Source organism: Mesorhizobium sp. P2_E10 (assembly GCF_056404235.1).
This window is the reverse complement of the sequence record NZ_JBFUEK010000014.1, coordinates 1-57,113: the sequence shown is the minus strand read 5'-3', so window position 1 is coordinate 57,113 and position 57,113 is coordinate 1. Positions and strand designations below refer to the sequence as shown.

The window sequence follows — 57,113 nt, the reverse complement described above, 5'->3', positions numbered from 1 at the left end:
GCGATCTACCACGCCGCACGCGCCGTAGTGCCGATCATGGAGCGGCAAGGCGGCGGCGTCATCCTGACCACGGCCTCCACCGCAGGCCTGCGGCCCCGGCCTGGCCTCACCTGGTACAATGCCTCGAAGGGCTGGGCGATCACCGCGACCAAGTCTATGGCAGTGGAACTGGCGCCGAAGAACATCCGCGTCAACTGCCTCTGCCCGGTCGCCGGCGAAACCGGCATGCTGGAGAAATTCATGGGCGCCGATACGCCCGAAATCCGCGACAAGTTCCGCGCCTCGATCCCGCTCGGCCGGCTGTCGACGCCGCTCGACATCGCCAATGCAGCGCTCTGGCTTGCTTCCGACGAGGCCGCCTTCATCACAGGCGTGGCGCTAGAGGTGGACGGCGGGCGCTGCATCTGAGCCGTCGGCCTTGTCGACGATCTTGCTCAAACCGAGATGGAGCTCATCCCAGATCTACAGGGATGGAACAAGCTCTAGGCGCCGGTCTTGATGTAACTCTTGTAGATCCAGCCGCGTTTGCCGTTGTAGACGATCTGGCACCATTGCTTGCAACTCATCACTTGCACCGATGTCTTGGCGGGCACGGTGGCAATAGCGGCTGCATCCTTCTTCGGGCCACTTCGCATGGTCACGGCCCTCAACGTGCGTCCGTTGCCGGCGGCAGCAACCTTCTGGGGCTTGGCGCTGGCCTGGGCGAGCTGCGGCAGTTCCGGTTTCGGGGTGGGAATGGCCGCGGTTTGCGCGCCGTCTGGATTGGCGTTCGCCGCCGGATCGCCGGGAGCGGCGACCTTGGCAAGCTCTGTCGTGGCGTCGGTTTGCGCCGCCGCTTCGGCGAATGCCGAAGATGGCTTCTGGTCTTGCGCCGGCTGGCTCGCCGTCTGATCGGGCGACGTCGCTTCAGGGCCGGACGCGGTCTTCGGGTCGGGCGCTGTCCACCGCGGATCGTTGGGCGCCAGCGCTGATACAGCCGCCGCGTTGGCAGCCGCCGTCCGTGAAACCGCGTCGCCCTTGCGCGCCGCTGGTGGCGGCACGACTGCGGCGACCTTCGCGGCGGGGGGAGCAACTTTCGTCGTTTTCACCGGAATGGCCGGAACGGTCTGTTGCGGGTTCGCGCTCGCTTGCCTGTCATTCGCTGGCAAAGCCAGCCACAACGCCACGGCCGCCACGCCGAGCAGCGCTGCGGTACCGACCGCGGCAATCACCAGATGCGAGTTCGACCGGACTCCCTGCCAGAAAGTGGGCCGCATGTCGTACCCGAACTGCATGGCAAAGCGCCGTCGTTCCGGCGCGCCGAAACTGAAGGGCTCGTTCACGTTTGCCACCTCCAATATGCGGGCCGATGTTCTTTCGATCAGTGCCGGAAGGCCGGCATTCGATCGGCATCGGTCCCAAAACAAAGCGGGCAAGCCCGCAAAAGTCACCGTTCAATCGCCCAGAACCGGCACCTTTTACCCGCGATTGTGGCATCAGTGCGCCCTAACCCAGGATTCTGCACCCTCGTTAAGGATTCTGCAATGTGTGGCTTAAGCACCGAATATTTCAGTCGGAATCGCTTTGTGCTCTAGATTCTGTCGCGAAGCGCAAACCAGTTGAGCGCCAGGAACAGCAGCGGGGTGCGAAAACGTCGGCCGCCAGGGAAGGCAGGGATGTTCAAATCCTCGATCAGCTTGAGCCGATCGCGGTTGCCGGCGACGGTCTCGGCATAGAGCTTGCCGAAGAAGTTCGACAGCATGACGCCGTGACCGGAATAGCCGCCGGCCGAGATCACATTGGGCATCACCTCGCGCACGAATGGTTTTCGCGGCACGGTGATGCCGACGTAGCCGCCCCAGCCATGGGTGATCTCGACATCCTTCAAGTCGGGATAAAGCTCGGAGATCTGCCGGCGGATATGGATGTGGATGTCCTTGGGATCGTTGACACCATAGATCTCACGCCCGCCGAACAGTAGGCGGCCGTCTTTCGATTTGCGGAAATAGCGCACTACAAAGCGGGAATCGTCGACCGCCTCGCCACCCGGCAGCACTTTTGTGTCGGCGCCCAGCGGCACTGTCGCGCCGATGAAGGAGCCGATCGGCATGATGTGCGCGGCACTTACCGGCTCAAGCGTGCCGCCATAGGCGTTGACGCCGATCAGGCATTTTTCGGCTGTAATGACGCCTTTCGGCGTGGTCACTCTGACCTTGCCGCCGCTGGAGGTGATACCGGTCGACGGCGTTTGCTCGAACAGTTGCGCGCCCGCAAGCGCTGCCACTTTTGCCGTGCCGATCACCAGCTTCAGCGGCTGGATGTGGCCGGTGCCGGTGTCGCGGGTGCCGCCGAAATAATGCGTCGAGCCCAACCGCTCCGCCGTCTCCCTGGCGTCCATGAAAGAGATGTGCGGATAGCCGAAGCGGCTCGCCATGATCTCGGCATGCGCCTTGTAGTCGTCGACATAGCGCTGCTTGTGCGCCACCGACATCTGCCCGGGCATATAGTCGATCTCGATGTTGTTGACGGCGGCGAATTCAAGCAAATGCGCCTTGGCCTCTTCGGCCAGGTCAAACAGCGCCTTGGCGCGGGTGAAGCCGTATTCCGCTTCCAGCTCTTCGGCCCACGCGCGCTGGCCGGTGCCAAGCTGGCCGCCATTGCGGCCCGATGCGCCATCGCCAAAGCGATGCGCTTCGATCAGGACGACGTTTGCGCCGGCCTTGGCCAGATGCGCCGCCGCCGACAGGCCGGTGAAGCCACCGCCAACGATGACGACGTCGCATTTTCGGTCGCCGTCGAGCGCCGGATATTCAGGCCGTACACCGGCGGTGTCCTCATACCAGGAACGGCCGGGAGAAATCGGAGATTGGTAGGGCATGATGCGGCAAAGACTCAGGGTTTTGGAAGGGGTGAAACAGCGAATGGGGGGTAGGGAGTAGCGAATAGGGAAGGCGACTGATGTTTGCTTCTATTCGCTATTCGCTATTCGCTATTCGCTCTTTTTCAGACATTCAGCAGCAGATACTCCCGCTCCCACGGGCTTATCACTTCCATGAAGGTCTCGAATTCGGCCCGCTTGATTGCTGCATAGGTCGCGGCGAAGGATTTGCCGAGCAGCGCGCACAGCTCCTCGTCGCCCTCGAACAGATCGACGGCTTCGAGCAGGCCGCGCGGCAGGTCGATCTCGTCGGCGTTGGCTGTGGTCAGCACAGGAGGCTCGGCCTTGATCTTGTTGGTCATGCCGATCAGCCCGCAAGCGAGCGACGCGGCCAGTGCCAGATAGGGATTGGCATCGGAGGACGGGATGCGGTTTTCGACGCGCCTGGCCGCCGGATCCGAGCGCGGCACGCGGAACGCCGTGGTGCGGTTGTCATAGCCCCATTTGTTGTTGACCGGCGCCGAGGCCGCCTGTGTCAGCCGGCGGTAGGAATTGACATAGGGCGCAAACATCACCAGCGCGTTCGGCACATGCTTCTGCATGCCGCCGATGAAATGGAAGAAGGCGTCGGTTTCCGAACCGTCCTCGGCCGAAAAGATATTCCGCCCGGTCTTCTTGTCGATGATCGACTGGTGGATGTGCATCGCCGAACCCGGTTGCCCCTGGATCGGCTTGGCCATGAAAGTGGCGTAGATCTCGTGCTTCAGCGCCGCCTCGCGGATGGTGCGCTTGAACATGAACACCTGGTCGGCGAGTTCGATCGGGTCGCCATGGCGCAGGTTGATCTCGAGCTGGCCGGCACCTTCCTCGTGGATCAGCGTGTCGATCTCCAGGCCCTGGCTTTCCGAGAAATGGTAGATGTCGTCGATCAGTTCGTCGAACTCGTTGACGCCGGCGATCGAATAACCGGCGCCGCCGCCGATGGCGCGCCCCGAACGCCCGACCGGCGGGGTCAGCGGATAGTCCGGATCGGGGTTTTTGCGCACGAGGTAGAATTCGATCTCGGGCGCCACCACCGGCTTCAGCCCGCGCTTGTCGTACGCTGCAACCACGCGCTTGAGCACATTGCGCGGCGTAAACTCGACCGAGCGGCCGTCCTGGTGGACGAGATCGCATATGACGGCGGCCGTCGGATCCTCTTCCCACGGCACCACGGTCAGGGTCGAAAGGTCGGGCATCAGCTTGAGGTCGCCATCGTCTTCCGGGTAGTGGAAGCCGTTGCCGTCTTCCGGATAGCCGCCGGAGATCGTCGTCATGAACACCGCCGAAGGCAGCGCCAGCGAGGTGTTGGAGGTGAATTTCTTCGACGGCATCATCTTGCCGCGCGCAACGCCCGCCTGATCCGGCGTGATGCATTCGATATCCTCGATGCCGCGCCATTCCAGCCAGGCGCTGACTTCCTTCCAGTTTTTCACGCCGCGTTGATTTTTCACGAAAGCAGGCGTGCGGACACGTCCTCCGCGGGTCGACGGACGGACTTCCTTTTTTGCAGGCGGCATCATTCACCAGATTGGGTTGCGGATTTTGGAGTATAGCCGTGCGCGGTGATGGAAGGGAAGGGCAAGCCGGCTGGCTTCACCGCCACGGTTGAAATTTGCTGCAGCCAGCTTAGGTTCAAATTTCCGCAAACGCAGTCACCGGAATGAAGACGTCGCATGCAAGACAGTCGCAAATTGACGACGATCGGCTTCGACGCCGATGACACGCTCTGGCAGAACGAGCAGTTCTTCCGCATGACTGAGAAGCGCTTTACCGCGCTGCTCACCGATCATGCCGACGAGGAACATATTTCGGCACGACTGCTCGAGGCCGAGAAGCGCAACCTGGCAATCTATGGTTTCGGCATCAAGGGGTTCACCCTGTCAATGATCGAGACAGCGATCGAGGTCACCGAGGGCCGGGTGCCGGCCTCGGCCATCGCTGAAATCCTTGCCGCCGGTCGCGACATGCTTGCCCATCCGATCGAGGCGCTGCCGCATGCACGGCAAACCGTCGAAAAGCTCGCCGGGGACTATCGCCTGCTGCTGATCACCAAGGGCGACCTCTTCGACCAGGAGCGCAAGCTGGCCGGGTCCGGTCTGGGCGACCTGTTCGATGCCGTCGAGATCGTCAGCGACAAGAGTGCCGCCACCTATGACAGGATCTTCAGCCGCCACGGCGACGGGCCGGAGAAAAGCATGATGGTCGGCAATTCGCTCAAGTCCGACGTGGTGCCGGCCATCGAGGCCGGCAGCTGGGGCGTCCACGTGCCGCATGAGCTTACCTGGGTGCTGGAACATGTCGAGCCGCCGGTGGCAGCGCCGCGTTTCCGCCAGATTGCCGACCTTGGCGAACTGCCCGGGCTGATCGAAAGCATAGGCAAAATCGGCTGATCGCGTCCCGGTGTTAGGCGCGTCCTGGCGTTGCACCGGCTGGAGCCGGACTTAGGAACAGTCGCGCCCGAGTCCGATCAGCCGATCGATGACCGGTTGCAGCCTTTCAGTGGTGATCGGCTTGGTCACCACCACATCGACGACGCTCGACAGGCCCAAGCTCTCCGGTGTGCCAATCTTGGTTGAAAGCAGGATCACCGAGGGCAGCGATCTGCCCGACGCCCGCCGCATCGCATCGATGCCGGACATCAGCGCATCGCAGTCCTTGTTGTCGGCTCCGCCATCAAGAACAACCGCGCCGGGAACAAGGGTTCTCAGCGTCTTCGCCGCCATTTCAGGCGTCTCCGATATCGGCTTCAGTCCGGATCTTTCGACGATCTTCGACACCACAACCCGATTGATCGGCGACTTCCCGACAACGAGCACTTGGGAGAGGTCCATGATCATCTCGGCGTTCGCCTTCCGGCCCATCAAATTCGGGACGGTTGCGGTCTCTGTCTCGCGATCTACTGGACACATGGGCAGGGGCTGGCCGCTCGTCTCTGTTTCAATGCAGGGTTGAAATCCGAGAGCCAATTGGCGTGAGATCGTCACTCATGTCAAGCTGAAATGGCAGTCATCCGAAATATAGCCGGAAGCATTACAATTTAAGGCAAGTTTTGTTCTTGGCAGTAGTGAATTGGTGGCGCAAAACAAAGTCACCCGCGCGAAACCCGCGCGGGTGAACCCAGATTTTGCCATGCGCAAAACATGCAGCAAAAGCGTGGCGCTGCAGGCGCGGTCAGCCGTGGCTCTGTTGGGTGACGATCACCGGGATCAAAAGGTCGCCCCAATTGCCGTCGCCGCCATGGTGCCGTGCCGAGCGCACGAGCTCCACCGAGACGCCCGCCTCGACCGCCTTCATCACCGACTGGTTGAGCCTGTGCAGATCGTTGGCCAGCATGCGGATGGTCGCCTGCTGGTCGACGCTCATCGTGGTGGATTGCTCTTCGGCTCGTTCCTTGACGCGGCTTATCGAAGCCATTGGTCTTCTCCCTTTTGTGCCCTTTGGGCGTTTCCTCTGTTTGGTTGCGTATTCTCGTTCCGGCTATTCGGCCGCCGGCTTGAACTGGGCGTGCTCGGTCGATTCATGCATGGCGGTGGTCGAAGACCGGCCGCCGGTGATCGCCATCGACACGGCGTCGAAATAGCCGGTGCCGACCTCGCGCTGGTGTTTGGTCGCGGTGTAGCCGTGGGCTTCCGCCGCGAATTCGGCTTCCTGCAATTCGGAATAGGCCGTCATCTGGCGCGCCTTGTAGCCGCGCGCGAGTTCGAACATGCCGAAATTGAGCTGGTGGAAACCGGCCAGCGTGATGAACTGGAACTTGTAGCCCATGGCGCCAAGTTCCCTCTGGAATTTCGCGATCGTCGCGTCGTCGAGGTTCTTCTTCCAGTTGAACGACGGCGAGCAATTGTAGGCGAGCAGCTTGCCCGGGTGATGCTTGCGCACGCCCTCGGCGAATTTCTTGGCCTGCGCCAGATCGGGCTTCGAGGTCTCGCACCAGATCAGGTCGGCGTATGGCGCGTAGGCGATGGCGCGCGCGATGCAGGGCTCGATGCCGTTGCGGACCTGGTAGAAGCCTTCCACCGTGCGGCCGGCGTCATAGTCGACGAAGGGCTGGTCGCGCTCGTCGATGTCGGAGGTCAACAGCTTTGCCGCTTCCGCGTCGGTGCGCGCCACGACCAAGGTCGGCGTGCCCATCACGTCAGCCGCCAGGCGCGCGGCGTTGAGGTTGCGGATATGCGCCGCGGTCGGGATCAGCACCTTGCCGCCGAGATGGCCGCACTTCTTCTCCGATGCCAGCTGGTCTTCATAATGGACGCCGGCGGCCCCCGCCTCGATGAACGCCTTCATGATCTCGAAGGCGTTGAGCGGGCCGCCGAAGCCGGCTTCCGCGTCGGCGACGATCGGCGCGAACCAGGTGTCGACCGAAAGGCCGCTGCCCTCGGAGGTCTCGATCTGGTCGGCGCGCTGCAAGGTGCGGTTGATACGCTTGACCAGTTCGGGCGCCGCATTGGCGGGATAAAGCGACTGGTCCGGATACATTGATGACGCTGTGTTGGCGTCCGCCGCGACCTGCCATCCCGACAGATAGATCGCCTTCAGCCCGGCGCGGACCTGCTGCATGGCCTGGTTGCCCGACATGGCGCCGAGCGCGTTGACGAAATCCTCCTCGTGGATGAGCTTCCACAGCCGGTTCGCGCCCATTTCGGCGAGGCTCTGCCGGATCTGGACCGACCCGCGCAGCCGCTTCACGTCCGCCGGCGAATAGGGCCGTTCGATGCCGTCGAAGCGGCCTTCCGGCGCTGAGGGAACGAGGTTGTAAAAATCGGTCATGGGTCACTCCAGAAAATTCGATGCCGGGTTCAAAGCGCTGCTGCTAGGAGGGTTTAGCGCCACTTGTGTGTGACATCATTTACATTGCAGCGCGAAGAGAGCGAGAAAAACCGTGAGATTCAGCTGAAAATAAGAGAAAACCTGTGTTGTGTTTGACTGATAAGCGCTGTAAATTTGTCACGATTGTAAAAGACCGATGGCGCGCAACCGCACCGAGGTCGTGTAAATTTCTGTCAAGGATAGTCGATTGGCTGATCAGAAGATCTTCGCCGGACCGCGCATCCGCCGCATCCGCAACGCCAAGGGCCTGACCCAGACGGCGATGGCCGAGGGGCTCGGCATCTCGCCGTCCTATCTCAACCTGATCGAGCGCAACCAGCGGCCGCTGACGGTGCAGCTGATCCTGAAACTGGCATCCGTCTACAAGGTCGATCCGCACGAGCTGCAGGGCGAGGCGAGGGGGTCGATATCAGCCTTGAAGGAAGTGTTTGCCGATCCGCTGCTTGTCGGCGAATTGCCGGGCGACCAGGAGCTGATCGAGCTCGCCGAGGCTGCCCCCAATGCGTCGGCCGCGATGATAAAACTGTTTCGTGCCTATCGCGAGCAGGCCGAACGGCTTTCCGATCTCAACGAACTTCTGGCGCGCGAAGGCAAGGGCACGGCACTTGCCGGCGCGCGGCTGCCGATCGATGAGGTGCACGAGATTTTCGAGCGCCGGCCGAACCATTTTACCGCGCTTGAGGAAGAGGCCGAGGCGTTCACCTCGGTGCTCGATCCTGGCGATGATCTGTTCGCCGCGCTGAAGGCCTGGCTGAAGCGCGAATACGGCATTGTGGTCAAGGTGTTGCCGGTCGCCACCATGCCGAACTGGCGCCGCCGCTATGACCGCCACTCGCAGCGTCTGTTCTTATCCGAACGCCTGTCGCCCTTCGACCAGTTGCGCGAAGTGGCGATGGAAGCCTGCCTGATCCGCATGACGGTTGCGGTGGCCGGCGAGATTCAAGCGCTGAAGCTGACCACCGACGAAGCCCGCCGTCTCGCCCGCTTCGAACTCGGCCGCTATGCGGCACACGCGCTGATGATGCCCTATCAAGCCTTTCACGCGGCCGCCATTCGCGCCCGTTATGACATCGACGTGCTGCGTTCGCGCTTCAACGTCTCCTTCGAGCAAGTGGCGAACCGGCTGACCACGTTGCAGCGGCCTGGCATGTTGGGCGTGCCGTTCTTCATGCTCGAGGTCGACAATGCCGGCAACCGTTTCCGCAGGGCGGGCAGCCTGGGCTTTCCGCACAGCCGCTTCGGCGGCGGCTGTCCGAAGCTGCCGGTTCATGCCGCCTTCACGCAGCCCGGCCAGATTTTTGTCGAGGCGGTGGAGATGCCCGATGGCGCCGAGTTCCTCTGCGTCGCCCGCACGCTCGAAGGGCCGCAAGGTTCGTTTTCGGAGCGTCCGCGCCGCACGGCGCTGCTTTTGGGCTGCGATATCGGCTTTCGCGACGAGATCGTCTATGGCGCGGCACTGCCGGCGGCGGCAAAGACTGGGCACGGCGCCGCTCCGGCCACGCCGGTCGGTCCTGCCTGCCGGCTGTGCGAACGCGTTGGCTGCCTGGCGCGCGCCGAACCGCCGGTGACGCGCCCGCTCGGCCTCGACGAGATGGTCACCGGCTTGAGTGCGTTCGACTTTCAGTGAGGTTGCCGGCGAAGTCGGTTTCCCCAAAAAGGCCACCCACGTCTTGCGGGTGATAACAAGTAGTCTCCTGGATCATTGCCGATGGAAATATTGATTAAGCATCGGCGGTGCGATATCGAAAGACGAGTAGCGCAACGGTCGGGGGATCAGCGATGGGCAGAACGGCTTTCTGGCTTGGTTTGACGCTTGCCCTTTCGGCCAGCCCCGCATTGGCAGAAAAATCCTCGGAATTCTTCAAGGGCTATCAACAGTATAGCGACGACGGCAAGGCATTCCTGGATAAGATCGATCCGAAGACCGGCGCGGTCGACCTTCCTGAAGGCATCCATCTCAACCTGAAGGACAAGTTCTATTTTCTCGACAGGAAGGACGCCACGTCCGTCCTGACTGAGGCCTGGGGAAACCCGCCTGATACCGCCTCCGAAGCGATCGGCATGATCTTTCCGATCAAGTATGAACCGATCGCCGGCAACGGTTGGGGCATCGAGTTACGCTATGAAAAGATCGGCCATGTCGATGACGGCGACGCCGCGTCCATCGACTACACCGAACTGCTGAGCAGCATGCAGGCGGACACTTTGTCGGGCAATGATCAGCGAGTGAAGGACGGTTATCAGCCGATCAAGCTGATCGGCTGGGCCTCGCCGCCGGTCTATGATTTCGTCCACAAGCGGTTGCACTGGGCAAAGGAGCTGCAATTCGGAGACGATACCATCCACACGCTCAATTACGATGTCCGTTTCCTCGGCAGGGAAGGCGTCTTCGTGATGAGCTACATCGCCACGGTGGAACAATTGCCGGAGATCAAGCAGAGCCTGGACGAAGTGCTCGGCGTGGCGGACTTCAACACCGGCAGCAAATACACCGACTTCCTGCCTGGCACCGACACAGTTGCCGCGGTTGGCATTGGCGGCCTCATTGCCGGAAAATTGGCGGCAAAGGCGGGTTTCCTGGTCGTGGCGCTCATCGCGTTGAAAAAATTCGGCCTGATCCTGCTGGTCCCTCTGGCGGGCCTCTGGCGCTTCATTCGCGGCAACAAGGCCAGTTCATAGAGTAGCCGACATCCTCCGATGCTATCAGGCGTACCGCTGCTGGCGGCGCGCCTGACGGCTATTGGCCGAACTGCAGAACTCTGTATATCGGCCTGATAGTCCCGCCAGAGAGGGGTGGGTCGATTTTTGAAAATAATCGAAATACCGACATGTCTATGAAGCATATCACATAGAATTATCGATATATAGAACGTAGATAATAAAATATTTACAGTAGTAACGTAATTTACTTTAATTGTCGATAAGTTAAATTTCGAGTTGTATTTGGAAATATGTGATGCTTCTTACATAACGCCTCGGTGGTTGCTGGTATCGGTGCTGGCCTGCGGATGAATTTTGCAATCCCGCAGCCAAGCCCAGAGGAGGCCACAGCCATGAAGTCGCCTGAAAAGCCGGCCGCACATGCGGCCGAACACGCCCCTGACAAGCGCATCATCACCACGATCCAGGCCGAACGCCTTGCGTCGCTGGCCAAGATCGACGCCAAGGAACTGATCGGCCACAGCATTGCCGACCTTGCCGAAAGGCTGAAGTGGCGTATCGATCCCGAACTGTTCTTCTTCCGGCGCATTTGCGGACGCGTCGTCAAGAAGGATCCGGTCACCGGCGTCGAATATCCCGTTCCGTTCGCCACCGTCGAGGTCCAGGACACCGATTGCAGTCTGGTCAGCTATTTCCCTGCCAACTGGCGCTGGGGATGGTTCTATCCCTTCCATTGCCGGCGCGAAGTCATTGCCACCGTCAAGACCGACGAATGCGGCCGCTTCTGCGTCTACGTCCCGCGCTTCGATATCGACTGGATCCTGCGCTGGCGTCATCGCCGGATCTGTTTTCCCTACATTTTCATCAGGCCTTCGATCAAGGATCTGGTGGCTATACCGGAACTGGATCTGCCGGTGCCGCCGCGTCCAGGCCCGGTCGAGAAACTGCCCGGGTTGAAGCGCCATCTCGAGGCCGCGCTCGGCGCCGTGTCTCAGGCGGCAAGCCTGAGCCTCGAAGCGAACTCGCAAAGCGGGCGGGAAACATTGTCCGCCGAGCTTGAGGGAGCACGCGCTTTCCCGATGGAGATGCAGGCGCCTATTCCCCCGGAATTCCAGAAGCTGCTGAGCGGCGATGACGACATCGTCGGCAAGAAGCCGGCCGACCCAAGCGAGGCCATCCGCGCCGCGGTCGCTAGGCAACTGGGCGTGCATCACTCGGAAATCGATGGCTTCGACCTCAACCGCTACATCGGCCCGTTCCACCGCTGCTTCGATATTTACCTGCCGCAGTGGCAGCGCATTGTGGATGTGCCCGACATCACCTTCCGGGTCACCCAGGACACCAATGGCGACGGCATCGAGGAAGTCATCTATTCCGAAGGCTATTTCGACGTGCGCTGGAACGCCGGCGTCATTCCTCCGGTCACGCTCGTCGCTTCCAGCCAGGCGCGTGAATCGCGTGTCTGCGAAACGCCCGTCGTGCCCTGCAAGGACGTGCCGGAAATCCTGTTCGCCGGCCTGATGCCGCTCAACAATGCGTCCTACTTCAATGCCGTCACCGGCTATGCAGTGCGCCCGAACCGTCCGATACCGCCCATAGGGCCTCGCCCGCTGGCGCGGACACCGTTCCACGGCACGCTGCAGCTCTACGGCTGCGTCAACGTGCCGAAGGCGCAATTCTACCGGGTGCTCGCCAGCACCGACAATGGCGTGACCTTCAACGCCATCACCGGGCTGTCCTGGAACATCTATCCGATACCGTCGGGATCGCCGCACCTTGTCACGCCCGACGCCGATGGCTGGTATCCGGTGCTGCCCAATCCGACGGCGTTCCACCCGGACAATCTCGTGCTCGAATGGCCAACGCCGACGCTGCAGAGAACGCTGCTCAAGATCGAGGTCGGAGGGGCGGCGAAGAACCACCTGCAATATTCCGGCGTCGTCGCCATCCAGACGGACAACACCGCGCCAACGGTGCATTTCGACACGCTGGCCTGGAAGTTCGCGTCGGAATCCGACAGCGCGTTCGCTCTGCCCGGTCGCAACCTGCTGGTGCCATGCCCGACCATCCGGCGTGGCGTCGTGCCGCAAGACATCGACGTGCGCATCGTCGTCTCCGTCACCGCGCATCATCTGCGCAATGCCGTGCTGACGTCGCATGGCTGCGGCAGCGGATCCTTCTCGCTGCAGACATCACTGGCCGATACGTCTCACTGGCATGAAACAACCAGCGACAACTCATGCCTTCTGTCAGGCACCTATCGTCTGGTGGCAGCGACTTCGCTCGAGGGCTCCTATGGCCTCGGCTGCAGCGCGTTCAGCCGTGCAATGAACCCTGCCGGCGCCGACAATGGGCATCTGTTCGACTGGAACTATGACCCGGTCGACATCCGGGTGGATCCCGACGTGGATATCGCCGTCATCAACGGATGAACCCTGTCTTCCGCGCGGCGGCATCTTTTCCGCCGCGCGGGAATTTCTGATGGATGTCAGATGTCGAGCGAACTTGTTTTCATCCTCATCAGCCTCGCCACCTGGCGGATCGCACATTTCGTCGCCGCCGAGGACGGACCCTTCAACATCGTCGTCAAGGTCAGGGCCAGGGCCGGCGATCATATGCTGGGGCATCTGATGGACTGTTTCTATTGCCTGAGCCTGTGGCCATCGGCCGTGTTCGCGCCGCTCGTCAGCCACGGCTGGATTGAGTTCGTGCTGGTCTGGCTCGGCGCCTCCGGTGCTGCCTGCCTGTTCGAGCAGGCGACCGGGTCGAAGACGACATAACAACAGGAGACGATGATGGGATGCTGTGGTCAAAATCGCCAGGTATGGCAGTCGCCGCCACGTCGAACCCAGATGTCCGGGACACCGCAGCCGCCGGCGCTGACCGGCGCTGTCGCGATCGAGTATCGCGGCGACACCTCGATCGTCGTCGCCGCGCCGGCATCGGGCTTTACCTACGTCTTCCCGAAAGCCGGGGAACATCTCGAGGTCGATGGCCGCGACGTCGCCTGGCTGCTTTCCCTGGGCGGCTTTGTCATTGCCGGCGGCTAAAGCATGATCCCGAAAAGTGGAATCCGGTTTTCGGAAAAGATCATGTTCAAATAACGAGATAGAGCCCGATCCCGATCCCATCGGGATGGAACAGGCTCAAGGTGCCCTAAGCGGAACACCGTGCTGGACCACGCCCAGCCATCAACTTTGCGTTACGCGAATGAAGCACGTTTCTGTCGTCCACTGCGCATCGTGCCGCCCGGAAATCGCCGATAGTCGCACTCATGACCGATATCGCATCACCAAGTGTCGTCTCGCCGCGCGAGGAGCGCGTCGGCTATCTCCTGATATTCCTGTCGGCGCTGGTTTGGAGCTTTGGCGGTACCATCGCCCGTTTCATCGATACCGGTGACAACTGGGCGGTGATCTTCTGGCGCTCGCTCTGGGCCGTCGCCTTCCTGCTTGGCTTCATGGCCTGGCGCGACGGCTGGCGCGGCACGCTGAAATTGTTTCGCGACATGGGCCTGCCCGGCCTTGCCGTGGCCATTTGCTTTGCCACCGCCTCGACCTCGTTCGTCGTCGCGCTCTCCTACACCACCGTCGCCAACATCCTGTTGATGCAGGCCGGCGTGCCATTGCTGGCGGCGCTGCTTGCCTGGGCGTTGTTTCGCGAACGGGTGACTGTCGCGACTTGGATGGCTATCGCTGCGGTCATCGTCGGCGTTGCCATCATGGTCTCGGAATCGCTCGACGGCGCCGTCTCTCCGATCGGCGACGGCCTGGCGCTGCTGATTGCCGTCATGTTCTCGATCGCAACTGTCGTCACCCGGCGTTTCGCTCATGTACGCATGACGCCGGCCACTTGCCTTGGCGCGATGCTCGCTGCCACATTCGCGGCGTCCCAGGCATCGGAGCTTGCCGTTTCCGGCCACGATATGGGTTTTCTCTTCGTCTTCGGCGTCGTCAATCTAGGCCTCGGCCTGGCCTTCTTCACCACCGGCGCCCGACTTGTTCCGGCGGCGGTCGCGGCGTTGATTGGCACTTTTGAACCGATCCTAGGGCCCATCTGGGTCTGGCTTGTTCATTCCGAAGTGCCCTCGCTGCGCACCATCATCGGCGGCGCGGTCGTGGTCACGGCGCTGCTTGTCCATATCGGGCTCGAATTCAAACGCCAGGCCCGGCCGGCGCGACCGGGGGTCGCCGGCGTGCCATCCCCTAATTGATGCAGTGCACGGGTTTGCCATTGACAACGTCGCTACCGGGCGGGCAGGCTGGGGCTACGGCAACAACAAGACAGGCGTATCTTGCCAAGTCTCCCCGCCGGTCCAATCGAGACCGGACCAAATCGTCGTATCCCTGCCCGCGCCATGGCGAGAGCCGCTGACGGCGCAGCAGTGCCATCCAGGCCACGACAAGCGCACAACGCTCGCGACATCAGCACATCGAACCACTCCCATGGTGTCGCCAGTTCGTGCTTGTCGCGTCCTGGAAAGCTCAATAGTCTGAAGCAAATGCCCGGCCGCGCTACGCCGCGACGAGCCGGCGACGGAACACTCACCAAAGGAGAATAGCATGATCCGCAAAGCGCTCTGGCTTTCGGCGACCTCGGCATTTCTGACGCTTTTCGCCGTCGGCGGTCACGCCGAGGATCGCGTCGTCAACGTCTTCAACTGGTCGGATTATATCGACGCCTCGATCATCGACGACTTCACCAAGGAAACCGGCATCAAGGTCGTCTACGACACCTTTGATTCCAACGAAATCCTGGAAACCAAACTGCTTGCCGGCGGCAGCGGCTACGACGTCGTCGTGCCCAGCGGCAACTTCCTTGCACGTCAGATCCAGGCCGGCGTGTTCCAGAAGCTCGACAAGTCCAAGCTGCCCAACATTTCTAACATGTGGGACACCGTTTCGGAGCGAACCGCCAAATACGACCCCGGCAACGAATATTCGATCAACTACATGTGGGGCACGGTCGGTATCGGCTACAACCTCAAGAAGGTGCAGGCGGCACTTGGCACCGACAAGATCGACAGCTGGGACGTGTTCTTCAATCCCGACAGCCTGGCCAAGCTGAAGGATTGCGGTGTCTATGTGCTGGACTCGCCGGCCGATATCATACCGGCGGCGCTGAAATATCTCGGTCTCGATCCGAACAGCACCTCTGCCGACGATATCGCCAAGGCCCAGGACACGTTGCTGAAGATCCGGCCCTTTATCCGCAAGTTCCACTCTTCCGAATACATCAACGCGCTCGCCAATGGCGATATCTGCCTGGCGGTCGGCTGGTCGGGTGACGTGTTCCAGGCCCGCAACCGCGCGGTCGAGGCCAAGCAGGGGGTCGAAATCGGCTATTCGGTGCCCAAGGAAGGCGCCCAGATGTGGTTCGATCAGATGGCGATCCCTGCCGACGCAACGCATGTCGCCGAGGCGCATGAATTCCTCAACTACATGATGAAGCCGGAAGTCATCGCCAAGTCCTCCAATTATGTGCTGTACGCCAACGGCAACAAGGCTTCGCAGCAGTTCGTAGACAAGGCGATCCTGGACGATCCGGCGATCTATCCGGATGCCGCGACCTTGGAGAAGCTCTACACCGTCCAGCCTTACGATCCCAAGACCCAGCGTGTCATCACGCGCACCTGGACCAAGATCGTCACCGGCCAATAAGCAATCTGACACGACCCCGGCAATCCTCTGCCGGGGTCGGTTTCCTTTCGGGGCAAAAAGCAGGACGGAGTGGGACATGAAATCGCTTGGCAGCATCCGCAGGGATTTCGCGCCATGGAATGATCCGAACGCCAAGCCGTATATTCAATTCGACAATGTCACCAAGAAGTTCGGCGACTTTACCGCCGTCAACAATCTGTCGCTGACCATCTTCGAGCGCGAGTTCTTCGCGCTGCTCGGCGCCTCCGGTTGCGGCAAGTCGACCTTGCTCAGAATGCTCGCCGGCTTCGAGGAGCCGACCGCCGGTCGTATCCTGCTCGATGGCCAGGATCTGCGTGGCATCCCGCCCTACCGGCGGCCCGTCAACATGATGTTCCAGTCCTATGCGTTGTTTCCGCATATGACCGTGGAGAAAAACATCGCCTTCGGCCTCAAGCAGGAAGGCATGCCCGCTGCCGATATCGAAAAGCGCGTCGCCGAGATGCTGAAGCTGGTCAAGCTCGAGCAGTTCGCCAAGCGCAAGCCGCACCAATTGTCCGGCGGCCAGCGCCAGCGCGTCGCGCTTGCCCGCTCGGTCGCCAAGCGGCCGAAGGTGCTGCTGCTCGACGAGCCGCTTGGCGCGCTCGACAAGAAGCTGCGCGAGGAAACCCAGTTCGAGTTGATGGACCTGCAGCAAAATCTCGGCCTCACCTTCGTCGTCGTCACCCACGACCAGGAAGAGGCGATGACCATGGCCGACCGCATCGCCATCATCGACAAGGGCGAGGTGATGCAGGTGGCGACTCCGGCGGAAGTCTATGAGGCGCCCAGCTCGCGCTTCGTCGCCCACTTCGTCGGCAACGTGAATATGTTCGAAGGCAAGGTTGCCGAGCACACGGCCAAGACAACCCGCATCGCCGGTGCGACTGGAGCACAGATCGTCGTCGACAATTCCGTCGACACCGCCGCGGGCGCCGACATTGTCTTCGCCATCAGGCCTGAGAAGATCAGGATTTCGTCGAAAAAGCCCGCCGATGCGGTCAATGCGCTCGAAGGCGAAGTCTACGACATCGCCTATCTCGGCGACATGACCGTTTATCATGTCAGGCTGGATGACGGGCAGATGGTGCGGGCCAGCACGATGAACGCGGCACGCATCGCCGAGGACCCGCTGAGCTGGAACGATCGGGCCTGGGTGTCTTTCCGGCCCGATGCCGGCGTTGTGCTGACGCGGTAGGGGGCGGTCATGTCGAATGCCGCTGCTACCGTCGCACCACCCTCTTCAGACACCACCAGCAAATCTTTCCCGGCCCGGTTGGGCGCCGCCTTCGTCGGCCGCCTGGTCATCATCATTCCTTATGTCTGGCTGCTGTTCTTCTTCCTCATTCCGTTCGTCATCGTCTTCAAGATCTCGCTGTCACAGACGGCGATCGCCATTCCGCCCTATACGCCGGCACTCGATTTCAGCGCTGGCATTTCCGGATTTTTTGCGCAGCTGAAACAGCTCAGTGTGGATAACTACACATGGCTGACGCAGGACGCGCTCTACTTCAACGCCTATGTGACCAGCGTCATCATCGCCGCGATTTCGACGGTGCTGACATTGATCGTCGGTTACCCGATCGCCTATGGCATGGCGCGGGCGCCGGCGACGATCCGGCCGACCTTGCTGATGCTGGTGATCCTGCCGTTCTGGACCTCGTTCCTGATCCGCGTCTACGCCTGGATCGGCATCCTCAAGCCAGAGGGATTGCTCAACCAACTGCTGCTCGCCACCGGCGTCATCCATGAGCCGCTGATTATCCTCAACACCTACACGGCGATCTTCATCGGCATCGTCTATTCCTACCTGCCGTTCATGGTGCTGCCGCTCTATTCCGCCCTTGAGAAGATGGATTATTCGCTGATCGAGGCGGCAAAGGATCTCGGCTGCCCACCGACATCAGCCTTCTGGAAAATCACCTTCCCGCTGTCGCTACCTGGCGTCATCGCCGGCTGTCTGCTGGTGTTCATTCCCGCCGTCGGCGAGTTCGTCATTCCCGACCTGCTCGGCGGCTCGCAGACGCTGATGATCGGCAAGACGCTGTGGAACGAGTTCTTCGCCAATCGCGACTGGCCGGTGTCGTCCGCCGTCGCCGTCATCCTGCTCTTGCTGCTGATCGTGCCGATCATGCTCTTCCAGCGAGCACAGGCGCGCGCTCAGGAAATGGATGGGTGACATCATGAACACCACCTGGAGCCGCTTCAACATCACCTCGATCGTGCTCGGTTTTGCCTTTCTTTACCTGCCGATCGTCCTGCTCATCGTCTTCTCTTTCAACGAGTCGAAACTGGTTACCGTCTGGGGCGGCTTCTCGACCAAATGGTACGTCTCGCTGTTTCACAACCAGGGCCTCATGGATGCGACTTGGGTTACGGCGCGCGTTGGCCTGATTTCGGCCACCGTGGCAACCGTGCTCGGCACGCTGGCGGCACTTACCTTGACCCGCTACACGCGCTTCAGGGGCAGGGTGCTGTTTTCCGGCATGGTGTTTGCGCCGCTGGTCATGCCGGAAGTCATCACCGGCCTGTCGCTGCTGCTGCTTTTCGTTGCCGTCGGTCTCGATCGCGGCTTCCTCACCGTGACGCTTGCCCACATCACGCTGACCATGTGCTTCGTCGCCGTCGTCGTGCAGTCGCGCCTCATCACCTTCGACCGTTCGCTGGAAGAAGCCGCGATGGATCTGGGCGCAACGCCGGTGAAGACCTTCTTCCAGATCACGCTGCCGGTCATCATGCCGGCGATCGTGTCAGGCTGGATGCTGGCCTTCACTCTGTCCCTCGACGATCTGGTCATTGCCAGTTTCACCTCCGGGCCGGGCGCCACCACCTTGCCGATGAAGATCTATAGCCAGGTTCGCCTCGGCGTGACGCCGGAGATCAACGCCGCCTGCACCATTCTGATCGCCGTTGTTGCTGTCGGCGTCATCATCGCCTCACTCGCCAACAAGCGTCGTGAGGTTCAGCGTCAGCTCGACGAACAGGCCGCTCAGCGTGGCTGACGGGTTGAGAGCCGGCGGCCTACTCGCCTGAGACGCCGCGGCTGATCGGCGAGATGAATGGCGTGCTCCAGGTGCCGCCGACGAAGAACGAGGATTGGTTGGGGCCTTGTGCATTTGTCGGCGTAGCGGCCTTGTCCGGCTGGATGATGCCGCCGGAGAGCGCCAGTCCGCGACCGGCATAGGAGGCGATGCCGGAAAGCCAGATCTTGTACTTCGCCGAGTTGGCTTCGGCCTTGTCGAGCCTGGCGACGCCCTTGGAGATGCTGGCCTTGAGCTCGGCGCCGTCGATCGGCAGCGTTCCGTCGGCGACATCGTCGAGCGCGAAGAACCCGCCCTGCTCCGAGTGCTTGAGAAACGCCTGAAGGTTGAGGCCGCTGAGTGCGCCCGGACCGAACGTCGCCGAAACCGAGCCGTCGGCGTTTTCGAAGATGGAGCTCCAGGATTTACCGGGCCCCTTGAGGATGACCGAGACGGTTCCGGTGCTGGCTGGCACCAGCCGCGTCATCCCCGCCGCGGTGCCGAAGGCGCCGCCATCTATATCGGAAGCCAAAAGCCGGATTTCGACCTGCGTGCCCTCAGGCTTGCGGTCGAAACGAAGGCTGCTCTGAATGTTGCCGCCGAAAGCCGACGCATCGGAAATGTCGAAGACTGCGAGGCCGTTCTTGACCTGGGCGGTGGCGGCAACGTCGGCAAGCTGGATCGCACCCGCCGTGGCGTGCGCTGCCGACAGTCTGAGATCGAGATTGATCCGGTCGGCAAAGCTGCTGTCGATTTCGCCAGGCCCGGTCTCGCCGGCGGGCGCCAGTGGCGTGAAGGCGGAGAGAAACGACCTGAGGTCGAGCGTATCGAAGGCGAGCGTGCCGGAGATCACCGGCAGCGCTTCACCGAAGGAGAAATCCAGCGCGCCCATGCCCGGGTTGTTATCCAGGGCCACTGCGGTGTTTTCGAATTTGATGCGGCCGACCGTCGCCGTCACCTTGCTCGAGATCGAGACGGAGCCGATGGCGGCACCCGGCGCGATGCCGGCCTGCGACCATTCCAGCACACGCCTGAGCGACGGGGCTGAAAATTTGGCCTGGCCATCGAAATAGGCATTTTCGGACATGCCGGCGACGCCATCGAATGAAAAGCTGGCAGGTGCTGCCTTGAAGGAAAGCGTGATCGGCGCGGCGCCCCCAGCAAACAACACCAGCGGCTTGGGCGAGGCGACATCGACGGCGACGCTTTCGCCGCGCCAGATTCCGGTTGCCGTCAGCGTCGCATTGCTGTTCATCGCCGCCCAGCTTGCCTGGCCGGTCAGGCTGCTCAGGATTTCATCGTCCTTGCCGCCAACGGAGGCGACCATGCGGCCGTCCCTGAATTCCACGGTGCCGAACGGATCGGTCGGCAGCTTGCTCAGATCCGGCGTCGCCGGATTGGCGTTGACCACGCCGCGGGCGGTGTCGATCGAGCGCGTGATGCGTCCGCCGGACGGTATGGCAGGCAGGAAGAACCCGTTTGCCATGCGCTGAACCCTGATCGTCGGCCGCACCAGCCGCGCCGTCGAAAACACCACGTCGCCGCGCAGCGCCGCCATGGCGGAAAGGTCGACCTCGACCCGCTCGGCCTCGATCACCGGTGGGGCGTCGGTCTCCGTCCATTGCGAAAGCGTCACGTCGGTCAGGATGGCCCGGAATTTCGGCCACACCTCAATGCGCGGCGCGCCATCGATGGTAACCCTGAAACCGCTCCACGCGCTCATCTCCCAGGCGATGCGGTCGCGCACGATACGGGTGGAGGCAATCAGCGGCAGGGCGGCGACGACCAGCGCGATGACGAGCACGGCAACGCCGATCGCCCATACTCCGCGCCGGATCAAAGGTGATGGCATATCGCCCCGTATGCTTCCATTCCAACAAAAATCGCCCAACGGGTGTAACCCAAGACTTAGGCATTTCAAGTCTTTATGGCCCGGCGATGGCATTTGCGCACACCCAGCGCGGTCGACCCGAACAAAATCTTGCTCTGCTGCGCTGCGATATGCATAAGCGAGGTAGCCCAATGCATGTCAAAAAGTCTTCATCTCAGACCTGATACGAGGGTGCGCGACGGTTTTGGGACAGCGATTTGCATGACGCAGAGTTTAAAGCGCGTGGCATAAATCCCTTCAAACGCGACGTGCTTTAAGGAGGAACGATCATGGCTGCCGACGCCCCCCTCTGGATCCCGACACAAGACCGGATTGATGCGGCGCCATTGACCGCCTTCATGAAGGCCGCTGCCACAAAAGCCGGCACATCCTTCGCCTCCTATGCCGAACTCCACAGCTGGTCGGTCGAGTACCGCGAGGGCTTCTGGAGCCTGGTCTGGGATTTCTGCGGCATTGTCGGCGAAAAGGGCGAGGCCGTACTCGTCGACGGCGACAAGATGCCCGGCGCCTCGTTCTTCCCCCAAGCGACGCTGAACTTTGCCGAGAACCTGCTGAAGAAGACCGGCTCGGGCGACGCAATCGTCTTTCACGGCGAGGACAAGGTCGAGCGCCGGCTGTCCTGGAACGACCTGCACGCGCTGACGTCGCGCCTGGAGCAGCTTTTCCTGTCGCTCGGCGTCAAAAGAGGCGACCGCATCGCGGCGATGATACCCAACATGCCGGAAGCCGTCGCCGCTATGCTGGCGGCTGCCTCGATCGGCGCGGTCTGGTCATCCTGCTCTCCCGATTTCGGCGAGCAGGGCGTGCTCGACCGTTTTGGTCAGATCGAGCCGGTCGTCTTCATTGCGCCGGACGGCTACTGGTACAATGGCAAGGCGATCGAGGTGGCTGACAAGATTGCTGCCGTGGCGGCGAAGCTCACCACCGTCCGCAAGATCCTGATCGTCGACTATCTCGGCACCTCGGCCGACGTGGCAGTGACCGTCGACAAGGCTGCGGCGCTCCAAGACGCGTTGGCACCTTTTGCAGCCAAGCCCGTCGCCTTCGAGCGATTGCCGTTCGCGCAGCCGCTCTACATCCTGTTTTCGTCAGGCACGACCGGCATTCCCAAATGCATCGTCCACTCAGCCGGCGGCACGCTGATCCAGCATGTCAAGGAACACCGGCTGCATGCCGGTCTCACCGACGGCGACCGCTTCTTCTACTTCACCACTTGCGGCTGGATGATGTGGAACTGGCTGGTGTCGGGGCTCGCCTCCGGAGCGACGCTGCTGCTCTATGACGGTTCACCCTTCTACCCCGATGGCAATGTGCTGTTCGACTTCGCCGATGCCGAGAAGATGAATTTCTTCGGCACCTCGGCCAAATTCATCGATTCCGTGCGCAAGGCCGGCCTCAAGCCGATCAGGACGCATGATCTGTCGAGCGTGCGGGCGATTTCCTCCACTGGCTCGCCGCTGTCGCCGGAGGATTTCCGCTTCGTCTATGACGGCATCAAACAGGACGTCCACCTGGCCTCGGTCTCCGGCGGCACCGATATCGTCTCCTGCTTCGTGCTCGGCGTGCCAATTGAGCCGGTGTGGACCGGCGAGATCCAGGGGCCGGGCCTTGGCCTTGCCGTCGATGTCTGGGACGATGACGGCAAGCCGGTCAGGCAGGAGAAAGGCGAACTGGTCTGCGCAAAGGCGTTTCCGGCCATGCCGATCGGCTTCTGGAACGACCCCGAAGGCAAGAAGTACAGCGCGGCCTATTTCGAGCGTTTCGACAATGTCTGGTGTCACGGCGATTTCGCCGAATGGACGGCGCATGGCGGCATGATCATCCACGGTCGCTCCGACGCGACGCTCAATCCGGGCGGCGTGCGCATCGGCACGGCGGAGATCTACAACCAGGTCGAACAGATGCCCGAGATTCTGGAGGCGCTGTGCATCGGCCAGGATTTCGACAATGACGTGCGGGTTGTGCTGTTTGTGCGGCTGGCCGCCGGCGTGCAGCTGGACGCTGACCTGGAAAAACGCATCCGCGCGAAAATCCGTACCGGGGCGAGCCCCCGTCACGTGCCGGCAAAGATCGTCGCCGTGTCAGACATTCCACGCACCAAATCGGGCAAGATCACCGAGCTTGCGGTGCGCGATGTCGTGCATGGCCGCGCCATCAAGAACAAGGAAGCGCTCGCCAATCCCGAAGCGCTGGAGCTGTTCAGGAACCTGCCGCAGCTTGCCGACTGAGCAGGCATCCCGGCCCGAAGATCAGCGCAGCCAGGACCTGATACCGCGCTTTGCCGTACCGGCCTTCGGTTCGGGATCATGGCCAAAACCCAAGCGCGCCGACATCCCCTGGTCGGCGACGAGTTCGGCTCCACTGAACGCCGCACTTTGATCCGAAAGCAGGAAAACAGCAGTCGCCGCGACCTGCGGCACGGTGTTGTATGTCCCGGTCGCGTGCCCTGCGTTGAAATAGCGTTCCGCCGCGGCATCCTTCGCCGACATCTCGGCAAGGGCTTCGGTCCGGGTCAGGCCGGGACAGAGCGCATTGACGCGGATCTGGTGCTTGCCAAGGCTCCACGCCATGGCTCTTGTCATCGAAACGACCGCGCCTTTGGTCGCGGCATACATCTCATAGCCGGCAAGCGTGGCGCCTGCGTGGTTCGAGGCGATTTTGACGATCGATCCGCCGCGCCGTGCCTCGATCATCAGCCGGGCGATGTGCTGCGAGACAAGGAAGACTGAGCGCTGGTTGACCTGCCAGAGCTGGTCCAGGTCGCCAAGCGGCATATCGAGAAATGGCATCTGCAAGGTGACGCCCGCATTGTTCACCAGCCCGTCCGGAGAGCCGTATCGTTGCGCGATCGCCTCCGCCATCGCCGCGATGCTCTCCGGCGACGCGACATCGACTTGCAGGAATTCGGCGCCGGCGCGTTCGACAGCGTCGCGGTGCTCGGCGAGCAGGGTCGCTCCGACCACGGTGGCGCCGGCTTCGACACAGGCCCGCGCGATGCCGAGGCCGATACCGGTACCGGCGCCGGTAACGACGATGATCTTGCTGGAAAGTGATTGCGTGGACACTTCACAGCTCCTGCGGTGATGCCATTTTTCGCTGAAACAGCAGGAACTGCACGGGCAGCGGCACCAGGCCGAATACAGCATGGGTATGGTTAACAAAATATGTCGGTGGAATTTACCTAGATTTCACGAGTGGTACACTTTCGTAAATTTTCAATCGCGCTGGTAAGGACTTGTTAAGGGCCGGCGTCGATAGTCGCACGTAACTTGACGGAGAAATCCCGTTCCTCGAAGTCCCCTGAGGATCTGAATTCGCTCAAGCCCCCGTTGTGACAGCAATCCAATTACTTAAGGCGTCCTCTTGGACGCCTTTTCTTTGTCTGGACCGGGTTTCGCAAGCGCAGGCTCTAATCGGCGAGCACGCGGGTCGACGGAAAGCCGACTTCAACCAAGGTTCCTTCGCCGGGTGTCGAGGTGATGGTGAAGCGGGCCCGGTTCGCCTCGACCATCGCCTTGGTCAGCGGCAGCCCGAGACCGGTGCCATCACCGCGTCCGCGCTTCAGCGCGTTGATCTGCTTGAACGGCTTCAGCGCCTGCTCGATCTCGGCCTGGCTCATGCCGATGCCGGTGTCGCGCACGCGCATGACGACATCGCCGGAGGTTTCATAGGCGGTCGAGACGATCACCTGGCCGCCGGCTTGCGTGTAGCGGATGGCGTTGGACAGGATGTTGAGGGCGATCTGGCGCACGCTGCGCAGATCGGCCACCACTTCCGGCAACCGCGACGCGAAGCTGGAGCGGATGATGACTCGTTCGCGGTTGGCCTGCGGCTGCATCATCGCCACCGTTTCGCCCAGCGTGTCGTTGAGCGACACCGCTTCGTAGTCCATCTCCTGCTGGCCGGCCTCGATTTTCGAGATGTCGAGCAGGTCGTTGACCAGGTCGAGCACATGGTTGCCCGACCGGTTGATGTCGCGCAGGTAATCGCGGTAGCGGTCATTGGCCACCGGTCCGAATTTCTCGTCCACCATCAGTTCGGAAAAGCCGATGATGGCGTTGAGCGGCGTGCGGATCTCGTGGCTGATGCGCGCCAGAAAATCGGTCTTCTGCGACGAGGCGCGTTCGGCCACCGCGCGCGCCTGGGTTAGATCCTCCTCGGCCCGCTTCCACTGCGTGATGTCGCGCACCACCGCGCAGAAGCCGCTGTCGTTGGGCAGCCTGCCGATGGTCATGAACAGCGGAATGAAGCGCCCCTGCGCCTCGCGTCCGATCACCTCGCGGCCATCGTTCATGACGCTCGCCACGCCGGGTTCGGAAAGCCCGCTGAGATAGTCGCGCGCCGCGCGCTGGCTTTCGATGGCAAACAGCGAGGCGAAGGGCTTGCCGGTCACCTCGTCGCTGTCGAAGCCGAACAGCGCTTCCGCCGGGCGGCTGATCGAGCGGATCGTGCCGTCGCGGCCGATCAGCACGACGCCGTCGGTGGCGGTGTCGATGATGGTGCGCATTTCGGCAATGCGGCTCTTGAGTTCGGAAATGTCCGGCTGTGTCTGTTCGTTGGGCGCGCTATGCAGAGCTGCCGGAGCCTCGTTGTCGCCGGTGCGGCGCACCACCAGCATCAACGCCTTGCCGCCACGCCACGGAACCGAGCGCAGAATGGCCTCGATCGGAAATTCCTGCCCGTCGCGCGTCTTCAGCCGCAGTGCGCGATCGGCTCCGTCGGCGCTGCTGTCGTCAGTGTAGGGATCGGCAAACAAGGCGCCGAGGCCACCGGCATCGCTGAGATCCTCGAGCGTGCCGTAGTCAGTCAGGCTCAGGAATTCCTCATTCGCATAATGCAGCTCGTCGCCGGAATGGATGAGCAAGGGGACGGGCAATTTGCCGAGGATCGACGTATCAGGGGCCTTGGTCTCGTCTCCAGCCGAAAACGCCGAGGGCACGAACCCTTCAAGCCTGAGCGGCGGCACTTTGAGGCGCGGCCGCTCGACGGGAGCAGTTTCCATAGTCCAAGCCGCAACGCCTGAGGCGGCATCGTCGTCGGGCTGTGCCCAATCCTCGTCATCTTCGGCGTCGCGGAAGTCGGCAGCCGTCATGCTGTCGTCGTCTTCGGCAGCGCCGGCAGTTTGCCCCGCATCGGCTGTCGCGGATGTCTCCGCCGTCGGCTGCGCGGCCGCCTGAATGGGGTCGGGACTCGCTTGCGTCACCGCCGCTTCATCCGGTTCCGAAACCGGCGCCTGGTCGCCATCTTTGGCGACTTCGTCTGTCCTATCGGCGTAGTTTAGCAGGGAACCCGAGACTGCAGGCACGATGGATTGCTCGGCAGGGCTCTCTTGAACGACCTCGTCCGGCCGCTCGCCGTCGAGCCGCGCCAGATCCTTCTCGTCTTCGGTATCGGTTTCAGGCGGCTCGGCCGCGGCGACCAAATCTTCGACGGCCGCTTCCACCGGCCTTTCGGCATCCGGCTTCTCGGCGCCTGGCTGTTCAGCCATTGGCTGCTCGACCGCGGCTGAGCTGTCTTTCCGAAGCCGCTCGCCGATCTCGCGGAACGCGCTGCGCTCCAGCGTCGACAGGCCCCTCTCACTTGCCGGCTGCTTGTCATTGGCCGGTTGCCGATGCTCGGCCAGCCGGATCACCTTGTCGGCGAAGCGGCGTTCCTGTTTCGGCACGATGGTCAGCGCCGGCACCTCGCCCTTGAACGGGTCGGCTGGCTGGGACGGCTCAGCCACGGTCTCTTCGACCGCGGGCTCCGTCGCCGCTTTTGTCTCGCTATTGGGGACCAGCGCCATACCGATGGCTTCCGGATCGACCACCGCGTCACTGGGGCGGGCAACGCCGAAACCGCGAAAGCCTTCGAAGGCGCGGCTGCGGCCGTAGACGGGCAGCGCCGCCAGATCGACCGGTATCTTCAGATCGGTGCCGGCAACCGGCCACAGCACCGAGCGCCCGGACCAGGTGTCGCGCCGTTCGAGCAGGCCGGCGATCTCGCCGGAGGCATCGAGGCCGAAGGTCGCCGCCACATCCTTGAAGCGGCGGCCGATCACGTCGGCGGCCGGCTTGCCGACGATGTCGGCGAATTCGGGCGACAGCGTGCTGAACTTGCCTTCGGCATCGGTACGCCAGACGAAGCGCAGCGGCGGCGCCGAACGGTCAATCGGCCGAGCGGAACGCTCTACCGGGGTGGTGGCCTGAGGGGCGTCCTGTTTCGCGCTTTCCGGCGCAACATCCGACGCAGCCGCAGTTTCAACAGGTTCGGATTGGTCCGGCTGCTTCGCGTCGTCCTCGCCGGTATTGAAATACCAATGATCATGCTGCGCCGGGCTGGCCACCGGGTCACTTGCCGCCGCTTGCGGTCCGGTCGATTCGGCGGGTTCCGACGATGCCGGGATCAGTTCGGCGACTTCAGGGACAGGCTCTGTTGTCACCTCCGCCGTCGCGGCCGTCGGCTCGTTGTTCTGAGCTGCTTCCGGCTGGCCAACGACATCGTCCGCCACCTCACCGGTGATGGCTTCCGCCTCGCTGACGGGCTCGGCAGGGCTTTCGTCATCAAGCTGGTCTTCGTCGATCACCACCAGAAGGTGCCGCGTATCGGTCAGCTTGGCGAAGCCGGCTGGATAGGAGGCGGCGCCGCCTGGAACCAGGCGCTTGACGATGCGGTCGTTCTCAGCGGTCACGTCCGCGACAAGCGCGGCCAGCGTCTGCGGCAGGATCCCGAGTGCCGAAAACCCATCCGAAGCGGCCTCGACGGCGCCCGAAGCATCGACAAAAGCGATGAAGTGTCCGTGTTCGGTAAAGCCGCTGATGGCGCGCGCGGCAGTCTCGGCCGCGCTGCGTGAGCCGGTCTGCGCCGCCGGCACCACCAGCATGATCGCGCTTTCGCCATCCGGCATCGTCACCGCACTGGCCAGGAACCCGACGGCGTTGCTGGTCATGCCGGTCGCCAGCCGGACCGTGATCGAACGATCGTGGCCGATCTCCGGAAAACCGCTGGTCGCCATGATCTGGCGCCGGGCAATCAGCGGCAGCCGCGCCGAGGCGCCGATGATGGCTTCGATGTCGGGATAGCCGAACACCGCAGCGCCCGGTCCATTGGCCCAGATCACCTGTTCGAGGTCGGCCGACAATATGGCGATCGCGTCGCCGGCGGCAAAGCGCTGGCGCACCGCGTCGAGCACCGCGACGTCGAGGAAAGAGTAGTTTTCGGACGGCATGTGCTTGGCGGACCCTTACAGAGCGGGCAATTTGCAGTTAACGCTTTATTAATAAAAGCCGGCGGCGCGAAGGTCCACAAGCCATAACGTGCAGCGACCGGAATCTGGACGTTTGGTTAACGCCCTGAAGAATTTTATGGTGCACTGCAACAAAGATATTGCAATGCACAAAAAAACCTATATATTGCCATCATACATGAACGAGACGGCTTTCTGTCAAAGCCGCCGGAAAAGGATGGAAAAATGTCCAGGACCAAAACTGACACGATCGAAAACGTTGAATTCCCGAGCTTTGACGCTTCCAAGGCCACCGACCAGATGCGCGCTTTCGCCGAAAAGGGCGTCGAGCAGTCGAAGGAAGCCTATGCCAAGCTGAAGACCGGCGCCGAGGAGACCCAGAAGGCTCTGGAGTCGACCTTCGAAACCGCCAAGACCGTTTCCAGCGACCTGTCGCTCAAGACCATCGCTGCTTTCCGCGCCAACGCTGAAGCCGGCTTCTCGCATCTCGAAGCCCTGATCGGCGCCAAGTCGCTGTCGGAAGTCGTCGAGCTGCAGACCGCGTTCCTGCGCAAGCGCGTCGAGGCCACCGTCGAGCAGGCCAAGGACTTGCAGGCTGTTGCCTCCAAGGCGGCCGAAGACGTGTCCAAGCCGATCAAGACCGCCTTCGAGAAGGCGCTGAAGGAAATCAAGGCCGCCTAATAATTGCGCATGGTCTGACGATGCAACAAAAGGTCGCATTTCGTCAGACAAATAGATGTGCAATTAATTTGGTCAAGTGAATACCCGGCGAGTGGAACCTCCTCCCTCTGCTCCCCGGGGTGACCAGCCAGCACCTCCTCCCGCTGGCTCGTAACAGGAAAAGGCCGGCACCTCCTCCCGCCGGCCTTTTTCTTTGCCTGTTGAAAAGCGGCTGATGAAAATCACCGCCTGTCCGCAGAACCAGCTTTGCCTTATCAAAGGCCTTGAATTAGACTCTGATAGACCGTATTGGACGCTTCGCCGAACGACAGAGCGGATCTCGGAGAATGAATTTTTCACCACGATCTGGCTCAGGCAAATGTGCCGTTGTAGCTCAGATGGTTAGAGCGCCGGATTGTGGATCCGGAGGTCGCTGGTTCGATCCCAGCCAACGGTACCACCATATCAAACAAACAGAATGTGCTCCTTGAACCCTTCCTTTCCTTCGGCTCTGCGGACCTTGGACAAGATCAGCTTGCCGGGCGAAGCCGACTCGGTTGGAATGGGAGCATGCATCCTTTACCGGGTGCGGACGTTTACGATTACCAACCGGCATAGCCGCCAGGGAAATGCAGTATGAGTGAACATGCGATCGAGTTCTTGCGTGGGTGGATCGGTGAAAAGGTCCAGTGCCAGCACTCGCCGGTAAAGATCGAGAAGCAGGCCGAGACCCTTGCCCGCGAATGCGCCGCCAAGGCGGCCGAGGTCGGCATTCCGCTGGAGGACATCCAGGAGGAGGTCGGCGATATTCAGGAACTGATCGCATCGCGGCTCGAGGAGGCGGCCGAGGCCGACCAGAGCCAAACGAATTCTGGCAGGCCTGCCGAGTGACGAGCCTGTCTCGGCGAAAGCGCCGGGCAAAGGCTGTCGAGAGTTACGCTATCCCGCCTCTCACTCCACGCCAGACTATCCGAATCTTTCCTTAAGCCATGCCTTCGGCAGCGCCGGCACAAAATTGCCGTCGCGCCCGGTCATGTCGTCAGTGGCGACCAGCGCATTGAGGATGGCTTCCTCCGTTGCCTGCACCACGGCATCGAAGAACGGGTTGATGTCGGCATCCGGAATGTAGCTGGCATTGACCATCTTGCCCGGCGCCCCCCTCGCGGCGTCGGGATTGGCGGTGCTGAAGGCCAGGAAGATATCGCCCGAGGTCGTGTAGCCATAGCCGCCCGTCAGCGCCACGCCGAGCGGCACGCGCTTGGCCAGCCGCTTCATCTGATGCGCCATGAACGGTGCATCGGTGGCAATGACCGCGATGATCGAGCTCTTTTCGGCGCGCGGCGTGTTGTCTCGGATCGCCGGTTCGACAAGCTCGGCTCCGGCCCTGATGCCACGCACGACAAGGTTTCGCCGTGCGCCGAAATTCGACTGGACGAAGCAACCGACCGTGAAACGCTCACCGTTCCATTCGACACTGCGCGAAGACGAGCCGGACCCTGCCTTGAAGCCGAAGGTGATCATGCCGGTGCCGCCGCCGACGCTGCCTTCCTCGATCGGCCCGCCTTGAGCCGCGTCGAGCGCGGAAAAGACATGCTCGAAGTCCAGATGATGGCCGTTAATGTCGTTGAGGAAGCCGTCATAGGTCTCGCCCGCCACCGGCAGCGCCCAGGCGCTGTCGAGCGATTGCGGCAGCCTCTTCTGCATCCAGCGCAAGGTTGCGTCGCGGCTGACGCCGCAGGAGTGGGTGTTGGTGATGGTGACTGGAAAATTGAACGCACCGAGCTCGTCGATCAGATGCGAGCCGGTCAGTTCGCCATCGCCATTGCCGCTGAACATGCCTGCGAACACCGGGATTACCAATTCGCTTTTCGGTCGCGGCAGGATTGCCGTCACGCCGGTGCGCACCGGACCCTTGCCGACGATGAGCGGCCCGTCGCCCAAGATCAGCGTCGTATAGCCGACGGCCACGCCTGATACATCGGTGATGGCATTGAAGGTGCCCGGCGTGCCGTCGAACGGGATGCAGAAAGCGCGGGCGCGCGGCTTGCCCGATGGCGTCTGCAGATGCGGGTCGTATCCGGTCATGCCGTCCTCTAGAAAAGCGAACCCTGACCGCCCGGCGCCTTGGCTTTGGTCGCTGGTTTGGCAGCGGGCTTCGGCCGTTCCGTGCCGCTCGTGGCAACAGCATCCGCGGTGCCGTCGGCGAACTCCAGCAAGAGTGCTGCTCCCGACACCACGTCCTCCGCTCGCTTGATCACCGCGCCGTCGGCGTCCTTGACCAGCGCAAAGCCGCGCGCCAGCACCGCCTTGTGCGATAGTGTCGCCAGCAGGCGGTCGGCCTGGGTCAGGCTTCCGCGCAAGCGGTCCAGCCGCCTCGATATCGCCTGGTCCTGCCGCCACGACAGCCCTGCCACGGCATCTGCCTGCAATTTCTGCCGCCTCGCGATCGGCGACGGCGATAGGCGTGCCGCCGTGCGTGAAAATCGCGCCCGCCCTTCGCGCACGATGCCGAAGAAGGCTGCTTGCGCCCGGGCGAGGTCGCGGCCGGTCAACGTACGGGCCTCATTGATGCGCCGCGACAAAGTGGCCGGCGTCAGCCGCTGGCCGGCAAGCTTGGCCCGCTTGCGATCGATGCTGACGCTCAGCGCCCGGCCCAGCCGGCTCGTCGCTTCGTCCAGGCGCCGACGCGGCAGCGCCAGCAACTGGTCGGGCGAGGGCAGCGCACGGGCGGCCGCGCGCACCGCCTGCCGCTTGCGTTCGAAACCGCGCGAGACGGCGGCCTTGAGCCTCGCGGCGAGACTGGCAAGTGTCGCTTCAAGGTCCGCCTTCACCGGCACGGCAATTTCGGCGGCACCTGTCGGCGTCGGCGCCCTGACATCCGCAACCAGGTCGATCAGCGTCCAGTCGGTCTCGTGGCCGACGGCGGAAATCACCGGAATGCGCGAGGCGGCGACCGCGCGGGCCAGCGCCTCGTCATTAAACCCCCAAAGGTCCTCGAGGCTGCCGCCGCCGCGCGCCACGATCAACAGATCGGGGTGCGGGATGGCGCCGTCCCAGGCCAAAGCGTTGAAGCCGTTGACGGCAGCAGTGACTTCCGCGCCGGCCGTCTCGCCTTGCACCCGCACCGGCCAGACCAGCACGTGCAGCGGAAAGCGGTCCTTGATGCGGTGGATGATGTCGCGAATGACCGAACCTGTCGGCGAGGTGACGACGCCGATGACGCGCGGCATGTACGGCAGCAACCGCTTGCGGCCGGCATCGAACAGGCCTTCGGCCTGCAGCCGCCGCTTGCGTTCTTCCAGAAGCGCCATCAGTGCCCCGGCGCCGGCGGGCTCGAGATTGTCGATGACGATCTGGTAGTTGGACTTTCCGGGGTAGGTGGTGAGCTTGCCGGTGGCAATCACCTCCATTCCCTCTTCGGGGCGGAATTTCAGCCGGCTCATCGTGCCCTTCCAGACCACGGCATCTAGCCGCGCCCGGTCGTCCTTCAGCGCGAAATAGGCATGACCGGAGGAATGCGACCCACGATAGCCTGAAATCTCGCCGCGCACCCGCACATTGCCGAAGACGTCCTCGACGGTGCGCTTCAGCGCGCCGGAAATCTCGCTCACCGTGTATTCGGCGGCATTGGTGCGTGATTCGGATGCTGCATCGCTCATGGGCCGATTGGGGGACTGTTGTCCGCCCGCGTCAAGACGGCCGCGCTTTTCGGCTCGGTTTCATAACGTGATCTTAAGCCCGATTTGATTGACTCTACGGCAAGGGAGCTAGCCCAAGACGCATGAGTGAACGCACGCACCGCAGTCCGTTGACGTCCCAGGTCACCCTGACGGTGCTGACGCTTGCCGTTTTTGCGCTGGCCATGGTCTTCGGCTTTGGCTTGTACGCCACCATCCAGGCTGACCATGTCTCCCTCGAACGGCAGAAGATCTTTTTCGCCAATGGCCTTAACGATCAGATCGCGGCCGTGGAGCGCGAGCAGGAAAGTATCGCCGTCTGGGACGATGCCGTCATCAACGCCAAGGCCGGCAACCAGCAGTGGATGGTCGAGAACATCAGCGTCTGGATGTATTCCTACTATGGCCACAACCGGGTCTATGTGCTGGATGCCGCCAACCGCCCGATCCATGCGATGCATGAAGGACAGGTGGTGGCGCTGAGCGCCTATGGCGAGGACGAACCCGCTCTGCTGCCCAGCGTCGAAAGGCTGCGCCGGCTGATCAGCCAGGCGTCGAACGAAGAGGAGGGCGGCGATCCGGTCAAACTGGTTGCCGAAGATCTGGTGTCGCTTGGCGGCAAGCCCGCCATCCTCAGCATCATGCCGCTGGTGCCGAGTTCGGACCGCGTCACGCAAGCGCCGGGCACGGAGTATCTCCATGTCTCGGTACAGTTCATCAGCGACACGGTGATCGGCAAGATCGCCGAAAAGTACCTGTTGGCCGGCGCGCACCTGCTGCCTTTGTCGCAGCCGACCGGCTCGGCCGCTATTCCGCTGGTCGATTCGCGCGGCATTATCCTGGGCTATATCGGCTGGGATCAGGAGCGTCCCGGCCTGACGCTGGTGCGCAAGGCCGGCCCGGCACTGATCGGCGGTCTGTTGCTTGCCGCCAGCGTCCTGGCATTCCTGTTGCGGCGTCTGCGCCGGGCTTCGTCGGCGCTGCAGACCAGCCAGGACCAGGCGCAGTATCTCGCTTTCCACGACACGCTGACGGGTCTTCCCAACCGGGCCCTGTTCGAGGACCGGCTGCGGCGCGCTTTGCTCACCGCCAGTCATGACACGGCCAGGGTGGCGCTGCTTTACCTCGACATCGATCGCTTCAAGCACGTCAACGATACGCTCGGTCATCCGGCCGGCGACGAACTTGTGCGCCAGACCGCGACCCGGCTGCAGCAGACGATACGCGAAGTCGACACGGTGGCGCGGCTTGGCGGTGATGAATTCGCCCTGATCCTGATCGATATCCGCGATATCAGAGCCACGGAAGATATTGCTGACAGGATTCTGCAAATATTGCAGGAGCCCTTCAAGCTGATCGACGATCAGGTCTTTGTCAGCGCCAGCATCGGCATTGCCTTGTCGGCGGGTCCCGATGCCAGCGCCGACGATCTGCTGCGCAAGGCCGACATCGCGCTCTACGAAGCCAAGAAGACCGGCCGCGGCCGGTATCAGGTCTTCGCCGGCGATATGGATGACCTCCTGCTGCGCAAGCGCAAGGTCGAGAGCGAGCTTCGCAAGGCCCTGAACGGCGGAACCGGCATCAAGCTGGCCTATCAGCCGATCTTCGCGGCGGACGGCAAGACGATGCTCGGCGCGGAAGCATTGATCCGCTGGGCGCACGAGGTCCACGGGGCATTGCCGGCGGCACAATTCATCGCCATCGCCGAAGAACGTGGCATGATCGGCCAACTTGGCGAGTGGGTGCTGCTTGAAGCTTGTCGCTTTGCCATCGGCACCGAATTGCCTTGGATGGCCGTCAATGTATCGCCGCTGCAATTGCGCGACGCCGGTTTCGCTGACCTGGTTGCGTCGATCCTTGCCGAGACCGGGCTGGCGCCGGGCCGACTGCAGCTCGAGATCACCGAAAACGTGCTCTTGGAAAACAACGATACAACCAGAATGGCCCTGGCTGCCTTGCGGCAGTCGGGCGTCGGCATCGTGCTTGATGACTTCGGCACCGGCTATTCGTCGCTGAGCTATCTGCGCCGCTACGCCATCGACAAGCTCAAGATCGATCGCTCTTTCGTCCGCCTTCTCGACGGTGAAGGCAATTCGGCGGCGATCGTCAAGGCGCTGATCGATCTCGCCCGTGCCCTCGATGTCGCGGTCACCGCCGAAGGCGTCGAGACCGAGGGGCAGATGGCGCTGCTCGTCGGCATGGGCTGTCAGCAGCTACAGGGTTATCTTCTGTCGCCACCGCTGGAGCCGGCCCAATTGCTGGGTCTTCCGGGCCTGTCGTCCGGCGCCGACGCCAGCGAGCAGGCAGCCGCTCGCGCCTAGAGCATGATCCCGAAAAGTGGAATCCGGTTTCGGAACCAAGATACGAACTGTTCTACCAGCCCGGCAGAATCTGGTTCGGCTTGGTCCGTTTCACCTTCGTGAAGGCGAGCGCGGAAAAGTCGAATGTTCCGGTCTCTTCGCCGAGCGGCACGGAAATGTTGTCGAGGCTTTCCGAAATATGGCGGGCGAGCGCGTCGACGATCTCCGGTCGTGAGGTCTGGCCGCGCATGATGCCGATGCGGCAATCGGGCAGGGCGCCGAAGCCGTCGGCTTCGCCCAGCACCCGCATGCCGGGCCGCAGCGCACATTCCGGCAGCACCGAAATTGCCAGGCCGGCCAACACGGCGGCGGTGATGACGGTTGCCGAGAAGCTGGTGAACAGGATGCGGTAGTCGCGGTTCTGCCGGTCGAGGACATCGACGGCGGCACGCCGCCAGATGCAGTTCGGCCGGCCAAAGGCCATTGGCAGGGTTTCCTGCTCATGCGTCGCGTGGTTGGCCGAAGTGACCCACAGCAGCGGCTCGCGCCGCACCACTTCCGACTGGCCGCGCGCATCATTGTGCGTCACCAGCGCCAGATCGAGATTGCCGCGCTTGATGTGCTCGACCAGCCCCGGGGTCGGTTCGCAGATGACGGTCAGTTCGACACGCGGATTGGAGCGTGCGAACCGCGCCATGATCTCGGGCAGGAAGCGGTCGGCATAGTCGTCCGGCGTGCCGATGCGGATGGTGCCTTCGAGCCGCCGGTCGTCAAAGGCGGCCAGCGTCTCCCGGTTGAGGTAGAGCAACCGTCTTGCATAGGAAAGCAGCTTGTCGCCTTCCTCGGTCAGCCTGTTGGTGCGCCCGTCCTTCTCGAACAGCGGCTTGCCGATCCGCTCCTCCAGCCGGCGCATCTGCATGGACACCGCCGACTGGGTCCGGTGCACCTCTTCGGCGGCGCGGGTGAAGCTGCCGGTGTCGGCAATCGAGATGAAGGTCTGCAACTGATCGAGATCGAGCGGTGCTTTCATCGACATGATCCATCACTAGCGTTGATGCTAAAGATTAGAAACATTCGTTGGATTAATCAATCGGGTGATGGCAAATAGGCATTGTCCACATGAAGGCATGTGAATCGAAGCCGGAACGGCCGCTGTCGCCAGCGCCGATCGTCGGGTTTTGTCCGTTCGAGTCTGAAGGAGACCGACATGACCACGTTTGATTTCGCCACCGAGACCTCGCGCATCACCTCGCGTCCGGCCGTTGCGACGCGCGTGGCCAATACGATCGCCAACGTCTATCGCGCCTGGAAAAATCGCCGCGCCTTCTATCGCCTTGGCGAGATGTCGGACGCCGAACTCGCCGACATTGGCCTGACGCGTGCCGACCTGCACGTCGCCATCGCCGTGCCGTTCGGCCGCGATCCGACGGCGAAGTTGCGCTCGATCGCGAGCGATCGCGCCGAGACGATCGAGGATTTCGCCCGCAAGGTTGCCTGATCGCGTTGGTCGGGTGCTGTTTCGGTTTGCGTTGAACCTTTTTGAGGCGTGACGCGACCAAGTGATATCGCAGGCTCCCCACTCCCTGCCGGTTCCCCGCCGGCTCGCCTGCACACTGCCCGGTCCTCTCAAGGACCGGGCTTTTCTTTTTGGAGCACCCAGCCGCTACCGCCGGTCCATGCCCTTCTTGAACTGGTCGAAGATCGATTCCATGCCCTTCTGGTACTCGTCGCGCTGCTGGGCGCCGGTCTCGAACATCTTGCCGAACAGATCGTCGAACGGGTTCTTGGGCCTGCCGCTCGGATTGGTTTGTGGCTGCGGCGCCTGATTTTGCTGGCGCGCCTGAGGCTGCGGCGCCGGTTGTCCGCCGGGCAGGGCGCCGCCGAACATGTCCTGCAGCACCTTGCCGAGCGGGTTGTCGCCATAGGGGCTTTGCGTCTGCTGCGGCCGGCCCTGCGGCTGTTGCGCGCCGCCGCCGAACATGTCCTGCAGCACCTTGCCGAGCGGATTGTCGCCATAGGGATTGGGTGCCTGCTGCGGTTGGCTTTGCGGCTGCTGCGCGCCGCCACCGAACATATCCCGCAGCACTTTGCCGAGCGGATTGTCCATCGGGCTCTGGGGCTGCTGCGGAGCCGGCGCGCCGCCGCCCGCCTGCCGCATCATCTGCTCGATGATCTCGCCGAGCGGGTTGCCACCGCCGCCGAAACCGCCTGCCGCCTGCATCTGGTTGGTGGCCTGCTTGAACAGCCCGCCCATCATCATCGAGGCCATAGCCGGCAGCATCTGCTGCAGGATCTGCTGGCTGACGCCGCTCGCTTGCGCAGCCTGGCTGGCAACGGCGCGCGACAGATCCTTCGAACCGAACAAATGCCCCAGAATGCCGTTGCCTTCGTTGATGCCTTGCGGCGAGAAGGCCCTGGTTGCATCCTCAAAATATTTGGCGTGCTGGCCGCTCGCCATCGCCGTCATGAAGGCGCCAAGTCCATAGGGATCTGCGGTGTTGCGCTGCAGCCCTTGCGAAAAGGCCGGCAGCAGCGCGGCGACCGCAGCTTGCGTCTGCTGCATCGAAAGCCCGAACTGCTGGGCAAGCGCCTGCATGCCATTGCCGTTCTGGGCCTGCGCCAGCATGTCGAACAAGGAAGGCATTGGTCTCTCCTCCGGAAAAATCCTCTTGGGAGAAACCTAGTTTGTTTCCATCACCGATTGAAGCGACTTTTGCCAAACTGCCGATCGGACGATCGCGACCGGTTAGTAGGCATACTCCATGAACACCGGCTCGATCGAGCCGCCCCAGCGCGTGTGGTAGGCCGAGAGCATCTCTTCGGCGCTGGTCGTGCCGCGGGCGATGACCTCGTCCAGCGTGTTGAGGAACGAGGTCTCGTCGTAGCCGTCGCGGTTCTTGCGGCCGCGGTTCTTCAGCCCCATGCGCGAGATGGTGAGCACGTCGCGGGCGATATCGCGCAGCGTCGTGTTGCGGAACGGCGCCGAAATGCCCTGTTCCGGAACAGTGTTGCGCATCGCCAGAACTTCCTTGTAGGTCCAGCTCGCGGTCAATGCCTCGGCGGCGTCGAGCGCGGCCTCGTCATAGAGCAGCCCGACCCAGAAGGCCGGCAGCGCGCAAATGCGCCGCCACGGCCCGCCATCGGCGCCACGCATTTCGAGGAAGCGCTTCAGCCGCACGTCGGGGAACAATGTCGACAGATGGTTCGCCCAGTCGCCCATCGTCGGCAGCCCGTCGGGCACGTCATTGCGCGCGGCACCCGCCATGAATTGGCGGAAGGTGACATGCGTCATGTCGTGATAGCGGCCGTCGCGAATGACGAAATACATCGGCACGTCGAGCGCCCATTCGACGTAGTCGGCAAAGCCGAACTCGGGCGAGAAGCAGAATTCGAGCAGGCCAGAGCGTTGGTTGTCGGTGTCGCGCCAGATGTCGCCGCGCCAGCTCTGCAAGCCGTTCGGCAGGCCCTCGGTGAAGGGCGAATTGGCAAACAGCGCCGTCGACAGCGGCTGCAGCTTCAGCGACACCTGCATCTTGCGGCGCATGTCGGCTTCGCTCTCAAAATCGAGATTCACCTGGATGGTGCAGGTGCGATACATCATGTCGAGACCCTTGCTGCCGACCTTGGGCATGTAGCGCGTCATGATCTCGTAGCGCGACTTCGGCATTTTGGGTGTCTCGGCCAGCGACCATTTCGGGCTGCCGCCGAGGCCGAGGAAACGGATGCCCATCGGTTCGGCGATCTCGCGCACCTGCGACAGATGCGCATTGCCCTCGCGGCAGGTCTGGTGGATCGTTTCCAGCGGCGCGCCGGAGAGTTCGAACTGGCCGCCGGGCTCAAGCGAGATCGCACCCTGGCCGGTCGGCTCGACCAGGCCGATGATGCGGCCGTCATCGATGATCGGATCCCAGCCGAGTCTTTGCTGCATACCTTCGAGAATGGCGCGGATGCCGCGCTCGCCGCCATAGGGCACCGGCGCGTTGCCGTCGACATAGAACGGGAATTTCTCGTGCTCGGTGCCGATACGCCATTTGTCGCGCGGCTTGTTGCCTTCGGCCAGATGCTCGATGAGCTCGTCGATGCCTTCAATGGGCCGGAAATCGGTTGTATCGCGCGCCATGAAAGGCCCCTCCGGAAGCGGCGGAACAACCGCCGGCGCTAAATGGACGAAATGTCAGCAGCCGATCAAGCGAAAAATCCTGAGCCAGAGGTCAAGTGGAATTGATCACCAATCTCCAACCGTCGCCTGCATCACTGCAAGTGCCGCCACCGCCGCCGTGTCGGCGCGCAGGATGCGCGGCCCGAGCGGAATGGCGGTGACGAAGGGCAGCGCCCGCAGGGTCTTGCGCTCGTCGTCGGAAAAGCCGCCCTCCGGCCCGACCAGCAGTCCGAATTTCCGTTCCCTTAGCCCTTGCAGAGCGGGCAGGGGATTGTTGGTCGCGGCGTCCTCGTCGCAGAAGATCAGCCGCCGCTCTTTGTCCCAGTTACCGAGCAGGCGTTCGAATTTCTCCGCTTCGCGAACCTCCGGCACCGCCAGTATGCCGCATTGTTCGGCCGCCTCGACGACATTGGCGCGCAGGCGATCGATGCCGGGTTTTGCCACTTGCGTGTGCTGGGTGATGACCGGCTGCAGGATGCCGGCGCCCATTTCGACCGCCTTCTGCATGAGATAATCGAGCCGCCCCTGCTTCAGCGGCGCAAAGCAATAGACGAGATCCGGCAGCGGCGGCTGCGGCCGTTGCAGCGTCAGCAGCTTCAGCCGCACCGCCTTCTTGGTCTTCGCGGCGATGACCGCCGACCACTCGCCGTCGCGGCCGTTGAACACCAGGATTTCGGCACCTTCGCCGAGCCGCAGCACATGCATAAGATAGTGGCTCTGCTGCTGGCCGGCATCGAACTCGATGTCTGGCCCGAGATCGTCCGGCACGAACAGTCGCTGCATCTTGTAATTGGCGCGCATCGCCGACGAATGGGCGAGCTAGGCGCCGGCGTCAAGCCTTGGCTGTCGGGGACCATACGGGTCGGTAGCCTTGCCGCAGCACGGCGACTGTGGTCGCTGGCGTGAGCAGGTGGAGCGCAGGCCCGTCAAGGCCACCGAACCCTGCCGGATCGCCATAGCCTGCAAACGACCAGCGCAGCGCTTTACCGTCGCGCAAGGCATAGGCGCTGCCGCCATCGGCAACCATCGTCCCATCCGGCAGTCCGGCAAGCTCTTTCGCGGCCACGATCGGCGGTTGCCCGCCCGACGCCATCCGCTCCTTGTGCAGCCGCTTGTCGACCTGCGGCGCTCGCGGTTCGGCGATGCCGAAAGCGTCGCCGAAGCGGCCGACGAAATCCTTGGCCCGCTCGCGCTGGCAGAAGAAGCAGGGTCGATGCCCGGCGGCGAGCGCCGTCACCTCGTCGAGAAAAAACAGCTCGGTCCAGCCGGCTTTGCCGCCCGTCCGGTTGCGGCCCATCGGCTCGCGCCGCACATTGCGGAATTCGCATACGCAGATGATCCAGGCCGGCAAGGCCCAGCGCTTCTTCAACAGCGTCTTTGTCTCGGGGTCATGGATGATGCCGCGATTGCCGGTGAACAGGCCACGTTCGGGTACAGCGTGGATGGCGCCGAACGGATCGACCCGGTTCTGCAGTGGCATAGCTTTCTCCTGGAATGCGCATCTTGGCTGCAAGGCTGGCGTCATGATATCGCTCGCTGCATCATTTTCATGTCAGCAGGTTTTCGATGCGGGTCTTGGTCGTCCAGAACTTCGACAATGAGGGTCTTGGCCAGATTGGTGCGGCACTGGTCGAGGCGGGCGCCGACATCGACCTGCGCCGTCCCTATAAGGGCGACACACTACCGCAGGACAGCGACGCGCATGACGCCATGGTGGTGCTCGGCGGCGCCCAGAACGCTCTGGACGACGAGTTGTGTCCGTATTTTCCTGGGCTGCTCGACCTGACGCGCGATTTCGCCGGCAAGGATCGCTCGGTGCTCGGCATCTGCCTCGGCAGCCAGCTGCTGGCCCGCGCCTTTGGCGGCGAGAACCAGATCGGCGGCGCCACCGAATTCGGCTGGCACCAGGTTTCGCTGACGCCGGCGGCAAAGACCGATCCGGTGCTTTCTGCGCTCCCTGAAAACTTCCCCATTTTCGAATGGCACGACGACACTTTTGTGCTGCCTGAAAATGCGGTGCGGCTGGCCGGCAGTGCCATCGCCGAGAACCAGGCGTTCCGCATCGGCCGCGCCATCTACGGCTTCCAGTTTCATTTCGAGGCAGACAGCCCGATGGTGCAGGACTGGAGCACGTCCTTTGCACCGCTCATTGCCGAGCGCCATCCCGACTGGAACGACCGGCTCGATGGCGAAATCGCCCGCAATGGACCGGATGCCGATGCCGCCGGCCTCGCCATCGCTCGCGCCTGGGTAGCAACGATCTGACGGCTCGCCACCCGGACAAATCCTGACTTTCGGGGTTGCGTGGCATTTTTGGCACGCGGCGGTAAATCCGCCGGGGAAAACGCATTTCATCCTTGGATTGTGCTCGCCCGCTGCCCTAGAAGGCACGCGCTCTGCATCGGCAATGCAACCGCGATGAACCTTTTATGTGACCCGCGCGACACACCGTCGATACAGAATCTGCCTACAAGCCTGAAATCTTCGAAACTTTGAGACGAATTCTCCGTTTCAACCCATTGGTAACCGCCTCGTGCACAGATGCAGAAAGCTCAACAAGAGATGACCTCCGTGAAAGCAGCGCTTCTGTCCTTTGTCATGCTGTCTGCCATCGTGCTGTGCGGCCTCGGCATCTATACCGCCGATGCAGCCAACAACCACCAGGCCGTCGACGGCTACGGCGTCACCGCCTCTCTCCGCTAGACCCTTCGCCCGACACTGTCAGGATACGTTTCTCCGCGCCGTCCACGACGAGCGCGGTGAGGTTTCCCGACTGCCAGGCGAGCGTGTCGACATTGACGCGATTGGCCATCACTTCGGCCTCCGGCACAGGTGTGTGGCCATGCACCACGATCTTCGGATAGAGGCCGGGATGGTTATGGAAGACATCACGGATCCAGATCAGGTCCTGCGGGTTCTGCTGATCCAACGGGATGCCCGGCCTGATGCCGGCATGGCAGAAGAAGAAATCTGCGAAAACCAGGGAAAATGGCAGCGAGCGCAGAAAGTCGACATGGCTCTGCGGCACCGCCTCGACCAGCGCCGTGTGTCCTCGCGTCACTGTCTCCGCCTTACCGAACCAACTGGCGTCGGCGGTCAATGATACGCCATAGGACAATGCCGTTTGGACGCCGCCATAGCGCATGAAAAGCCCGTCTGGATCCGGGGTTTCCAGAAAATCGAGAAAGCCGACGTCGTGATTGCCGGCCAGCATCAAGTGCCGCGGATCGCGTTTCTGCGCATCGATCAGGAAATCGATGACGCCTTTGGTATCAGGCCCGCGGTCGACATAGTCACCGAGATGGATGACGCGCCAATCGCGAGCCGGCTTCCATTCCAGCTCGCTCTCGATGCGCCTGTGCATGGCGGCCAGCAGGTCGAGCCGGCCGTGCACATCGCCGATCGCGTAGAGCCGGACGCCTTCCGGTCCGCGCGCGTCGAGAAAATGGATGCCGGGCTCCGTCAAGGCCTGCGTCTTCTCCGTGGCCGGACCGCAACCGGGCCTAGCGGCGAAGCTGATCCTTGCCCATGTCGGTCACCAGACGTTTTCCGCACAACGCCAGTGTGATGTCCATCTCCTTGCGGATGATTTCCAGCGCCTTGGTAACTCCTTCCTTGCCGAGCGCACCAAGGCCGTAAAGGAAAGGCCGGCCGATATAGGTGCCCTTGGCGCCGAGGCACAGCGCCTTCAGCACATCCTGGCCCGAGCGGATGCCGCCATCCATATGCACTTCGATTGTGTCGCCCACCGCATCGGCGATCTCCTCCAGCGCCATGATCGAAGATGATGCGCCGTCGAGCTGGCGCCCGCCATGGTTGGAAACGATGATTGCGTCGGCGCCGGTCTTGGCCGCCATCAGCGCGTCTTCCTTGTCGAGAATGCCCTTCAGGATCAGCTTGCCGCCCCAGCGTTCCTTGATCCAGGCAACGTCTTTCCACGACAGTTGCGGATCGAACTGCTCCGTCGTCCAGGACGCCAGCGAAGAGACATCGCCGACACCCTTGGCGTGGCCGACGATGTTGCGGAAGGTGCGGCGCTTGGTGCCGGCTAGACCCAGGCACCAGCGCGGCTTGCTGGCCAGGTCGATGATGTTGGCCAGCGTCATCTTGGGGGGCGCCGAAAGCCCGTTGCGGACATCCTTATGCCGTTGGCCGAGGATCTGCAGGTCGAGCGTCAGCACCAGCGCCGAGCACTTTGCTGCCTTCGCCCTGTCGATAAGGTTGAGCACGAAATCCTTGTCGCGCAGTACATAGAGCTGGAACCAGAATGGCTTCTTCGTCACCGAGGCGACATCCTCGATCGAACAGATGCTCATCGTCGACAGGGTGAACGGCACGCCGAATTCCTCGGCCGCCTGCGCCGCCAGCATCTCGCCGTCGGCATGCTGCATGCCGGTCAGGCCCGTCGGCGCCAGCGCCACCGGCATCGACACCTTTTGGCCGATCATGGTCGATTCCAGCGAGCGGTTGCTCATATCGACCAGCACGCGCTGGCGGAACTTGATCTTCTGGAAGTCTTCCTCGTTGGCGCGGTAGGTGCTCTCGGTCCATGCGCCTGAATCGGCATAGTCGAAGAACATCTTCGGCACCCGGCGGCGCGCCAGATCCTTGAGGTCGGCAATGGTGAGGATGTCGCTCATGGTCTTTCTCGCTGGTTCTTCGCTAATAGGTCGTTGTTGACTGTTGTGTCCGATGCTCACGAGCGTTTCCTCGCCGGTTCGCTGTCGCCGGCATCCGAGCGCTGCCTGAGCCGCAGCCGCGACACGCGCTGCCAGTCGCCACTGCGCTCGGCCTCGGCCATTGACCGTTCAACATAAGAGATGTGGTCCATTGCGGCTTGCCGTGCGGCAGCGGGATCGCCGGCCTTCACCGCAGAATAGATCGCCCGGTGCTGTGCCAGCAGCGCCTCGCGCGCGCCGGGTACGGTGAACGCCAGCAGCCTGTTCCGGAACACGCCCTCCGACAGCAGCCGGTAGCAGGAGCGCAGCGTGTGCAGGAGAATGATGTTGTGCGCGCATTCGCAGATCGCGTGATGGAACTCGACGTCGATTTCCGCCTCGTCGTCGAAGTCGCCGGTCCGGTGCGCCTCGTCCATGCGTGCCATGATGCGGTCGAGCAGCGCCAGATCGTCCGGTGTGGCGCGCCGCGCCGCATATTCGGACGCTATCGCCTCGATCTCGCGGCGGTATTCCAGATAGTCGGTTACCGCCTTGCTGTGCATCGAGATCAGGTCCGTCACCGGCTTGGTGAACAGCTGGCCGATGACGTCGGCGACATGGGTGCCGCCGCCGGGCCGCGTCGTCAAAAGGCCGCGCCCTTCCAGCGCCTTCAGCGCGTCGCGCAGGATCGGCCGCGACACCTCGAACTGGCGCGCCAGCTCGCGCTCGCCGGGCAACCGATCACCGGTGCGCAAGACGCCTTCGAGGATCAGGCTCTCGATCTGCTGCACCACCTCGTCGGCGGTGCGGGAATGCTCGATCCTGGAGAAAATGTCGCTCAAAGGGGGCGCCTGGGATTTGAACCGGTGTCGCGCAGGATAAAGCCAGTGTCGCCAACTGGTCAAATTATTTATCCAATTCATCCGATGTGGTCGGCTTCGCCGCCGCCGCCCTATATCGTGTTCGGCTAAACTTGCAGTTTGCGTCTCCTGGCGATTGCCTCTAGAGGGACGCCATTGCACGAAGGGTTCAAAGAGCCCGGGGGACCAGCCGTGTCAGACGACCCGTCCAATCTCGAATTCCAGCCGCGCACCAAGGGCAGCGTGATGGGTTTTCCGGCGCATGAGGGGCGACCCGGTGCGCTTGGCGAAGTCCACGCCCGGCCCCACCCGCTGATTGAGAAGCCGCGCGTTCTGGTGCAACTCGCCTTCATGACCGAAGGCGGCTCCGGCGTCGACCAGGCCGTGCTTTCCGAACTGTCGCGGCGTCTCGGCATTGCCGCGCCCGACCGTCAGGCTCGCCACCACGCCATGAAATGGGGCAAGGGCTCGCTGCGCTGGGAGCGGCACACCGAATTCTCGACCTATCTGTGGGAAGGCCCGCTGTCGGAAAGCGGCAGGGCGCAGGAGGACTCACCCTTCGGCAACGGGTTTTCGCCGCCGGGAACGGTGATCTCGGGCATCCGGCTCGAGATCCGCCGGTGGACGCAGGCGAGCGAAAAGCTGATTGCCGGCTTCGACCCGACCAGCCTGTGTTATTCGCTGGTCGAGCGCGGCAACGCGGCCATCGTCACCGATTTCCGCCAGGATGGCGACGGCCTGACCCGCATGCTGGTGCTCGATCGTGGCCTGACACCGGCACGCACCGGCGCGCTGTCGCAGCGGCTGATCGACATCGAAACCTACCGCACGCTGGCCATGCTTGGCCTGCCGCTGGCGCTGACCCTATCCGGCCGTGCCCGCCGCATCGAGGACAGGCTGGCCCAGACCACGATGGAAATGAAGGTCGCGGAGACTCGCGACAGCCAGACTTTGCTTGCCGACCTGACCGAGCTTGCCGCCGAACTCGAGGCCGACGCCGCCTCCAGCCTTTACCGCTTCGGCGCCAGCCGCGCCTATGACGGCATCGTCGTTGAACGGCTGGAAGCGCTCGAGGAGGAGGCGGTGCCCGGCTACGACACCTGGGAAGGCTTCTTGCAGCGGCGTGTCGCGCCGGCCATGCGCACCTGCCGTTCGGTCGAGGAGCGCCAGGCCAATCTTTCGCGCAAGCTCACCCGCGCCACCACGCTGCTGCGCACCTGGGTCGATGTCGAGGTCGAGAAGCAGAACCGCGACCTGCTGGCGTCGATGAACAACCGCGCCCGCCTGCAGTTGCGCCTGCAGCAGACCGTCGAAGGCCTTTCGGTGGCTGCCGTCTCCTACTATGTCGTCGGCCTGATCAGCTATGTCGCCAAGGGCGCCTCGATCTTCGGCCACACCTTTGCGCCGGAAGTCGTCACCGCCGCCTCGGTGCCGCTCGCCCTGCTGCTCGTCTGGTGGGCTGTGCGCCGTGTCCGCCGTATGCACTCCGAGCCCGGCAAGCCTGCCGGCGAGTAGCGCCAATCTCCCCCCTCGAGGGGGAGATGTCGCCGAAGGCGACAGAGGGGGTCGTCTCGCGTGAAGTCCTAGCCTCGTTTCGCGACGGAGACGACGTCGGCGATTTACGCGTAAGGACCCCTCTGACCGCTTCGCGGCCATTTCCCCCTCAAGGGGGGAGAACGCCAGCGGCAGATTGCCGCTGCGGAAGGGCGCCAGGGCGTCGGATCGCGATTTTCGCCCAAAGCAGGGTTTGCAACAGTCGCCGCTCGCTGGTAAAAGATTTTTACCAGTCGAACCAAGGAGGCTGTTGATGTCTGGCCTTGCCATGCCGAAGCCAGACGACGCCACGATGCGGCGGCGCGACGAGATCGTCGCCGATATGCGCATCATCGTGCCGGGCGAAGGCGTCGTCGATGCGACCAATGAAATGCGCGCCTTCGAGAGCGATGGCCTCACCGCCTACCGGCAATTGCCGCTGGTCGTGGTGCTGCCGCAAACCGTGGCGCAGGTCTCGCGCGTGCTGAAATACTGCAACGACCGCAACATCCGTGTCGTGCCGCGCGGCTCCGGCACCTCGCTCTCCGGCGGTGCACTCCCGCTCGAAGATGCGGTGCTGCTGGTCATGAGCCGCTTTAACCGCATCCTCGAAATAGACTTCCCCAACCGCATCGTCGTTGCCCAGCCGGGCGTCACCAATCTCGGCATCACTACCGCCGTCGAACAGGAGGGCTTCTACTACGCCCCCGATCCATCCTCCCAGATCGCCTGCTCGATCGGCGGCAATGTCGCGGAAAATTCCGGCGGCGTGCACTGCCTGAAATACGGCCTCACGGCCAACAATGTGCTCGGCATCGAGATGGTGCTGATGAATGGCGAGGTGATCCGCCTCGGCGGCAGCCACTTGGACTCGGAAGGTTACGACCTGCTCGGCGTTATGACCGGCTCCGAAGGGCTGCTCGGCGTCGTCACCGAGGTCACCGTGCGCATTTTGAAGAAGCCGGAGACGGCGCGCGCGCTGCTGATCGGCTTTCCGACCAGCGAGCAGGGCGGCCAGTGCGTGGCCGACATCATCGGCGCAGGCATCATCCCCGGCGGCATGGAGATGATGGACCGCCCGGCGATCCACGCCGCCGAGGACTTTGTCCATGCCGGCTATCCCCTGGACGTCGAGGCGCTTCTGATCGTCGAACTCGACGGGCCCGGCGTCGAGGTCGATCATTTGATCGGCCTTGTCGAGGCCATCGCCTACAGGAACGGCTCAACCACCTGCCGCATCTCGCAATCGGAGCAGGAGCGGCTGAGCTTCTGGGCCGGACGCAAGGCGGCCTTCCCGGCGGTCGGCCGCATCTCGCCCGACTACTACTGCATGGACGGCACCATCCCGCGCAAGGAATTGCCGCGCGTGCTCGCCGGCATGCGCGAACTCTCGGAAAAATACGGGCTCGGCGTTGCCAATGTTTTCCACGCCGGCGACGGCAATCTGCACCCGCTGATCCTCTACGATGCCAATGTGCCCGGCGAACTCGACAAGGCCGAGAGTTTCGGCGCCGACATTTTGCGGCTCTGCGTCAAGGTCGGCGGCGTGCTGACCGGCGAGCACGGGGTGGGCGTCGAGAAGCGCGATCTGATGCCGGAAATGTTCAACCAGATCGACCTCGACCAGCAAATGCGCGTCAAATGCGCTTTCGATCCCAACCATCTGCTCAACCCGGGCAAGGTCTTCCCACAGCTGCGCCGCTGCGCCGAGCTGGGGCGCATGCATGTGCACCAGGGGCAGGTGGCGTTTCCGGACATTCCGAGGTTTTGATGGGGTTTGAATTTCGGACGTCGGTGATCCTTCGCGCCCCCCTCTGTCCTGCCGGACATCTCCCCCACGAGGGGGGAGATCGGCTGTCATCGCGGCCTTCGCCAATTTCCGGCGTTGCAAGAGTGGCGCGGTTGCAGAAGCTGCCGATCTCCCCCCAAGTGGTGGAGATGTCCGGCAGGACAGAGGGGGGCACGAAGGATCACGACGTCTCCATGCTCGCACACGGCACACCCGCCCCATGACCATCTTCATCCCCGCCACATCAGCCGAAACCCTCTCCACCGTCGCCTGGGCGGCGGCGGAGGAATCGCCGCTCGAAATCCTCGGGCACGGCTCCAAGCGCGGCATCGGTCGGCCGCAGCAGAGCGAACACACGCTCGACCTGTCGAAGCTGTCCGGCGTCACGCTCTACGAGCCGGCCGAACTGGTGCTGTCGGCCAAGGCCGGCACGCCGCTGGCCGAGATCGAGAAGCTGCTTGCCGAAAACGGTCAGCAGCTGGCCTTCGAGCCGATGGATTACGGTCCGCTGCTCGGCGGCGCGCCCGGTAAGGGCACGATCGGCGGGGTGCTGGCCACCAACCTGTCCGGTCCGCGCCGGCTGAAGGCGGGCGCGGCACGTGACCATATCCTTGGCATCAATGCCGTCTCCGGTCGCGGCGAGGCCTTCAAGTCCGGCGGCCGCGTGGTCAAGAACGTCACCGGCTACGATTTGTCGAAGCTGATGGCCAACAGTTGGGGCACGCTGGCTGTGTTCACCGACGTCACCTTCAAGGTGCTGCCGGCGGCGGAAACCGAAGTCACGCTGGCCATCCGTGGCCTGCTCGACGATGCCGCTACCGCCGCCATGGCCCTGGCGCTCGGCTCCAGCGCCGAAGTGTCGAGCGCTGCCCATTTGCCCGAACGGGTCGCCGCGCGGGTCGCTGGCGGCAGCCTCGGCAGCGATGCCGCGACGTTGCTGCGCGTCGAGGGGTTTGGTCCGTCGGTCGCCTACCGTATCGCCGCGCTGAAAACCCTGCTGAAAAACGCCGGCCCGCTGCAAGAGATTTCGGGCGACGCTTCGCAGGCCGCCTGGCGCGACATACGCGATTGCGTGCCGTTCGCCGACGGTAGCGAAAAGCCGGTCTGGCGCGTCTCCATGGCGCCGTCCCAAGCTCATCAGATGGTGCTGACGCTGCGCATGCAGATTGGCGTCAGCGCCTTCTACGACTGGCAGGGTGGGCTGGTCTGGCTGCGCATGGAGGAAGGCGATCCCGAGGCGGGCTTGCTGCGCGGGCTGATCAGAAAGCATGGCGGCGGCCACGCCACGCTGGTGCGCGCCGCCCCTGCGCATCGCGCCGCCGTGCCGGTGTTCGAGCCGCAGGCGCCGCACCTGGCCGCATTGTCGGCGCGGCTCAAGGCCGAATTCGATCCCAAACACATCCTCAACCCCGGCCGCATGGCGTCGGGCTCAGGCTCTGCTACTCTCAGTCCATCAACGGAGGGAGCAGCACCATGAGCGACATCAATCCAGGTCCGAACGCACCGCGCCAGACCGACCGCTGGCTGGAACCGGGACCGACCAACGCACTGGTCATCTACATTCTCTACCTTGCCGGCCTCGTCATTGGCGTCACCGGCATCGTCGGTATCGTGCTGGCCTACATCAACCGTGGCAAGGCCGGTGGCTTCGTCGAGAGCCACTACACCTTCCTGATCCGCACCTTCTGGATCGGTCTGCTCTATGCGCTGATCTCGGTGGTGCTGATGTTCGTGATCATCGGCTTCCTGCTGATGTTCGCCGTCGCCGTCTGGTTCATCGCCCGCTGCATTCTTGGCCTGCAGGCACTGCAGCGCGGCGAGGCGGTCAAAAATCCCGAAAGCTGGTTCCTCGGATTGTAGCTAGCAGGCAGCAAGGAAGCTTTACGTGCAGACCAATTTCTCCCTTGCCCAGCTTGCCGATCCGCATGTGGCGGAATCGGAAAAGATCCTGCGCAAATGCGTGCATTGCGGTTTCTGCACCGCCACTTGCCCGACCTATGTGACGCTCGGCAACGAGCTGGATTCGCCGCGCGGGCGCATCTATCTGATCAAGGACATGCTGGAGAACGGTCGTCCGGCCGACAAGCAGATCGTCACCCATATCGATCGCTGCCTGTCGTGCCTCGCCTGCATGACCACTTGCCCGTCGGGCGTCAACTACATGCATCTGGTCGACCATGCCCGTGCCCATATCGAGGAGACCTACAGGCGCCCGCTGCTCGATCGGCTGACGCGCGCCATGCTGGCTTTTGTGCTGCCCTACCCCGCGCGCTTTCGTGCGGCGCTCAGGCTGGCAAAGCTGGGCAAGCCCTTCGCCGGCCTGTTCGAAAAGATTCCGGCACTGAAGCCGCTGGGCGCGATGCTCAAGCTCGCGCCGGCGTCGATACCGGCAGCTTCGCCGATGGCCTCTCCCGGCGTGCATGCCGGGCAGGGCACGAAAAACGGCCGCGTCGCCATCCTCACCGGCTGCGCGCAATCGGTGCTCGATCCCGCCATCAACGAGACGACAATTGCATTGCTGACCCGGCTTGGCGTCGAGGTCGTGGTGCCTCAGGGCGAAGGCTGCTGCGGCGCGCTGGTGCATCACATGGGGCGCGAGGAGGCAGCGCTTGCTTCGGCCAGACAGAATGTCGACGTCTGGACGCGCGCCATCGACCAGGGCGGGCTGGATGCAATCGTCATCACTGCGTCTGGCTGTGGCACCACCATCAAGGACTATGGCTTCATGCTGCGCCTCGATCCGGCCTATGCCGACAAGGCCGCGCGCGTCTCGGCGCTGGCCAAGGATATCACCGAATATCTGGCAAGCCTCGACTTGCCGGAACCGGTGCGCAAGCCCGGCACCATCGTCGCCTACCACTCGGCCTGTTCGATGCAGCACGGCCAGAAAATCACCCGCCAGCCAAAGGAGCTTTTGCAGAAAGCCGGCTTCGTCGTGTGCGAGCCGCGCGAGGGCCATCTGTGCTGCGGCTCGGCCGGCACCTACAACATCCTGCAGTCCGAGATTTCGGCAAAACTGCGCGATCGCAAGGTGAAAAACATCGAGGCGACCGGCGCTGAGATAGTCGCCACCGGCAACATCGGCTGCATCACCCAGATCGCTTCCGCCGCGAAGCTGCCGGTGGTGCATACGGTCAAGCTGTTGGACTGGGCCTATGGCGGACCGAAGCCGGAGGGCGTTTCGGAAAAAGAGCTCGTCGCGGCGGAGTGATGCTCCGACGTTGCCGGAACCTTCACCCGGAAACAGAAAGGGCAGCGCGGTTCCCACGCTGCCCTTTCGTGACTGGCCGCATCCCCACACGGCCCGTCCCCCGTAAACCCGTAGCCAGTTCTAAGCACGTCTCCCAAAAGCGCGCTATGACTTGAGTGCAACAGCACGCGCTAAAACTACCCAGCGTTACCTAAAACGGCTGATTCGCAGTAATTATATCACCACCACCGTGGTTCCGACATTGACTCTTTCGTAAAGGTCAACCACGTCCTCGTTGCGCATGCGGATGCAGCCGGAAGACACCGCGCCACCGATCGTCCATGGCTGGTTGGTACCATGGATGCGATACTCCGTCGTGCCGAGATAGAGCGCGCGCGCGCCGAGCGGGTTTTCTTCGCCGCCGGCGAGATAGGTCGGCAGATAGCGGCCCTTGGCCGCCTCGCGCTTGATCATCACTGCCGGCGGACGCCAGTCCGGCCAGACGCGCTTGTTGGTGATCTTGTGCGTGCCCGACCACTCGAAGCCCGGCTTGCCAGTGCCGACGCCATAGCGCCGCGCTCTGCCGTTCTTCTCGACCAGGTAGAGGAAATTCTGCGTCGTATCGATGACGATTGTGCCCGGCTTCTGCGTGCCGTCATAGGCGACTTCCTGCGGCAGGTAGATCGGGTTGATCTGCGGGCGCATGACCATGCGCTTGGCCGGCGCCTGAACGGCGGCCGTGCGCACCTGGTCGGTTTGCGCTGGTTGCGCATACCGCAGGCGCGGCTGCTGCTGCACCACTTGCCGGTTCTGCCGCACGATGCCCGGCGCGCGGCCGAGCTGCAGCACCCACGGCGCCGAAAGATCCGGGCTCACCATCACTGGCGGCCTCTCGGCATAGCGGTCGCCGGCACTGGAGGACGTGACGCCAGCGGTAAGCACGGCCGCGGCACCGAGCAGGGAAATCAGCACTGTCTTCATCGGAACGCACCTTGATCGTCGAACATTTCGGGGCGCAAAGCCTTCCCCGGTTCGCCGAACATTGGCGGCAAGCAGCAACCGAAACATGAATCGGAATGCGTAAAATGCCGTTCTGTCAGTAAACCTTTTGGTGTGGTTACCGGCGGGTTCAGGAATCTGGTAAAGCCGGAGTAAACCTATGCAAAAAGCCAATTAACGAATGGAATTCCTGGCGATGGAAAATGAAAAACCCGGCCTGATCGTTGGCGCCGATGGTGTCGCGCGCTGCTTCTGGCACGGCAATCTGCCGGACTATCTGCACTACCACGATCATGAATGGGGCCGGCCGGTCGCCGATGATCGCCGGCTGTTCGAAAAGATCTGCCTCGAGGGCTTTCAGTCCGGCTTGTCGTGGCTCACCATCTTGCGCAAGCGCGAGAACTTTCGCGAGGCCTTCGCCAATTTCGAGTTCGACAAGGTTGCCGCCTTCACCGACGAGGATGTCGAGCGCCTGCTTGGCAATGCCGGCATCATCCGTCACCGCGGCAAAATCGTCTCGACCATCAACAACGCCAGGCGTGCGCGCGAAATGGTCGATGAGTTCGGCTCGCTGGCCGCCTGGTTCTGGAAGTTCGAACCCGGGCGGGACGAACGGCCGGAGATCGTCGACCTCGCCCATCTGCGCGCCAACCCGACGACGGCGGTGTCGGTCAGGATTTCGAAGGAGCTGAAGAAGCGCGGCTGGAGCTTTGTCGGCCCAACCACCGTCTACGCCTTCATGCAGGCCATGGGGCTGGTCAACGACCATCTCGAAGGCTGCGTCTGTCGCGACAGGGTGGAGAAGGAACGCAAGGCGTTCAAGCGGCCGAAGTAGCTAGGTGCCGCTGGCGCCGGTGAGGAAAAGCCCGGCGACGATGGCCGCCAGTGCGGCGAAGGCTGGATAGATCACCAGCAGGCCGGTCATCAGCGCATCGCGCATCGTCGAGCTTGCGCGCTCCTCCGCGGCAATCTCGAACGGGCCCGCCATCTGGCTTGCGGTCCTTGGTGCATGGTTATCGGCCGGCCGCAGCCGAACGGACAGCTCGCGGTCGCCGCTGTCGATGCTCTCTGGATATCTTGCCGTGGCCATGGCCCCGAACCCCTTGTTTGCGCGCGCCTTATCGTCCTCGATTGTGTCGGCACGATGCCGCACCGATGGCGGAATTGTTTCCTTTTCGGCATGGTTTGTTTCATGGGAGGCGCTAACCCTTGCCGCTCTCGGCTGCATCGGTTAGGACACGCGCGCCGCGGAAATCGGTAATTTTGCCGATCCTGGACGCCACGAAACACCGAGTACCCATCCCATGGCCGACAAATCGGAAAAGACGAAAGCGCGGCTGCCGCGCGGGTTTGCCGACCGCAGCGCCGAAGACATCCGCGCCGTCGAGAAGATGATGGCGACGATCCGCTCGGTCTATGAGCTCTACGGTTTCGAACCGGCCGACCAGCCGTTGATCGAATACACCGATGCGCTGGGCAAGTTCCTGCCCGACCAGGACCGGCCGAACGAAGGCGTGTTCTCCTTCCAGGACGATGACGAGCAGTGGCTGTCGCTGCGCTACGACCTGACCGCGCCGACGGCGCGTTTCGTCGCCGAGAACTATGAGCGGCTGCCAAAGCCCTATCGCAGCTACCGCTCCGGCTGGGTGTTCCGCAACGAAAAGCCCGGCCCCGGCCGCTTCCGCCAGTTCATGCAGTTCGACGCCGACACGATCGGCACGCCGGGCGTCGCGGCCGACGCCGAAATGGCGATGATGATGGCCGACGTGATGGAAGCGCTCGGCATCAAGCGCGGCGACTACGTCATCCGCGTCAACAACCGCAAGGTGCTCGACGGCGTGCTGGAAGCAATCGGCCTGGGCGGTGATGATAATGGAGGGCGCCGGCTGCACGTCCTCCGAGCAATCGACAAGCTGGATAAATTCGGCCCAGACGGCGTGGCACTTTTGCTTGGAGCCGGACGATGGGATGGTGGTAAGGAAGGCGAAGGGGACTTTACTAAAGGCGCGGGTCTTGGCGCAGCTCACATCGAACGAGTGATAAGCCTTGCAGCATATCCGGACGCGTTGGGTGGTGCACTAGGGCTTTCCAACGATGAAACCCTTGCGAGTATGGCAAAGGCAGTAGAGGGCAATGCTCGCGGAGTAGAAGGCTTGGAGGAGCTTTCTGTCATCGCAAAGTTGGCGCATGCATCTGGCTACAACAATGACCGTATCCGCATCGACCCCTCCGTCGTCCGTGGCCTCGAATACTACACCGGCCCGGTCTTCGAGGCTGAGCTGCTGGCCGAAATCCCCAATGAGGACGGCCAGATCGTGCGCTTCGGCTCGGTCGGTGGTGGCGGCCGCTATGATGGCCTCGTCTCGCGTTTCCGCGGCGAGCCGGTGCCCGCAACCGGCTTTTCCATCGGCGTCTCGCGCCTGATGACGGCGCTGAAGAACCTCGGCAAGCTCGATACGTCCGATGTGATCGCGCCGGTCGTCGTGCTGGTGATGGACAAGGACACCGAAAGCCTCGGCCGTTATCAAAAGATGGTCTCCGAACTGCGCGCCGCCGGCATCCGCTCCGAAATGTATCTCGGCGGCGCCGGCATGAAGGCGCAGCTGAAATATGCCGACCGTCGCGGCAGCCCGGTTGCCATCATCCAGGGCGGCGACGAGCGCGCCAAGGGCGAACTGCAGATCAAGGATTTGATCGAAGGCGCCCGCATGTCGGCCGAGATTGTGGACAACGCCGAATGGCGCGCGGCTCGGCCGGCGCAGGTGACGGTGGCGGAGAGCGAACTGGTCGTCGAGGTGAAGAAGATACTCGCGGCGCAGGCTGAGGAACGGGCGCGTGGCAAGTAGAGCGCCAGCCTTACCTTCTCCCCTTGTGGGAGAAGGTGGCCGAGCGAAGCTCGGTCGGATGAGGGGTGTTCCAGGGAACGCCAACGCCTCATTTCTTCCGACACCCCTCATCCGTCTCGGCGCTGCGCGCCGATCCACCTTCTCCCACAAGGGGAGAAGGGAAGGTGGTGCCTCATGACCTCCCGCTACCCCGCAATATCAGCCGACATCACCAACCTCTTCGCCGCGCGTAACACGCATGCGGTCGAGGTCGCCGTACTGCAGCCGGCCGATCCGTTTCTCGACATGGCGGGCGAGGATCTGCGCCGCCGTATCTTTCTCACCGAAAGCGAGACCGGGCAAACGCTGTGCCTGCGGCCGGAATTCACCATCCCGGTCTGTCTCGACCACATCAGCTCGCAGGCCGGGACGCCGCGCCGCTATTCCTATCTCGGCGAGGTGTTTCGCCAGCGCCGCGAGGGCGGCAATGAATTCTTTCAGGCCGGCATCGAGGATCTCGGCGACCGCGACACGGCGCAGGCCGATGCCCGTTCGCTCGCCGACGCGCATGCGTTGCTTTCCTTGGTGCTGCCGGATCAGTCCCTGAAGATCACACTTGGCGACCAGACCATTTTCGAGGCGGTGCTGGCAGCACTCGGCCTGCCGCGCGGCTGGCGCATGCGTCTTGCCCGTGCCTTCGGCTCGGCGCCGATGCTGGAGGCAGCCCTTGCCGACCTCGCCAACCCGCCGCGCAACGGCCAGCTCTCCGGCCCTGTCGCAGCCCTTGTGCTCGATGGCGATCTGGATGGCCTTTCGACACACATCGCCGGCGGCATGGAAGAGGCGGGGCTGTCGGCATCCGCCGGTCGCTCGCCATCCGACATTGCGCGACGGCTGATCGAAAAGGCCGAACTGCGCAGCGTGCGTCTGTCGAACGAGGCATTTTCGGCGCTGAAGACTTTTCTGGCGATCGACGTTGCGCTCGACGGCGCGGCACAGGCGCTCGAAACTTTTGCAACGGGTGCCGGGCTTTCACTGGGGGTTGCGCTGGAAAATTTCGCCGCCCGTGCCAAGGCCATCGAAGCTCTGGGCCTGCCGATAAAGACAATCCGCTATGACGCCGCCTTCGGCCGTCCGCTCGATTACTACACCGGCATCGTCTTCGAGATCGCGGCTGAGAATGGCGAGCGGCCGCTGGCCGGTGGTGGCCGCTACGACCGGTTGCTGACGCTGCTCGGCGCCAAGACGCCGATCCCCGGCGTCGGCTTTTCCGTTTGGCTCGACCGCATCGAAGCGCTGCGGGAGAAGACGCCATGATCACGCTGGCGATTCCGTCGAAAGGCCGGCTCAAGGAGCAGGCGCTGGAGGTGCTGGCCAAGGCCGGGCTGGCCGTCAGCCTGCCCGGCGACGAGCGCAAATACCGCGCCCGCATCGAAGGCGCCGAGAGCATTGAGGTAGCATTCCTGTCGGCATCCGAAATCGCCGGCGAGATTGGGCAAGGCACGGTCGATCTCGGCATTACCGGCGAGGATCTGCTGCGCGAAAACCTTGCCGATTGGGAGGCGCGCGCCGAAATCGTCGCCCGCCTCGGCTTCGGCAATGCCGATGTCGTGGTGGCGGTGCCCGACATCTGGCTCGATGTCGATACGATGGCCGATCTCGACGATGTCGCCGCCGATTTCCGCCAGCGCCACGGCAGGCGGCTGCGCATCGCCACCAAATACTGGCGGCTGACCCAGCAATTCTTTTCGCTGAAGCACGGCATCCAGGTCTATCGCATCGTCGAAAGCCTGGGCGCCACCGAAGGCGCGCCGGCGGCAGGCCTCGCCGATGTCATCGTCGACATCACCACGTCAGGCTCGACGCTGCGCGCCAATCATCTGAAGGTGCTGGCCGACGGCGTTGTCTTGCGGTCGCAGGCTTGCCTCGTGGCGTCGAGGAAGCCGCGTGCAGCCACAGATGAGGCGCTGTTACGTGACATCGCCGCCAAGATGAGCGCCCTCCCTCCCTCTTGAGGGCAGGGCTATCGCATATGAGTTAGAGCGTTGATTAGGTAGCCGTCATTCCATGCGCATTTCTTGATGCGATGGCTGATGGGGACTTTGTCTGTGTCGGCGAGTTGGAGGATGTTTTTGGCGAGGCGGTTGAGGAGTGCGGTGTTGGCGGGGGCGTTGTCCTTGCGGGCTCGGCTGAGGTCCTCATCCAGATGAACGTCGAGCATCCAGTGCAGGCCATTCTCGATCTGCCAATGAGCCCTGGTGA

General features: G+C 62.9%; 49 protein-coding genes, 1 tRNA gene and 1 pseudogene (1 of these 51 running past the window's edge). 29 read left to right on the top strand and 22 right to left on the bottom strand.

The features are described 5' to 3' along the window. Window positions 1–408, top strand: partial view of an SDR family oxidoreductase gene (locus AC1D0N_RS26255; RefSeq protein WP_477248930.1) — the 3' portion only. It extends 339 nt beyond the left edge of the window; only the last 408 of its 747 coding nucleotides appear in the window; the start codon falls outside the window, past its left edge; it ends in the stop codon at window positions 406–408. A 74-nt stretch (window positions 409–482) separates the two neighbouring features. Here the strand turns inward: AC1D0N_RS26255 and AC1D0N_RS26250 are convergent, their stop codons facing one another. From AC1D0N_RS26250 to AC1D0N_RS26240, 3 genes are all read right to left on the bottom strand, one after another. After that, entirely contained in the window at window positions 483–1,322 is an 840-nt protein-coding gene (locus AC1D0N_RS26250) for an SH3 domain-containing protein (RefSeq protein ID WP_477248880.1), read from the bottom strand. Between the two features lie 248 nt (window positions 1,323–1,570). Continuing rightward, window positions 1,571–2,857 carry an NAD(P)/FAD-dependent oxidoreductase gene (locus tag AC1D0N_RS26245; protein ID WP_477248879.1) on the bottom strand — a complete coding sequence of 429 codons (1,287 nt, stop codon included), beginning with the start codon at window positions 2,855–2,857 and terminating at the stop codon, window positions 1,571–1,573. Between the two features lie 125 nt (window positions 2,858–2,982). Further along, window positions 2,983–4,419, bottom strand: a complete 1,437-nt coding sequence (locus AC1D0N_RS26240) for a glutamine synthetase family protein (protein WP_477248878.1) — start codon at window positions 4,417–4,419, stop codon at window positions 2,983–2,985. A 153-nt stretch (window positions 4,420–4,572) separates the two neighbouring features. Between AC1D0N_RS26240 and AC1D0N_RS26235 the strand changes: the two genes are divergently transcribed. After that, window positions 4,573–5,289 (top strand): HAD family hydrolase, encoded by a 717-nt coding sequence (locus tag AC1D0N_RS26235; RefSeq protein ID WP_477248877.1) that lies wholly within the window; start codon window positions 4,573–4,575, stop codon window positions 5,287–5,289. A 51-nt stretch (window positions 5,290–5,340) separates the two neighbouring features. On the opposite strand, the gene AC1D0N_RS26230 is transcribed toward AC1D0N_RS26235, so the two are convergent. The 3 genes from AC1D0N_RS26230 to aceA form a co-directional block, all read right to left on the bottom strand. Then, entirely contained in the window at window positions 5,341–5,760 is a 420-nt protein-coding gene (locus AC1D0N_RS26230; RefSeq protein ID WP_477248929.1) for a response regulator, read from the bottom strand. 310 nt (window positions 5,761–6,070) lie between these two features. Further along, a complete protein-coding gene (locus tag AC1D0N_RS26225; protein WP_006202762.1) occupies window positions 6,071–6,313 on the bottom strand; it encodes an SMc00767 family acetate metabolism repressor in 243 nt (80 codons plus the stop codon). A gap of 63 nt (window positions 6,314–6,376) precedes the next feature. After that, the gene (gene aceA / locus AC1D0N_RS26220; protein ID WP_477248876.1) at window positions 6,377–7,666 is read right to left on the bottom strand and encodes an isocitrate lyase; all 1,290 of its coding nucleotides are present in this window, start codon (window positions 7,664–7,666) and stop codon (window positions 6,377–6,379) included. Between the two features lie 247 nt (window positions 7,667–7,913). On the opposite strand from aceA, the gene AC1D0N_RS26215 reads away from it, so the two are divergent. From AC1D0N_RS26215 to AC1D0N_RS26170, 10 genes are all read left to right on the top strand, one after another. Further along, on the top strand, window positions 7,914–9,353 hold the full coding sequence (locus AC1D0N_RS26215) for a helix-turn-helix domain-containing protein (RefSeq protein WP_477248875.1): 1,440 nt from the start codon (window positions 7,914–7,916) through the stop codon (window positions 9,351–9,353). 152 nt (window positions 9,354–9,505) lie between these two features. Beyond that, complete coding sequence (locus AC1D0N_RS26210) at window positions 9,506–10,405, top strand: DUF2167 domain-containing protein (RefSeq protein ID WP_477248874.1); 900 nt, start codon at window positions 9,506–9,508, stop codon at window positions 10,403–10,405. 374 nt (window positions 10,406–10,779) lie between these two features. Beyond that, window positions 10,780–12,819, top strand: a complete 2,040-nt coding sequence (locus AC1D0N_RS26205) for a hypothetical protein (RefSeq protein ID WP_477248873.1) — start codon at window positions 10,780–10,782, stop codon at window positions 12,817–12,819. Between the two features lie 60 nt (window positions 12,820–12,879). Further along, entirely contained in the window at window positions 12,880–13,167 is a 288-nt protein-coding gene (locus AC1D0N_RS26200) for a DUF1360 domain-containing protein (RefSeq protein ID WP_477248872.1), read from the top strand. A 72-nt stretch (window positions 13,168–13,239) separates the two neighbouring features. Beyond that, on the top strand, window positions 13,240–13,437 hold the full coding sequence (locus tag AC1D0N_RS26195) for a hypothetical protein (RefSeq protein ID WP_477248871.1): 198 nt from the start codon (window positions 13,240–13,242) through the stop codon (window positions 13,435–13,437). Window positions 13,438–13,661: 224 nt separating this feature from the next. Further along, on the top strand, window positions 13,662–14,600 hold the full coding sequence (locus AC1D0N_RS26190; protein ID WP_477248870.1) for a DMT family transporter: 939 nt from the start codon (window positions 13,662–13,664) through the stop codon (window positions 14,598–14,600). Between the two features lie 349 nt (window positions 14,601–14,949). Beyond that, window positions 14,950–16,047: a polyamine ABC transporter substrate-binding protein gene (locus tag AC1D0N_RS26185; protein ID WP_477248869.1), complete on the top strand. Its 1,098-nt coding sequence runs from the start codon at window positions 14,950–14,952 to the stop codon at window positions 16,045–16,047. Between the two features lie 76 nt (window positions 16,048–16,123). Next, a complete protein-coding gene (locus AC1D0N_RS26180; RefSeq protein ID WP_477248868.1) occupies window positions 16,124–17,263 on the top strand; it encodes an ABC transporter ATP-binding protein in 1,140 nt (379 codons plus the stop codon). Between the two features lie 9 nt (window positions 17,264–17,272). Continuing rightward, window positions 17,273–18,244 (top strand): ABC transporter permease subunit, encoded by a 972-nt coding sequence (locus AC1D0N_RS26175; RefSeq protein ID WP_477248867.1) that lies wholly within the window; start codon window positions 17,273–17,275, stop codon window positions 18,242–18,244. 4 nt (window positions 18,245–18,248) lie between these two features. Next, complete coding sequence (locus tag AC1D0N_RS26170; protein ID WP_477248928.1) at window positions 18,249–19,067, top strand: ABC transporter permease; 819 nt, start codon at window positions 18,249–18,251, stop codon at window positions 19,065–19,067. Window positions 19,068–19,086: 19 nt separating this feature from the next. Here AC1D0N_RS26170 and AC1D0N_RS26165 read toward each other — a convergent pair whose 3' ends face one another. Next, a complete protein-coding gene (locus tag AC1D0N_RS26165) occupies window positions 19,087–20,937 on the bottom strand; it encodes an AsmA family protein (protein ID WP_477248866.1) in 1,851 nt (616 codons plus the stop codon). A 308-nt stretch (window positions 20,938–21,245) separates the two neighbouring features. On the opposite strand from AC1D0N_RS26165, the gene AC1D0N_RS26160 reads away from it, so the two are divergent. After that, on the top strand, window positions 21,246–23,204 hold the full coding sequence (locus AC1D0N_RS26160) for an acetoacetate--CoA ligase (RefSeq protein ID WP_477248865.1): 1,959 nt from the start codon (window positions 21,246–21,248) through the stop codon (window positions 23,202–23,204). A gap of 21 nt (window positions 23,205–23,225) precedes the next feature. On the opposite strand, the gene AC1D0N_RS26155 is transcribed toward AC1D0N_RS26160, so the two are convergent. Together AC1D0N_RS26155 and AC1D0N_RS26150 are read right to left on the bottom strand one after the other, a co-directional pair. Next, complete coding sequence (locus AC1D0N_RS26155) at window positions 23,226–24,041, bottom strand: SDR family NAD(P)-dependent oxidoreductase (RefSeq protein WP_477248864.1); 816 nt, start codon at window positions 24,039–24,041, stop codon at window positions 23,226–23,228. Window positions 24,042–24,385: 344 nt separating this feature from the next. Next, complete coding sequence (locus AC1D0N_RS26150) at window positions 24,386–28,183, bottom strand: PAS domain S-box protein (protein WP_477248863.1); 3,798 nt, start codon at window positions 28,181–28,183, stop codon at window positions 24,386–24,388. A 243-nt stretch (window positions 28,184–28,426) separates the two neighbouring features. Between AC1D0N_RS26150 and AC1D0N_RS26145 the strand changes: the two genes are divergently transcribed. From AC1D0N_RS26145 to AC1D0N_RS26135, 3 genes are all read left to right on the top strand, one after another. Continuing rightward, window positions 28,427–28,882: a phasin gene (locus AC1D0N_RS26145; RefSeq protein WP_477248862.1), complete on the top strand. Its 456-nt coding sequence runs from the start codon at window positions 28,427–28,429 to the stop codon at window positions 28,880–28,882. A gap of 362 nt (window positions 28,883–29,244) precedes the next feature. Continuing rightward, a tRNA-His gene (locus tag AC1D0N_RS26140) sits at window positions 29,245–29,321 on the top strand. A gap of 176 nt (window positions 29,322–29,497) precedes the next feature. Beyond that, the gene (locus AC1D0N_RS26135; protein WP_477248861.1) at window positions 29,498–29,752 is read left to right on the top strand and encodes a hypothetical protein; all 255 of its coding nucleotides are present in this window, start codon (window positions 29,498–29,500) and stop codon (window positions 29,750–29,752) included. A gap of 75 nt (window positions 29,753–29,827) precedes the next feature. Here the strand turns inward: AC1D0N_RS26135 and AC1D0N_RS26130 are convergent, their stop codons facing one another. Continuing rightward, window positions 29,828–30,946, bottom strand: coding sequence for a DmpA family aminopeptidase (locus AC1D0N_RS26130; protein WP_477248860.1), 1,119 nt, complete (start codon window positions 30,944–30,946; stop codon window positions 29,828–29,830). Window positions 30,947–30,954: 8 nt separating this feature from the next. Beyond that, window positions 30,955–32,520, bottom strand: coding sequence for an exodeoxyribonuclease VII large subunit (gene xseA, locus AC1D0N_RS26125; RefSeq protein WP_477248859.1), 1,566 nt, complete (start codon window positions 32,518–32,520; stop codon window positions 30,955–30,957). A 122-nt stretch (window positions 32,521–32,642) separates the two neighbouring features. On the opposite strand from xseA, the gene AC1D0N_RS26120 reads away from it, so the two are divergent. Next, window positions 32,643–34,859, top strand: coding sequence for a bifunctional diguanylate cyclase/phosphodiesterase (locus AC1D0N_RS26120; RefSeq protein WP_477248858.1), 2,217 nt, complete (start codon window positions 32,643–32,645; stop codon window positions 34,857–34,859). Between the two features lie 52 nt (window positions 34,860–34,911). Here the strand turns inward: AC1D0N_RS26120 and AC1D0N_RS26115 are convergent, their stop codons facing one another. After that, window positions 34,912–35,868 (bottom strand): LysR substrate-binding domain-containing protein, encoded by a 957-nt coding sequence (locus tag AC1D0N_RS26115; RefSeq protein ID WP_477248857.1) that lies wholly within the window; start codon window positions 35,866–35,868, stop codon window positions 34,912–34,914. Window positions 35,869–36,045: 177 nt separating this feature from the next. Here AC1D0N_RS26115 and AC1D0N_RS26110 point away from each other — a divergent pair, with 177 nt between their 5' ends. Then, window positions 36,046–36,336, top strand: coding sequence for a DUF1127 domain-containing protein (locus AC1D0N_RS26110; protein ID WP_477248856.1), 291 nt, complete (start codon window positions 36,046–36,048; stop codon window positions 36,334–36,336). A 165-nt stretch (window positions 36,337–36,501) separates the two neighbouring features. Here AC1D0N_RS26110 and AC1D0N_RS26105 read toward each other — a convergent pair whose 3' ends face one another. The 4 genes from AC1D0N_RS26105 to AC1D0N_RS26090 all read right to left on the bottom strand — a co-directional run bounded on the left by AC1D0N_RS26105 (window position 36,502) and on the right by AC1D0N_RS26090 (window position 40,477). Continuing rightward, a complete protein-coding gene (locus tag AC1D0N_RS26105; protein ID WP_477248855.1) occupies window positions 36,502–37,482 on the bottom strand; it encodes a DUF937 domain-containing protein in 981 nt (326 codons plus the stop codon). 102 nt (window positions 37,483–37,584) lie between these two features. Further along, window positions 37,585–38,958, bottom strand: a complete 1,374-nt coding sequence (locus AC1D0N_RS26100; protein ID WP_477248854.1) for a glutamate--cysteine ligase — start codon at window positions 38,956–38,958, stop codon at window positions 37,585–37,587. A 105-nt stretch (window positions 38,959–39,063) separates the two neighbouring features. Beyond that, on the bottom strand, window positions 39,064–39,798 hold the full coding sequence (locus tag AC1D0N_RS26095; protein ID WP_477248853.1) for a 16S rRNA (uracil(1498)-N(3))-methyltransferase: 735 nt from the start codon (window positions 39,796–39,798) through the stop codon (window positions 39,064–39,066). Window positions 39,799–39,829: 31 nt separating this feature from the next. Beyond that, entirely contained in the window at window positions 39,830–40,477 is a 648-nt protein-coding gene (locus AC1D0N_RS26090; protein ID WP_477248852.1) for a hypothetical protein, read from the bottom strand. An 86-nt stretch (window positions 40,478–40,563) separates the two neighbouring features. On the opposite strand from AC1D0N_RS26090, the gene AC1D0N_RS26085 reads away from it, so the two are divergent. Continuing rightward, window positions 40,564–41,262 carry a type 1 glutamine amidotransferase gene (locus tag AC1D0N_RS26085; RefSeq protein WP_477248851.1) on the top strand — a complete coding sequence of 233 codons (699 nt, stop codon included), beginning with the start codon at window positions 40,564–40,566 and terminating at the stop codon, window positions 41,260–41,262. A 306-nt stretch (window positions 41,263–41,568) separates the two neighbouring features. After that, window positions 41,569–41,700 carry a hypothetical protein gene (locus tag AC1D0N_RS26080; RefSeq protein ID WP_477248934.1) on the top strand — a complete coding sequence of 44 codons (132 nt, stop codon included), beginning with the start codon at window positions 41,569–41,571 and terminating at the stop codon, window positions 41,698–41,700. On the opposite strand, the gene AC1D0N_RS26075 is transcribed toward AC1D0N_RS26080, so the two are convergent. The 3 genes from AC1D0N_RS26075 to AC1D0N_RS26065 are packed head-to-tail and all read right to left on the bottom strand — an operon-like array spanning window position 41,681 to window position 44,497. Beyond that, the gene (locus tag AC1D0N_RS26075) at window positions 41,681–42,463 is read right to left on the bottom strand and encodes a metallophosphoesterase (RefSeq protein ID WP_477248850.1); all 783 of its coding nucleotides are present in this window, start codon (window positions 42,461–42,463) and stop codon (window positions 41,681–41,683) included. The two genes, AC1D0N_RS26080 and AC1D0N_RS26075, sit on opposite strands and share 20 nt — an antisense overlap. Window positions 42,464–42,500: 37 nt before the next feature. Further along, entirely contained in the window at window positions 42,501–43,637 is a 1,137-nt protein-coding gene (locus AC1D0N_RS26070) for an alpha-hydroxy acid oxidase (RefSeq protein WP_477248849.1), read from the bottom strand. Window positions 43,638–43,693: 56 nt separating this feature from the next. After that, window positions 43,694–44,497, bottom strand: a complete 804-nt coding sequence (locus tag AC1D0N_RS26065) for a FadR/GntR family transcriptional regulator (RefSeq protein ID WP_477248848.1) — start codon at window positions 44,495–44,497, stop codon at window positions 43,694–43,696. 210 nt (window positions 44,498–44,707) lie between these two features. Between AC1D0N_RS26065 and AC1D0N_RS26060 the strand changes: the two genes are divergently transcribed. From AC1D0N_RS26060 to glcF, 5 genes are all read left to right on the top strand, one after another. Continuing rightward, window positions 44,708–46,030 (top strand): DUF3422 family protein, encoded by a 1,323-nt coding sequence (locus tag AC1D0N_RS26060; protein WP_477248847.1) that lies wholly within the window; start codon window positions 44,708–44,710, stop codon window positions 46,028–46,030. A 292-nt stretch (window positions 46,031–46,322) separates the two neighbouring features. After that, complete coding sequence (locus AC1D0N_RS26055; RefSeq protein ID WP_477248846.1) at window positions 46,323–47,819, top strand: FAD-linked oxidase C-terminal domain-containing protein; 1,497 nt, start codon at window positions 46,323–46,325, stop codon at window positions 47,817–47,819. Window positions 47,820–48,057: 238 nt separating this feature from the next. Further along, the gene (locus tag AC1D0N_RS26050; RefSeq protein WP_477248845.1) at window positions 48,058–49,314 is read left to right on the top strand and encodes an FAD-binding protein; all 1,257 of its coding nucleotides are present in this window, start codon (window positions 48,058–48,060) and stop codon (window positions 49,312–49,314) included. Then, window positions 49,311–49,697, top strand: a complete 387-nt coding sequence (locus tag AC1D0N_RS26045) for a DUF4870 family protein (RefSeq protein WP_477248844.1) — start codon at window positions 49,311–49,313, stop codon at window positions 49,695–49,697. Before AC1D0N_RS26050 ends, AC1D0N_RS26045 begins: the two co-directional genes overlap by 4 nt. A 25-nt stretch (window positions 49,698–49,722) precedes the next feature. Further along, complete coding sequence (glcF, locus tag AC1D0N_RS26040; protein ID WP_477248843.1) at window positions 49,723–51,048, top strand: glycolate oxidase subunit GlcF; 1,326 nt, start codon at window positions 49,723–49,725, stop codon at window positions 51,046–51,048. Between the two features lie 213 nt (window positions 51,049–51,261). On the opposite strand, the gene AC1D0N_RS26035 is transcribed toward glcF, so the two are convergent. Beyond that, window positions 51,262–52,008 (bottom strand): L,D-transpeptidase, encoded by a 747-nt coding sequence (locus AC1D0N_RS26035; protein ID WP_477248842.1) that lies wholly within the window; start codon window positions 52,006–52,008, stop codon window positions 51,262–51,264. 214 nt (window positions 52,009–52,222) lie between these two features. Here AC1D0N_RS26035 and AC1D0N_RS26030 point away from each other — a divergent pair, with 214 nt between their 5' ends. After that, window positions 52,223–52,861: a DNA-3-methyladenine glycosylase I gene (locus tag AC1D0N_RS26030; RefSeq protein WP_477248841.1), complete on the top strand. Its 639-nt coding sequence runs from the start codon at window positions 52,223–52,225 to the stop codon at window positions 52,859–52,861. Here the strand turns inward: AC1D0N_RS26030 and AC1D0N_RS26025 are convergent, their stop codons facing one another. Beyond that, complete coding sequence (locus AC1D0N_RS26025; protein WP_477248840.1) at window positions 52,862–53,116, bottom strand: hypothetical protein; 255 nt, start codon at window positions 53,114–53,116, stop codon at window positions 52,862–52,864. A 214-nt stretch (window positions 53,117–53,330) separates the two neighbouring features. On the opposite strand from AC1D0N_RS26025, the gene hisS reads away from it, so the two are divergent. From hisS to hisG, 3 genes are all read left to right on the top strand, one after another. Then, the gene (gene hisS / locus AC1D0N_RS26020; RefSeq protein WP_477248839.1) at window positions 53,331–54,872 is read left to right on the top strand and encodes a histidine--tRNA ligase; all 1,542 of its coding nucleotides are present in this window, start codon (window positions 53,331–53,333) and stop codon (window positions 54,870–54,872) included. A gap of 174 nt (window positions 54,873–55,046) precedes the next feature. Further along, the gene (locus tag AC1D0N_RS26015; protein ID WP_477248838.1) at window positions 55,047–56,168 is read left to right on the top strand and encodes an ATP phosphoribosyltransferase regulatory subunit; all 1,122 of its coding nucleotides are present in this window, start codon (window positions 55,047–55,049) and stop codon (window positions 56,166–56,168) included. Beyond that, window positions 56,165–56,866, top strand: a complete 702-nt coding sequence (hisG, locus tag AC1D0N_RS26010) for an ATP phosphoribosyltransferase (RefSeq protein ID WP_477248837.1) — start codon at window positions 56,165–56,167, stop codon at window positions 56,864–56,866. The genes AC1D0N_RS26015 and hisG overlap by 4 nt, the downstream gene beginning before the upstream one ends. An 8-nt stretch (window positions 56,867–56,874) precedes the next feature. Here the strand turns inward: hisG and AC1D0N_RS26005 are convergent. After that, window positions 56,875–57,113: pseudogene (locus AC1D0N_RS26005) on the bottom strand (ISAs1 family transposase); the annotation flags it as partial.

Excerpts from the sequence above, each read along its gene's own strand:
- AC1D0N_RS26245 (WP_477248879.1), bottom strand. The coding sequence starts at position 2,857 with ATGCCCTACCAATCTCCGATTTCTCCCGGCCGTTCCTGGTATGAGGAC.
- AC1D0N_RS26240 (WP_477248878.1), bottom strand. The coding sequence starts at position 4,419 with ATGATGCCGCCTGCAAAAAAGGAAGTCCGTCCGTCGACCCGCGGAGGA.
- AC1D0N_RS26235 (WP_477248877.1), top strand. The coding sequence starts at position 4,573 with ATGCAAGACAGTCGCAAATTGACGACGATCGGCTTCGACGCCGATGAC.
- AC1D0N_RS26230 (WP_477248929.1), bottom strand. The coding sequence starts at position 5,760 with ATGGGCCGGAAGGCGAACGCCGAGATGATCATGGACCTCTCCCAAGTG.
- AC1D0N_RS26225 (WP_006202762.1), bottom strand. The coding sequence starts at position 6,313 with ATGGCTTCGATAAGCCGCGTCAAGGAACGAGCCGAAGAGCAATCCACC.
- aceA (WP_477248876.1), bottom strand. The coding sequence starts at position 7,666 with ATGACCGATTTTTACAACCTCGTTCCCTCAGCGCCGGAAGGCCGCTTC.
- AC1D0N_RS26210 (WP_477248874.1), top strand. The coding sequence starts at position 9,506 with ATGGGCAGAACGGCTTTCTGGCTTGGTTTGACGCTTGCCCTTTCGGCC.
- AC1D0N_RS26205 (WP_477248873.1), top strand. The coding sequence starts at position 10,780 with ATGAAGTCGCCTGAAAAGCCGGCCGCACATGCGGCCGAACACGCCCCT.
- AC1D0N_RS26200 (WP_477248872.1), top strand. The coding sequence starts at position 12,880 with ATGTCGAGCGAACTTGTTTTCATCCTCATCAGCCTCGCCACCTGGCGG.
- AC1D0N_RS26195 (WP_477248871.1), top strand. The coding sequence starts at position 13,240 with ATGTCCGGGACACCGCAGCCGCCGGCGCTGACCGGCGCTGTCGCGATC.
- AC1D0N_RS26190 (WP_477248870.1), top strand. The coding sequence starts at position 13,662 with ATGACCGATATCGCATCACCAAGTGTCGTCTCGCCGCGCGAGGAGCGC.
- AC1D0N_RS26185 (WP_477248869.1), top strand. The coding sequence starts at position 14,950 with ATGATCCGCAAAGCGCTCTGGCTTTCGGCGACCTCGGCATTTCTGACG.
- AC1D0N_RS26180 (WP_477248868.1), top strand. The coding sequence starts at position 16,124 with ATGAAATCGCTTGGCAGCATCCGCAGGGATTTCGCGCCATGGAATGAT.
- AC1D0N_RS26175 (WP_477248867.1), top strand. The coding sequence starts at position 17,273 with ATGTCGAATGCCGCTGCTACCGTCGCACCACCCTCTTCAGACACCACC.
- AC1D0N_RS26170 (WP_477248928.1), top strand. The coding sequence starts at position 18,249 with ATGAACACCACCTGGAGCCGCTTCAACATCACCTCGATCGTGCTCGGT.
- AC1D0N_RS26165 (WP_477248866.1), bottom strand. The coding sequence starts at position 20,937 with ATGCCATCACCTTTGATCCGGCGCGGAGTATGGGCGATCGGCGTTGCC.
- AC1D0N_RS26160 (WP_477248865.1), top strand. The coding sequence starts at position 21,246 with ATGGCTGCCGACGCCCCCCTCTGGATCCCGACACAAGACCGGATTGAT.
- AC1D0N_RS26150 (WP_477248863.1), bottom strand. The coding sequence starts at position 28,183 with ATGCCGTCCGAAAACTACTCTTTCCTCGACGTCGCGGTGCTCGACGCG.
- AC1D0N_RS26145 (WP_477248862.1), top strand. The coding sequence starts at position 28,427 with ATGTCCAGGACCAAAACTGACACGATCGAAAACGTTGAATTCCCGAGC.
- AC1D0N_RS26135 (WP_477248861.1), top strand. The coding sequence starts at position 29,498 with ATGAGTGAACATGCGATCGAGTTCTTGCGTGGGTGGATCGGTGAAAAG.
- AC1D0N_RS26130 (WP_477248860.1), bottom strand. The coding sequence starts at position 30,946 with ATGACCGGATACGACCCGCATCTGCAGACGCCATCGGGCAAGCCGCGC.
- xseA (WP_477248859.1), bottom strand. The coding sequence starts at position 32,520 with ATGAGCGATGCAGCATCCGAATCACGCACCAATGCCGCCGAATACACG.
- AC1D0N_RS26120 (WP_477248858.1), top strand. The coding sequence starts at position 32,643 with ATGAGTGAACGCACGCACCGCAGTCCGTTGACGTCCCAGGTCACCCTG.
- AC1D0N_RS26115 (WP_477248857.1), bottom strand. The coding sequence starts at position 35,868 with ATGAAAGCACCGCTCGATCTCGATCAGTTGCAGACCTTCATCTCGATT.
- AC1D0N_RS26110 (WP_477248856.1), top strand. The coding sequence starts at position 36,046 with ATGACCACGTTTGATTTCGCCACCGAGACCTCGCGCATCACCTCGCGT.
- AC1D0N_RS26105 (WP_477248855.1), bottom strand. The coding sequence starts at position 37,482 with ATGCCTTCCTTGTTCGACATGCTGGCGCAGGCCCAGAACGGCAATGGC.
- AC1D0N_RS26100 (WP_477248854.1), bottom strand. The coding sequence starts at position 38,958 with ATGGCGCGCGATACAACCGATTTCCGGCCCATTGAAGGCATCGACGAG.
- AC1D0N_RS26095 (WP_477248853.1), bottom strand. The coding sequence starts at position 39,798 with ATGCGCGCCAATTACAAGATGCAGCGACTGTTCGTGCCGGACGATCTC.
- AC1D0N_RS26090 (WP_477248852.1), bottom strand. The coding sequence starts at position 40,477 with ATGCCACTGCAGAACCGGGTCGATCCGTTCGGCGCCATCCACGCTGTA.
- AC1D0N_RS26085 (WP_477248851.1), top strand. The coding sequence starts at position 40,564 with ATGCGGGTCTTGGTCGTCCAGAACTTCGACAATGAGGGTCTTGGCCAG.
- AC1D0N_RS26070 (WP_477248849.1), bottom strand. The coding sequence starts at position 43,637 with ATGAGCGACATCCTCACCATTGCCGACCTCAAGGATCTGGCGCGCCGC.
- AC1D0N_RS26055 (WP_477248846.1), top strand. The coding sequence starts at position 46,323 with ATGTCTGGCCTTGCCATGCCGAAGCCAGACGACGCCACGATGCGGCGG.
- AC1D0N_RS26050 (WP_477248845.1), top strand. The coding sequence starts at position 48,058 with ATGACCATCTTCATCCCCGCCACATCAGCCGAAACCCTCTCCACCGTC.
- AC1D0N_RS26045 (WP_477248844.1), top strand. The coding sequence starts at position 49,311 with ATGAGCGACATCAATCCAGGTCCGAACGCACCGCGCCAGACCGACCGC.
- AC1D0N_RS26035 (WP_477248842.1), bottom strand. The coding sequence starts at position 52,008 with ATGAAGACAGTGCTGATTTCCCTGCTCGGTGCCGCGGCCGTGCTTACC.
- AC1D0N_RS26030 (WP_477248841.1), top strand. The coding sequence starts at position 52,223 with ATGGAAAATGAAAAACCCGGCCTGATCGTTGGCGCCGATGGTGTCGCG.
- AC1D0N_RS26025 (WP_477248840.1), bottom strand. The coding sequence starts at position 53,116 with ATGGCCACGGCAAGATATCCAGAGAGCATCGACAGCGGCGACCGCGAG.
- hisS (WP_477248839.1), top strand. The coding sequence starts at position 53,331 with ATGGCCGACAAATCGGAAAAGACGAAAGCGCGGCTGCCGCGCGGGTTT.
- AC1D0N_RS26015 (WP_477248838.1), top strand. The coding sequence starts at position 55,047 with ATGACCTCCCGCTACCCCGCAATATCAGCCGACATCACCAACCTCTTC.
- hisG (WP_477248837.1), top strand. The coding sequence starts at position 56,165 with ATGATCACGCTGGCGATTCCGTCGAAAGGCCGGCTCAAGGAGCAGGCG.